The organism is Soonwooa sp. (genome assembly GCF_030151385.1).
GTDB lineage: Bacteria > Bacteroidota > Bacteroidia > Flavobacteriales > Weeksellaceae > Soonwooa.
On the sequence record NZ_JASLDS010000006.1, the window covers coordinates 1 to 44,163 of the forward strand.

General features: G+C 35.0%; 49 protein-coding genes. 12 read left to right on the top strand and 37 right to left on the bottom strand.

Translation table 11 applies throughout. The features are described from left to right. The first annotated feature begins 267 nt into the window (after positions 1–267). A complete protein-coding gene (locus tag Q1V95_RS00605) occupies positions 268–2,202 on the top strand; it encodes an ABC-F family ATP-binding cassette domain-containing protein (protein ID WP_300669076.1) in 1,935 nt (644 codons plus the stop codon). A 157-nt stretch (positions 2,203–2,359) separates the two neighbouring features. Further along, positions 2,360–4,498 (top strand): DPP IV N-terminal domain-containing protein, encoded by a 2,139-nt coding sequence (locus Q1V95_RS00610; RefSeq protein WP_300669078.1) that lies wholly within the window; start codon positions 2,360–2,362, stop codon positions 4,496–4,498. Positions 4,499–4,673: 175 nt separating this feature from the next. On the opposite strand, the gene Q1V95_RS00615 is transcribed toward Q1V95_RS00610, so the two are convergent. Continuing rightward, the gene (locus Q1V95_RS00615; protein WP_300669080.1) at positions 4,674–5,159 is read right to left on the bottom strand and encodes a thermonuclease family protein; all 486 of its coding nucleotides are present in this window, start codon (positions 5,157–5,159) and stop codon (positions 4,674–4,676) included. A gap of 75 nt (positions 5,160–5,234) precedes the next feature. Next, positions 5,235–5,309: a hypothetical protein gene (locus tag Q1V95_RS16255; protein ID WP_366143260.1), complete on the bottom strand. Its 75-nt coding sequence runs from the start codon at positions 5,307–5,309 to the stop codon at positions 5,235–5,237. Positions 5,310–5,313: 4 nt separating this feature from the next. Here Q1V95_RS16255 and Q1V95_RS00620 point away from each other — a divergent pair, with 4 nt between their 5' ends. Further along, a complete protein-coding gene (locus Q1V95_RS00620; protein ID WP_300669082.1) occupies positions 5,314–5,490 on the top strand; it encodes a hypothetical protein in 177 nt (58 codons plus the stop codon). 168 nt (positions 5,491–5,658) lie between these two features. Here Q1V95_RS00620 and Q1V95_RS00625 read toward each other — a convergent pair whose 3' ends face one another. The 10 genes from Q1V95_RS00625 to Q1V95_RS00670 all read right to left on the bottom strand — a co-directional run bounded on the left by Q1V95_RS00625 (position 5,659) and on the right by Q1V95_RS00670 (position 13,626). Further along, positions 5,659–6,132 carry a hypothetical protein gene (locus tag Q1V95_RS00625; protein WP_300669084.1) on the bottom strand — a complete coding sequence of 158 codons (474 nt, stop codon included), beginning with the start codon at positions 6,130–6,132 and terminating at the stop codon, positions 5,659–5,661. Positions 6,133–6,262: 130 nt separating this feature from the next. Further along, positions 6,263–7,186 (bottom strand): alpha/beta hydrolase, encoded by a 924-nt coding sequence (locus Q1V95_RS00630; RefSeq protein ID WP_300669092.1) that lies wholly within the window; start codon positions 7,184–7,186, stop codon positions 6,263–6,265. 85 nt (positions 7,187–7,271) lie between these two features. Continuing rightward, positions 7,272–8,129: a helix-turn-helix domain-containing protein gene (locus Q1V95_RS00635; RefSeq protein ID WP_300669096.1), complete on the bottom strand. Its 858-nt coding sequence runs from the start codon at positions 8,127–8,129 to the stop codon at positions 7,272–7,274. 80 nt (positions 8,130–8,209) lie between these two features. Further along, the gene (locus Q1V95_RS00640; protein WP_300669099.1) at positions 8,210–9,229 is read right to left on the bottom strand and encodes a serine hydrolase domain-containing protein; all 1,020 of its coding nucleotides are present in this window, start codon (positions 9,227–9,229) and stop codon (positions 8,210–8,212) included. 64 nt (positions 9,230–9,293) lie between these two features. Beyond that, positions 9,294–9,881, bottom strand: coding sequence for a hypothetical protein (locus tag Q1V95_RS00645; RefSeq protein ID WP_300669101.1), 588 nt, complete (start codon positions 9,879–9,881; stop codon positions 9,294–9,296). Between the two features lie 167 nt (positions 9,882–10,048). Next, positions 10,049–10,855, bottom strand: a complete 807-nt coding sequence (locus Q1V95_RS00650; protein WP_300669104.1) for a tetratricopeptide repeat protein — start codon at positions 10,853–10,855, stop codon at positions 10,049–10,051. A gap of 61 nt (positions 10,856–10,916) precedes the next feature. Continuing rightward, the gene (locus Q1V95_RS00655; RefSeq protein WP_300669106.1) at positions 10,917–11,678 is read right to left on the bottom strand and encodes a hypothetical protein; all 762 of its coding nucleotides are present in this window, start codon (positions 11,676–11,678) and stop codon (positions 10,917–10,919) included. Positions 11,679–11,931: 253 nt separating this feature from the next. Beyond that, a complete protein-coding gene (locus Q1V95_RS00660; RefSeq protein ID WP_300669108.1) occupies positions 11,932–12,405 on the bottom strand; it encodes a DUF2938 domain-containing protein in 474 nt (157 codons plus the stop codon). Positions 12,406–12,441: 36 nt separating this feature from the next. Beyond that, positions 12,442–12,741, bottom strand: a complete 300-nt coding sequence (locus Q1V95_RS00665; protein ID WP_300669110.1) for a thioredoxin family protein — start codon at positions 12,739–12,741, stop codon at positions 12,442–12,444. Between the two features lie 312 nt (positions 12,742–13,053). Beyond that, a complete protein-coding gene (locus tag Q1V95_RS00670; protein ID WP_300669113.1) occupies positions 13,054–13,626 on the bottom strand; it encodes an AAA family ATPase in 573 nt (190 codons plus the stop codon). A gap of 77 nt (positions 13,627–13,703) precedes the next feature. Between Q1V95_RS00670 and Q1V95_RS00675 the strand changes: the two genes are divergently transcribed. Next, positions 13,704–14,282: a Crp/Fnr family transcriptional regulator gene (locus Q1V95_RS00675; protein ID WP_300669115.1), complete on the top strand. Its 579-nt coding sequence runs from the start codon at positions 13,704–13,706 to the stop codon at positions 14,280–14,282. 58 nt (positions 14,283–14,340) lie between these two features. Next, positions 14,341–14,763: a GNAT family N-acetyltransferase gene (locus Q1V95_RS00680; protein WP_300669118.1), complete on the top strand. Its 423-nt coding sequence runs from the start codon at positions 14,341–14,343 to the stop codon at positions 14,761–14,763. 15 nt (positions 14,764–14,778) lie between these two features. Here the strand turns inward: Q1V95_RS00680 and Q1V95_RS00685 are convergent, their stop codons facing one another. The 18 genes from Q1V95_RS00685 to Q1V95_RS00770 form a co-directional block, all read right to left on the bottom strand. Continuing rightward, positions 14,779–15,333 carry a GNAT family protein gene (locus tag Q1V95_RS00685; RefSeq protein ID WP_300669121.1) on the bottom strand — a complete coding sequence of 185 codons (555 nt, stop codon included), beginning with the start codon at positions 15,331–15,333 and terminating at the stop codon, positions 14,779–14,781. 5 nt (positions 15,334–15,338) lie between these two features. Continuing rightward, complete coding sequence (locus tag Q1V95_RS00690; RefSeq protein ID WP_300669124.1) at positions 15,339–16,289, bottom strand: helix-turn-helix domain-containing protein; 951 nt, start codon at positions 16,287–16,289, stop codon at positions 15,339–15,341. 45 nt (positions 16,290–16,334) lie between these two features. Beyond that, the gene (locus Q1V95_RS00695; RefSeq protein ID WP_300669126.1) at positions 16,335–16,862 is read right to left on the bottom strand and encodes a class IV adenylate cyclase; all 528 of its coding nucleotides are present in this window, start codon (positions 16,860–16,862) and stop codon (positions 16,335–16,337) included. A 59-nt stretch (positions 16,863–16,921) separates the two neighbouring features. After that, positions 16,922–17,365: a GNAT family N-acetyltransferase gene (locus Q1V95_RS00700; protein WP_300669129.1), complete on the bottom strand. Its 444-nt coding sequence runs from the start codon at positions 17,363–17,365 to the stop codon at positions 16,922–16,924. 266 nt (positions 17,366–17,631) lie between these two features. After that, positions 17,632–18,108 carry a GNAT family N-acetyltransferase gene (locus tag Q1V95_RS00705; protein WP_300669131.1) on the bottom strand — a complete coding sequence of 159 codons (477 nt, stop codon included), beginning with the start codon at positions 18,106–18,108 and terminating at the stop codon, positions 17,632–17,634. Then, on the bottom strand, positions 18,109–18,546 hold the full coding sequence (locus Q1V95_RS00710) for an N-acetyltransferase (RefSeq protein WP_300669133.1): 438 nt from the start codon (positions 18,544–18,546) through the stop codon (positions 18,109–18,111). After that, the gene (locus Q1V95_RS00715; protein ID WP_300669136.1) at positions 18,543–19,379 is read right to left on the bottom strand and encodes a GNAT family N-acetyltransferase; all 837 of its coding nucleotides are present in this window, start codon (positions 19,377–19,379) and stop codon (positions 18,543–18,545) included. The genes Q1V95_RS00710 and Q1V95_RS00715 overlap by 4 nt, the downstream gene beginning before the upstream one ends. Positions 19,380–19,460: 81 nt before the next feature. Beyond that, complete coding sequence (locus Q1V95_RS00720; protein WP_300669138.1) at positions 19,461–20,369, bottom strand: GNAT family N-acetyltransferase; 909 nt, start codon at positions 20,367–20,369, stop codon at positions 19,461–19,463. 7 nt (positions 20,370–20,376) lie between these two features. Continuing rightward, positions 20,377–21,237, bottom strand: coding sequence for an AadS family aminoglycoside 6-adenylyltransferase (locus tag Q1V95_RS00725; protein ID WP_300669140.1), 861 nt, complete (start codon positions 21,235–21,237; stop codon positions 20,377–20,379). A gap of 11 nt (positions 21,238–21,248) precedes the next feature. Then, entirely contained in the window at positions 21,249–21,851 is a 603-nt protein-coding gene (locus Q1V95_RS00730; protein WP_300669143.1) for a GrpB family protein, read from the bottom strand. A 335-nt stretch (positions 21,852–22,186) separates the two neighbouring features. Then, positions 22,187–24,340 (bottom strand): M3 family metallopeptidase, encoded by a 2,154-nt coding sequence (locus Q1V95_RS00735; protein WP_300669145.1) that lies wholly within the window; start codon positions 24,338–24,340, stop codon positions 22,187–22,189. Positions 24,341–24,422: 82 nt separating this feature from the next. Continuing rightward, complete coding sequence (locus Q1V95_RS00740) at positions 24,423–26,282, bottom strand: monovalent cation:proton antiporter-2 (CPA2) family protein (protein ID WP_300669148.1); 1,860 nt, start codon at positions 26,280–26,282, stop codon at positions 24,423–24,425. Beyond that, positions 26,282–26,803, bottom strand: coding sequence for an NAD(P)H-dependent oxidoreductase (locus Q1V95_RS00745; RefSeq protein ID WP_300669150.1), 522 nt, complete (start codon positions 26,801–26,803; stop codon positions 26,282–26,284). Before Q1V95_RS00745 ends, Q1V95_RS00740 begins: the two co-directional genes overlap by 1 nt. 123 nt (positions 26,804–26,926) lie before the next feature. Then, positions 26,927–27,727 (bottom strand): YgcG family protein, encoded by an 801-nt coding sequence (locus Q1V95_RS00750; protein WP_300669153.1) that lies wholly within the window; start codon positions 27,725–27,727, stop codon positions 26,927–26,929. Next, positions 27,708–28,139 (bottom strand): TPM domain-containing protein, encoded by a 432-nt coding sequence (locus tag Q1V95_RS00755; protein ID WP_300669155.1) that lies wholly within the window; start codon positions 28,137–28,139, stop codon positions 27,708–27,710. Before Q1V95_RS00755 ends, Q1V95_RS00750 begins: the two co-directional genes overlap by 20 nt. Continuing rightward, positions 28,139–28,735, bottom strand: a complete 597-nt coding sequence (locus Q1V95_RS00760) for a LemA family protein (RefSeq protein ID WP_300669157.1) — start codon at positions 28,733–28,735, stop codon at positions 28,139–28,141. Before Q1V95_RS00760 ends, Q1V95_RS00755 begins: the two co-directional genes overlap by 1 nt. Positions 28,736–28,932: 197 nt before the next feature. Continuing rightward, positions 28,933–29,703, bottom strand: a complete 771-nt coding sequence (mazG, locus tag Q1V95_RS00765; protein WP_300669160.1) for a nucleoside triphosphate pyrophosphohydrolase — start codon at positions 29,701–29,703, stop codon at positions 28,933–28,935. Positions 29,704–29,707: 4 nt separating this feature from the next. Then, entirely contained in the window at positions 29,708–30,358 is a 651-nt protein-coding gene (locus Q1V95_RS00770; protein WP_300669163.1) for a protein-L-isoaspartate(D-aspartate) O-methyltransferase, read from the bottom strand. Between the two features lie 240 nt (positions 30,359–30,598). On the opposite strand from Q1V95_RS00770, the gene Q1V95_RS00775 reads away from it, so the two are divergent. From Q1V95_RS00775 to Q1V95_RS00805, 7 genes are all read left to right on the top strand, one after another. Continuing rightward, the gene (locus tag Q1V95_RS00775; RefSeq protein ID WP_300669165.1) at positions 30,599–31,639 is read left to right on the top strand and encodes a Gfo/Idh/MocA family oxidoreductase; all 1,041 of its coding nucleotides are present in this window, start codon (positions 30,599–30,601) and stop codon (positions 31,637–31,639) included. Positions 31,640–31,701: 62 nt separating this feature from the next. Next, complete coding sequence (locus tag Q1V95_RS00780) at positions 31,702–32,670, top strand: Gfo/Idh/MocA family oxidoreductase (RefSeq protein WP_300669167.1); 969 nt, start codon at positions 31,702–31,704, stop codon at positions 32,668–32,670. Between the two features lie 29 nt (positions 32,671–32,699). Beyond that, complete coding sequence (locus tag Q1V95_RS00785; RefSeq protein WP_300669169.1) at positions 32,700–33,458, top strand: hypothetical protein; 759 nt, start codon at positions 32,700–32,702, stop codon at positions 33,456–33,458. 36 nt (positions 33,459–33,494) lie between these two features. Continuing rightward, positions 33,495–34,385 carry a 3-hydroxybutyryl-CoA dehydrogenase gene (locus Q1V95_RS00790; protein WP_300669171.1) on the top strand — a complete coding sequence of 297 codons (891 nt, stop codon included), beginning with the start codon at positions 33,495–33,497 and terminating at the stop codon, positions 34,383–34,385. A 157-nt stretch (positions 34,386–34,542) separates the two neighbouring features. Next, positions 34,543–36,087, top strand: coding sequence for a phosphoethanolamine transferase (locus Q1V95_RS00795; protein WP_300669173.1), 1,545 nt, complete (start codon positions 34,543–34,545; stop codon positions 36,085–36,087). A 23-nt stretch (positions 36,088–36,110) separates the two neighbouring features. Further along, positions 36,111–37,466, top strand: coding sequence for a hypothetical protein (locus tag Q1V95_RS00800; protein WP_300669175.1), 1,356 nt, complete (start codon positions 36,111–36,113; stop codon positions 37,464–37,466). Positions 37,467–38,009: 543 nt separating this feature from the next. Next, the gene (locus tag Q1V95_RS00805) at positions 38,010–38,249 is read left to right on the top strand and encodes a hypothetical protein (RefSeq protein ID WP_300669177.1); all 240 of its coding nucleotides are present in this window, start codon (positions 38,010–38,012) and stop codon (positions 38,247–38,249) included. 48 nt (positions 38,250–38,297) lie between these two features. Here the strand turns inward: Q1V95_RS00805 and Q1V95_RS00810 are convergent, their stop codons facing one another. The 7 genes from Q1V95_RS00810 to Q1V95_RS00840 form a co-directional block, all read right to left on the bottom strand. Then, positions 38,298–38,705: an META domain-containing protein gene (locus tag Q1V95_RS00810; protein ID WP_300669179.1), complete on the bottom strand. Its 408-nt coding sequence runs from the start codon at positions 38,703–38,705 to the stop codon at positions 38,298–38,300. A 110-nt stretch (positions 38,706–38,815) separates the two neighbouring features. After that, entirely contained in the window at positions 38,816–39,550 is a 735-nt protein-coding gene (locus Q1V95_RS00815) for a hypothetical protein (RefSeq protein ID WP_300669181.1), read from the bottom strand. A 287-nt stretch (positions 39,551–39,837) separates the two neighbouring features. Further along, positions 39,838–40,422, bottom strand: coding sequence for a transposase (locus Q1V95_RS00820; RefSeq protein ID WP_300669183.1), 585 nt, complete (start codon positions 40,420–40,422; stop codon positions 39,838–39,840). 107 nt (positions 40,423–40,529) lie between these two features. After that, positions 40,530–40,805, bottom strand: coding sequence for a transposase (locus tag Q1V95_RS00825; RefSeq protein WP_300669185.1), 276 nt, complete (start codon positions 40,803–40,805; stop codon positions 40,530–40,532). A gap of 568 nt (positions 40,806–41,373) precedes the next feature. Beyond that, entirely contained in the window at positions 41,374–42,471 is a 1,098-nt protein-coding gene (locus Q1V95_RS00830; protein ID WP_300669187.1) for a peptidylprolyl isomerase, read from the bottom strand. A 13-nt stretch (positions 42,472–42,484) separates the two neighbouring features. Beyond that, positions 42,485–42,994, bottom strand: a complete 510-nt coding sequence (locus Q1V95_RS00835; RefSeq protein ID WP_300669189.1) for an FKBP-type peptidyl-prolyl cis-trans isomerase — start codon at positions 42,992–42,994, stop codon at positions 42,485–42,487. Between the two features lie 100 nt (positions 42,995–43,094). Continuing rightward, positions 43,095–44,156 (bottom strand): branched-chain amino acid aminotransferase, encoded by a 1,062-nt coding sequence (locus Q1V95_RS00840; RefSeq protein WP_300669191.1) that lies wholly within the window; start codon positions 44,154–44,156, stop codon positions 43,095–43,097. Positions 44,157–44,163 lie beyond the last annotated feature (7 nt).

Sequence of the window (44,163 nt, forward strand, 5' to 3'; positions counted from 1 at the left end):
TGTTTAGTGTTTAGTGTTTAGTGTTTAGTGTTTAGTGTTTAGCAAAAATAATTCATAATTCATAATTCATAATTCATAATTCATAATTCATAATTCATAATTCATAATTCATAATTCATAATTCATAATTCATAATTCATAATTCATAATTCATAATTCATAATTCATAATTCATAATTCATAATTCTAAAATCGTAATTCTGAAAAAAAAACTTCAATTTTCTCTCTCGCTTAAAATCCTTACTTTTGCACCGTAAAATTTAACACATGGTTTCAGTACAAGGTTTAGGGCTTCATCATTCTGGTAATTATCTTTTTAGAGATGTGAATTTCACCATCAAAAAAGATGATAAAGTCGGTTTGGTAGGTAAAAATGGAGCGGGAAAATCTACACTTCTTAAAATACTTTCTAAGGAAATAACTTTCTTCGAAGGAAATGTTGTCACAGAAGGTAATATCACAATTGGTTTTCTAAAGCAAGATTTAGATTTTGTAAAAGGTAGAACTGTTTGGAACGAAACCATGCAAGCTTTTGAGCAAATTAATGCTTGGAAAGACGAATTAGAAGAGGTTAATCATCAATTAGCAACCAGAACAGATTACGAAAGTGATGCTTACTCTGACCTTATTCAGAAAATGACAGAGCTTAACGATTTGTTGATGAATCATGATGCCTATAATCTTGAAGGCGATGTGGAGAAGGTTTTGTTTGGACTTGGTTTCAAAGCAGATGATTTTCATAAAATCACTGACGAGTTCTCTGGTGGATGGAGAATGCGTATCGAATTGGCGAAGCTTTTACTTCAGAAAAATGATTTGATGCTTCTGGATGAGCCGACCAACCACTTGGATATGGAATCCATTATTTGGTTAGAAAACTTCTTGAAAGATTATAACGGTGCCATCGTTTTGGTAAGTCATGATAAGCAGTTTATGACCGCCGTTTGTAACAGAACTTTTGATGTTAACAACAAAAAAGTGGACGATTACAAAGCCAACTATTCCAAATATTTGGTAATGCGTGAAGAACGTCGCGAGAAGTTGGCACAAGCTAAGAAAAACCAAGATGCGGAAATCAAACAGATGGAAGACAACATCAACAAGTTCCGTGCAAGTGCGACCAAAGCTTCTTTTGCGCAATCTTTGATTAAAAAATTAGATAAAATCGAACGTATCGAAATCGACAACGAGGACGTTTCTAAATTCAATATTCGATTTGTACAATCTGTTGTTCCTGGGAAAGTTGTTTTCGAAGCCGATAAACTTGGAAAAGCTTACGGGCAAAAACAGATTTTTGATGATGTCGATTTCTTTATACAACGTGGTGATCGTATCGCTTTGTTGGGGCAAAATGGTCAAGGAAAAACGACTTTAGCTAAAATTTTGGCTGGCGAAATTAAAGACCATTCCGGAAATTGGACTTTGGGACACAATGTCAACATTGGTTATTTTGCTCAAAATCAGGAAGAGGTTTTAACACCAGACAAAACGGTTCTTCAAGAAGCAGAAGATTCTGCAACCGAAGAAACGAGACCTAGAGTTCGTGACCTTTTAGGATCTTTCTTGTTCCAAGGTGAAGATGTTACCAAAAAGACGAAAGTCCTTTCTGGAGGAGAAAGAAACCGTCTAGCACTTTGTAAGTTGTTGTTACGTCCTTTCAACACGTTGATTATGGACGAACCTACCAACCACTTGGATATTCAGTCTAAAGAAATTATCAAATTGGCGCTTCAAAAGTTTGAAGGAACCTTGATCGTTATTTCTCACGACCGTGAATTCCTGCAAGGTCTTTGTGATAAAATCTTTGAATTCCGTGATGGAAAAATGAAAGAATTCTTAGGAAACATCGACGAATATCTGGAGTTCCGTCAAAAAGAAAGCATCCGTGAAATCTCTGCCGAAAAAGCTAAGCTTCATGGTGAGGAAGTTAAAGTGGAACAAGCTAAAAAAGAAGAAAAACCTGTTGAAAAGGAAGCTTCAACTAATTCTGGTTTTGTAAGCAAAGAGCAAAAAGCTGTTTTAAACAAGATTAAAAAAGTGGAAGAAAAAATTTCGGAGCTTGAAACCAAGGTTTCGGAATTCGAAGCGCAGTTTACGAAAGATAATCCATCGGACGAAACTTTAGAACAATACAACAAGACAAAAGAAGAACTTGATCTTGCCTTGCAAGAATGGGAGTTTTTGTCAGAACAAACTTCGTAAATACTAAATCCTCCAATTGCGGAGGATTTTTTTTTGCATTTAATATTATTTTTAAAAATTTAAAAACCCGAAAGCCGTTTTCAAAAAAGACTTTTAATAAAACTAGAATTTCAAAATCAAGATAAATCCGTATTTTTGGTATTTAATACAATATTCAATGAAATTCTTAAAATACTCTTTTGTTGCTTTGGCGGTTAGCAGCTTGGCTTTTGCACAGAATCAAAAATTCACGATGGCAGAAGCGGTTAACGGAATGCGAAGCAATCTTGCTCCCAAAAGCATTTCTCAATTTTCTTGGTCAGATGATGGACAATCTTATATTCAGTCTGTTAAAAATGCTTACTTAACAACCGATGTTAAAAGCAAAAAACAAGACACCTTGATTTCACTTTTTCAACTAAATCAAAATCTTGGCACGGACAAATTAAAATCGTTTCCAAAAATTAATTTCGTTGGCAAAGACAAAGCTTATTTCGTCAATAATAATCAGTTGGTTTGGTTGACAAAATCCGGAAAAAACTGGACTGCAAACAACCGAATTTCGGTACCTGACAATAACGAAAACCTACAACTTTTAGGAGATAATAAGAATTTCGTTTTTACTAAAGCCAACAACCTTTACATCAACAAAGATGGTAAAGAAATAGCAATTACCAATGATGACAACAAAGACATCATCAATGGACAATCCGTTCACAGAAACGAATTCGGAATCAAAGGTGGTATTTTCGCAGCGCCAAATTCTGAGATGATTGCTTTCTACAGAATGGACCAAAGTATGGTAAACGACTATCCTGTTATCGATTGGTCGGTAACGCCTGCTGTTAACACGAACATCAAATATCCGATGGCTGGACAAAAGTCGCACGAGGTAACAATGGGCGTTTACGATGTTAAAACCAACAAAACGCATTTTCTTAATATAGATGGCGACAAAGAGCAATACTTAACGGCGGTGTCATGGAGTCCAGATTCCAAATATATTTTTATTGCGGTGCTTAACCGTGGTCAAAATCACATGAAGTTCAACCAATACGATGCTGTAACAGGTAATTTGGTAAAGACACTTTTTGAAGAAACCAACGACAAATATGTAGAACCTCAAAATCCAATCGTTTTCTTACCAAATTCTAACACCGATTTCATTTGGCAAAGTCAAAGAACAGGTTTCAACCATTTGTTCCATTATAATCTGGACAAAGGTTTGGTAGGACAATTGACTAACGGCGATTGGTTGGTGACCGAAATTCTTGGATTTAACGAAAAACAAAAAGACATTTATTTTATTTCCACCAAAGAAACTGCGCTAGAGAGACATCTTTATCGTGTTAACTGGCAAACTCAAAAAATGGAAAGACTAGACAAAGCTGAGGGAATGCACCAAGGTATTTTGTCAAAAGATGGCTCTAAACTTTACGATGTGTACGCCAACGCAACTACGCCGCGTGTTGCCAACATCATCTACACTAACAATCTGAAATCCGAAAACATTTTAACCTCTGAAAATCCGCTTAAAAACTACAAGCGTCCTGAGATTAAAAATGTAACCTTAAAAGCCGACGACGGCACTGACCTTTACGGAAAAATCATTCTTCCAACAGACTTCGACCCTAACAAAAAATATCCGACAATTGTCTATTTGTACAATGGTCCACACTTACAGTTGATTTCCAACTCCTTCCCTGCTTCGGGCAATCTTTGGTACGAATATATGGCGCAAAACGGCTACATTATTTTCACGATGGATGGCCGCGGATCGTCTAACAGAGGTGTCAAATTCGAGCAAGCTGTTTTCAGAAACTTGGGCGATACCGAAATGAACGACCAATTAAAAGGCGTTGCTTATCTAAAATCTCTACCTTACGTTGATGCTCAAAATATGGGAATCCACGGCTGGAGTTTTGGTGGTTTTATGACGACTTCCTTTATGTTGAAGCATCCAGAAGTCTTCAAAGCTGCCGTTGCTGGAGGTCCCGTTATCGACTGGAATATGTACGAAATCATGTACACCGAACGCTATATGGACACGCCACAAGAAAACCCACAAGGTTATGCTAAAGCCAATCTTTTGGACAAAGTACAGAACCTAAAAGGCAATCTTTTGATGATTCACGGTGCGCAGGACGATGTTGTGGTTTGGCAACATTCCATCAAGTTCCTCAAGGCTGCTGTTGACAATGGCGTGCAGTTGGATTATTTCGTGTATCCAGGGCATCAGCACAATGTCATCGGCAAAGACCGCGTCCATTTGATGCAAAAAGTGACCGATTATTTTGATCAACATCTAAAAAAATAAAACAAAAATCCGTTCTTCAATTTTGGAGAGCGGATTTTTTATTTGGGCGGCATCTCGGGCTATTCAGGGGTTCCGTCTTCAGAAGCTCGAACTTTTCCATCGCACTTCTTCAGACCGCTCGCTGCGCTCGCGCCCTTACTATCCCGGCCTCAGATCGTGGATAATTAGGTAATTATCAGCTTTTAGATTTAGACCTTTTCAATTTGCGATATTCCCAAGGAGCAATGGCGTTTTTATCCTGCCATAATCCAAGCTTATTCATTTCTGCATTGTTCTGCAAATCACCCAAGCTTTGGTCTTTAGAATATTGATAATACCACCATCCATAACCAGCTTTTATAAGTTCTGCGGATAGATATTTTTTGTCATAGTACACTTTTGCAACACTTCTGCCGTAACGGTCCTTCGTCGTTTCAATAAAGGTAATTTGTTTTCCAAAAACCTCATCAGAGGTAAATTGCTTCGCATTTTTTCCAAATGCTTGTCCACTTTCAGGACAATCTACTTCTGCTAATCTTAAAGTGAGCTGAATGTTTCCTTCCAAAAGTACCACAATTGTATCGCCATCTTTTATCCCAACTACTTTTGCCGTGGTTTGGCTAAAACAAAAATTGTACACTAAAAATAAAAAGATACTAAAGAAATGTTTTGGAGAGGTCATGTAGTTTGTATTGGGATTAGAAATTTTAGTTTTTTTGAAAATAAAAGTGATGATATTAATACATCAACATTTATTTCACCTCTCATGTTGATGACAATAGCCATTTTTGTTTCTTGTTTTATGCTTGCATCGAGTACCTTTTTGCGTCATACCTTTGCATTGGACAGAAGCACCAGTGCCTTTCGCCTCGTTTGATTTGATGCCTAACGAAGAAGATGACGAAAAACCTAATGCTCGAGAATTGGAATTTGGCTTGCATTGTTTACAAGCTTCAAGTCCCATTTCTATTGCCCGTGAAATGGATAAAGCATTGGACACATTCTTTACATAACGACATTGAGACGTGTGATATTTCCCGCCGCTTGGCGTTTTGTACACCGTTTGAGAAGAAATACTTTCTGAAAATATAACGAGTGAAAATAGTAGAATTCGCGCAAAGATTTTCATGAAGTTTTTGTAAAATCAAAAATTGTGGATGATTTATTCTTTAATTAGTCCGCTAAAATAGTGAATCTTCATCTTCATCCAAAAAGTTAAGTTCATCGCTGCGTTGTTCATAATCTGCTGAAATTCCTGCTGGATTAAAAAGTCCCCACGTATCGGTGATAAAATGTTTCTGATTGAAATTTGAAACCCATTCTATAAATAGTAAACGAAATTCCTCAATAAGGTCTCGTACCAACTGGTAGTATTTAACATCTTCGAAGTCAAACATTTTTAAAGAATGATAAGAAACCATTAAATCGCGTGCTGCTTTCCTAATTATCGCGGCATTCTCCATTTTTATATCATAGATTTTTACAGCAAAAGCACCTCTCAATTTTGATTGAATCACCATTGCATCTTCCAATAATTGAAACTTAAGAACCATAAGATGTTCATTTTCTTCTGGAATTAAATCGGTAATGGTTTTCACCGTTTTGAAAATCTCTTCTGATTTTTGGTAAATCGCTTGTTCTATTTGAGTTGGCATTGGTTTGTTTTAATTTTTTGAAGATAGATAATCTTGGTGTAAACTACATATTTTTTTTAGGAGACTTTAAAACTATGATTACATGAATTATTTAATCAAAAAAATGACATCCGAAGATGTCATTTTAGCTTTATAAATTCTCTTTAAAGAAAGGAATTATTTTTTCCAATGCCTCGGCGACTGGTTTTGGCTGATCATACAAATCGTAATGACTTGCGCCAGATACAACCTGTAGAGTTTTCTTAGTCGATCCTGCTTTTCTGAATAGTTCGAAGCCATCTCTGTGCGATCCAAATGCACCTGCTTTATCTCCAATCACGATATATAAAGGTTGTGTCAAGAGATGTTCAGCCAAATTAAAGGCATCAAATCCGAATGCTGGCTCCAATCCACTGAACAATAATTTGTTGGGAGAATTAGGATGTTGACCACGTTTCGTTGTATAATAATCGACTGCTTCAACAATATCAATATCGGTGATTCCTGTTTTTGCCAAAGCCTCTTTGTCGACAGGGATATAAGAGGTTAGGAAAGGCTCTGCACCATTCGCTTCAGCTGTGCGTTGTGCTGCAATTGCTTCCAAAGCTTTGATGGCTGCATCGGGTGTTAAATCCCCTTCGCGCAGAATTCTGCCATAATTAGCGGCAACAACGGTTGCAATTGCTTTATAACGTCTTTCGGTCATCGCGGCGCTTACTGCATAACCACCACCACCACAAACGCCCAATACACCAATACGGTTATTGTCCACATAAGGAAGTGTTGTTAGATAATCTGCTGCATAACGGAAATCGTCTATACGAGCTGCTGGATCTTCCAAAAATCTTGGTTCGCCGCCGCTTTCGCCTTGGAATGAAGCGTCAAAAGCTAAGGTAATAAAACCTGCTTCGGCTAAGGCCTTTCCATAAATATTTCCAGCAGTTTGTTCTTTACAACTGCTAATAGGATGCGCACAAACTATTGCAGGATATGTTTTTGAGTCATCAAAGTCATTAGGGAATTGAAGAATTGCTGCCGATTCCCAGTTTCTGTTTTTAAATTTAACTGATTTCATAATTCTGTACTTTTAATTAATGATGCAAAATTACATCGGTACAGGCGGCAGTGGTTTGAACGATTTACCTTTAGTATTTCACAATTTACTGATTCCTAAAAATACTGGGTGTAATACCTGCTTCTTTCTTGAAGAACCGCGTGAAATAAGAGTTTGATTCGAAGCCTAAACTATAACCAATTTCACTGATAGAAAGCTCCGTTTGACGAAGTTTGTTTTTTGCCAATTGCAAAACATGCTGATTGATATGCTCTTGTGGCGATGCACCTGTAAATTGTTTGATTAGGTCTCCAAAATAGTTAGTGGATAAGTTGGCTTTCTCCGCAAAGTAATGAACACTTGTCAATTGAGGTTCCTTTTGCAGATCGTAGTAATTATCGAGGTTCTCATAAAAATCCGCAACGACTTTATTGTAAATGTTTTCGCGTGTTTCGAATTGTCTTTTGTAAAAAGAATTGATATAACTAAGGATCAGGCTGGCATATGAAACCAAAATTTCCTGTGAAAAGGTCGCTTGGTTATACAGTTCATAAGATTTTTTGAACAAATCCATCAGTTGGGTTTCTTCGTCTTTGGTTAGAAATAAACCTTCATGATTTTTGTAATGAAGAAAAGAATAATCCTTTGCAAAACGCTTAAACAAAGTCGCATCAAGTAAAATATGATAACCAGTGAAAGGATTTTCAATATTCCAGCCGAGGAAGTTTTGGGGTTGGTCAAAATAAATAAAAGAATCCGCCATATCGTATTGTGTCTGTCCAAAATCTTTTTTTTTATCGTAGCCACTTTTAATTGCTAATAAATAAAAGTCGATTTTTATAGGTTCAGATTGCTGCAAGATTCTATTATCCGCCTCATATTTAGTGAAGTGAATATGTTTGCTCTTAGGCTTTTTCAAATTGAGGTAAGCAAGAAAATCGGGTATGTTATAGATTTTGTCCACTTTTTTTTTCAAAAATACAAGATTTCCTAAATTGAGGAATTGATAGTATTACCGAAATAATGTCAATTTTCACCGAAAAGTTATTTCCTCTTTTTCAAAATTGCCTTTATTTCGTCAGTAATTTCAAAAAGTTTTCCGTGGTAATTATTTCCGAGCAAAATAATCGTCGTTTTTTCTTTGACATCAGAAACTAAAAGTGCTTCATAGCTTCCTGCACGACCATCGTGCGAATGTTGGATTAGTTTTCCATTTTCATATTTTGCTTCGCCTAAAGCCGATTGCGTATCTTCTTTATCGAAATGTTGTCCAAGGACAAACACAGATTTTTGATTGACGATTTTGTTATTTTGAAGACACTTTTCCCAATTAAATAAATCGGTTGTTGTAACATAAGTTCCACCAGTGATGGGAGGTTCCGGCTTGTCAGCAATTCCATCTTTGTTGAAGCCTTTTGCAATTTTATTTTCGGTGTTAATTGGTGTCATTATCGCAGTTTCCATTTTACAAGGTTTGAAAATGAATTTTTCTGCGTAGGTTTTAAAATTAAGTCCTGTAATTTTTTCAACGATAAACTGTCTCAAAAAGAAATTACTATTGCTGTAGTCGTATTGCGTTCCTGCTTTAAAATCCAGTTTTTCAATATTCTTTAAACCATCAAAAATATCTTGGTCATTCTTTATCATTTTAAAATTTGGACTCGGTAAACCGCTGGTATATTGCAAAAGGTTTTTGATGCTTACCTCATTTGCCCAAGCTGGAAAATCTTGTAAAAATTTAGAAATTTTATCATTGATATTTAGTTTACCTTTTTCCTGTAATTGCATTAAGGCAACAGCGCTAAACTCCTTCGTAATCGAACCTATGTGAAATCTGTCGTCCGTATTCAGCTTTTTGGATTTAGTAACATCTGTAAAACCAAATGCCGAATTATAAATGATTTTGTTATTCTTTGCAACCAAAACATTTCCGTTGAAAAATCCTTTGTTGAAAGCATTTTGCATCAACGAGTCGATTTGCTTTACTTGCTTGGATTGCGCAGAAACTGAATAACTAACAATGCTAAGTACAAAACTGAAAAGTATTTTTAAAGCTAATTTCACGTGACTAATTTTAGAATTAGTAATTTAAAATTGCGTTGCGTTACATGTTTCAATTTAAAAAAAATTACTCAAACATCCCCGATTTTTCCAAAAGCGCATAAAATTTTCTTCCGTTATTGGAAATTTGATAGGTGATTGCGTTTTGATTTGTATATTCTTGTTTATCCAAAAGTCCGTAACCTACAAAATCTAAACACAGAACCTCGTACAGAAATCCATTGTCAGCAAAATTATCTTCTGGACGAACACCACGATTGAATTGTCCATAATTATCATAGAAAAGCTTCAAATAATTTTCGGTTGGAGGATTTTGATTGGCAGCAATTATCTCTGGTGTTTGGGTTTTAGGTGTTTTTTTGCCAAGGATATGACTAAGTTCTCCAAAAGTATAATGTCCAACTTCTTCGTCGATGTAAGGGTTTGTGTTTTCCTCTTTTTTCTTTCTAAAAAATAAAAACCAAACAAACCAGTAGATACAAGCTACTGTCACAAAATAATAAATCGGCAAACAGAAATTAAGGAAATCTACCGTATAATTGTAAACTTGAGCCACCGAAACATTGATGAATTTTGCCCAAATTGTTGCAATAGTAAAGATAATTCCCGCCGAAATTACTTTGCTCCAAACGGGATCTTTCCAAGTGTCTTTCATGTTTTTCATTGGTGTGTGGCTTCTATTTAATGTCTTTTAAAAGCAATACGAATTTACTAAAATCAAAGCTTTCCGAACTGGGTTCTCATAAAAATTCTAAACCCATCTTAGAAATTATATAAATACACAACAAAAATCCACTTGCATCAACAAGCCCCAAACATCCTCTACTTCCCTTGTTCCAAATTAATCATGTACCAATTAACCTGATAAGGATAGCGCTCGTATGGCGAATCACCTTCGTTAAAGGTCAATTTATTATCAAAATTAGACTTTGCAATTTTAGCATTTTCGATGTAAGCTTTGTGGTCTTTATCAATTTTAAAATTACTTAAAGCTTTGTAATACTGGGCATCCGAAAAGTTTGGATAAAGTTTCAGCGATTTATCAAAAGCCAGAATCGCTTTTTGGTAGTCTCTTTTTTCATAGAAAATAATGCCCGTATAAAAATAACAAAGCGGCGAAACATAATCTTCTCCCGCTTGTTTTATGCTTTTCTCAATTTCGCTTTGCATCAAGGTTAAAGCCCTGTCATATTGGTTTAGTTGCAGATAACATAAGGCTTTGTAAAAATCATAAGAATGATCATTCTGAATGCCATCGCCAAATTCCATTGTCGCTGCATCCAAATCTCTGAGCGCCGCGCGATAATTTTTAGCAAATATACATTGCAAAAAACCTCTTCTTCCCAGAAACTCTTTGCGATTGTATTTCACCGCTTTATTATAACTTTCCAGCGCCAACTCGTACTTTCCCGTTTTCCACAAAGGTAAAGCCTTATGATGCCAAAAAATCGCAACAGTCGAATCTTCCTTTATACCATTGTTAATGCAATCTTCCCAGCCTTGATCAAGATAATGGAAATTATACGCACACTTTTTTGTGTACTTCTCAATCAGCAAATCTTTATTTGCTTCTTGTGCAAAATTATTTATGAAAACGCTAACAAAAACAAGCAGTAAAACTCTTATCATTTACAAAATCATATTGTTAATTCAAAAATAATAGAAATTTGCAAATCCCGAATAAAAAATTTTACTTCCACCAAGTTGCAGCTTCAGTTTTTTTAGCATGCACAGATTCTGGGTCAGTTCTATCAGCAAGATTCAATGCATAAGATTTCCATCCCTTACTTGCGTATTTTGTATTTGGCGAAAACTCACCAGCACCTATGTCCAAATCGCCACTCTCCGGAATCCTATAATCACCCCAATTACACTTTTTGCTAAGATTAGTTCGGTAACTCGTCCATGTGCCCCTAAAAGTATTATTACTAAAACCGTCTGTCATATAGAGATACGCGTCATAGCTCATCTTCTTTTTAGAATCCAAGATATAGCCAACCATCATTTCGCCCTGTATCAAACCAGTCGAACTCTGTTTTTTGTCCTCATACAATTTCAACTCACACGTAGCTGTCCCGCCAATATAATCTGGAAACTCCCTGCTCTTCTCGAGATCAGCTTTTTTAATAGTCAAAGTCCCTTGGAAAAGCCTTATCGTTTCTCTAACTTTAGTTTTGCCAGTTACAGTGTACTCATATTTATTCTTTTCACTTTTAACAACCGATGAAAAATGAATAAAAAATCTCTGAAAATCATCACCAATAAAGCCAATAGGTTCTGCTCTTTTTTGCAAGCCTTCACCTTCAATATTAATCATCTTCGCCATCAACACTACCGAAATATCATAATTTTTAATCTCATTGTAAAAATTATTATCATCAGTTTGCTGTGCAAAACTCTTTCCAAAAAGCATTAGTAGTAGAACTACAAGAATATGTTTCGATGCAGGCATTTATATTAACAATTTATTATTTTGTTATCTGTTCAAAAACCTAAAAATACCAAATTCAAGAAAAATAGCCAAGCTTGTTTTAATTATTATTTGGGCGGCATTTCGGGCTATTCAGGGGTTCCGTCTTCAGAAGCCTCAACTTTCCCAAGCTTTTCTTCAGACCGCTCGCTGCGCTCGCGCCCTTACTATCCCGGCCGCAGATACAGCGCAATAAAATATATTCCTCATCAAAAGGAAAATTCCCACCAATATTCTAAACCAAAAAACTCAACCCCAAAGCCGCCAAATATAATCCCAATCCATAAATAAAATGCGTTTGCAAACTTCTTAGTCGTGACAAATTAGGATTCGGAGTTTTGGAAGCGGCGATACCAAATCCAAAAGCAGGTTGCATCAAAAACCAAGGCGCAATCGTGGTGGCAAGACCAATTGCGATGCAAGGCAAAAAAGTAGGATTCTTAACCCAATCAATTCCGCAGATTAATAGCAACAAAAACGCAAACGAAATTCCAATTGCATAATGCGAAATCCAACCAATTGCGCGTTCGCCTTTTATTTTTTCGGATTGAAGAATGTTTTGATGTGCAAAAATTCCATTTTTAAAATTCCCAATCCAACGACCAACAATGGCAAAATCCAAAGATTGAATATTGAAAACTCGTTTAATGAAAACCGCATACAAATCCATGAAGATTGTTGCGCCAACTCCGATAATGATGGAATACATCAGCATTTGAAACAAATTATCCGTATCAAAAACCATTTAAGCCAAAGAATTCAAAGTTTCCAAAAGTTCGGTTTCCGAGATAACGCCAGTTTTTCGCCAGATTTCGATGTTGTTTTTCAAAACCACAAATGTTGGAATCGAACGAATCCCAAATTTGTTAGCAATTTCAGAATCTGCATCCACATCAATTTGCTTGATATTCAACCAAAAGTAATTGCGCTCCTGAATTCTGTTAATCACAGGCATCATCATTCTGCACGGCTGACACCATTCTGCATAAAACTGCATTAACACTAAGTTTTCTTCGTTTTGTGTTTTCATATTTTCCTGATTCATAATACTAAGATTTAATATTGCAAATCTATTTTGAGTTAAGGGATTATTCCCGACACAAATCCTTGGAAAAGTTGCACAAATCAAAGATTTTGATAATTATCATTTTTGAATAATTAACTCAAAGGCGCAAAATTTTTATTTAAAAGAATGTGAATTAAGACGCAAGAAAATCAAAGATTTTCAACGTACTTAGTACTTAATGGAAATTTATCGCAGATAAATCTTGCGCCTTAAAAACGCTTTTAATGTACATAAAACTGCGCCTTTGCGATAAAAACAGTAGTCTATTAGTTGCAGATATTTATTAAGATTCTATTTTTCTAAAAATTTAAGAACGAAATCGAGTCTGTCATTAACACTCATTTTTGGCACTTCAATCGGCGAATAACCAAATTCAATATACGTTTGCTTCATCATTTCGTGCGTGTGCAAAACCTCCTCCCAGCTTTGTTTTCGTTCAGAATCCGTTGTATAAATTTCTTTCCAAGGTGGTAAAATAAATACATTTTGGTAAGGACTCTCTCGAACGATTTTAAAATACTCTTCATCAATTTTCAAATGCTCCATTTTCATATAACAAATACTGTCGAGATGACCTCTATCAAAGAAAACTGGACTTTTTACATCATTTTTTTTCTGTTCAGAATAACTTTTCAAAGCGGCTTCCAACATCAGGCTGGCGTATTTTTGTTTATTTTGCCAAGGCAAGGCGTCACCGCCAACTTGAATTTGTTCTTTAATAATGCGTCGTGCATCCTCAGGAACGATTTTGAAACCATGATGGCTCAAAGCTTCTATCAAACTTGTTTTTCCAACGCTTGGTCCACCAGTCAGGACAAAAAATTGATTGGATTTTGATGTGAATTGTCGATTTTGTTTGTTCATATTTTTAAGAAAATTGAGGTTGGTTTTGTTCATGGGAAAAATAAATATTAAATTTCAGAGGTTTAGTTGCTTGTACAATGATTTTAGAAAAATTGCTAAAAGAATTCGAGGTGGATGCCAACGCGTTTACGGCGAAGGAATCGGAATTATTTGATACTTATTTCGAGAAAATAAAAGTCAAAAGAAATGAATTTTTGGTTCAGGAAGGCGAATTAGAGCGCTATAGTTATTTTATCTACGAAGGAATTGCGCGCTGCTGGACGTTGAATCAAAAAGGCGAAGAACAGACTTTTTGGTTCTGCAAAGAAGGCAATTTTTCGATGTCAAATATAGCATTTGTTTTGAAAACAAAATCCGATTTTAACGTTCAAGTTTTGGTCGACAGCCTTGTTTTTCGGATTGATAGAACACAAGTTGAGCAACTTTACAAGGCAATTCCGAAGCTAAAAGATGTCTTGGATAACTTAACTGCAATTCTTCTAAACAAAGTCTTAAAAAGAAATATCGACCTCATAAAATACACACCAGAACAGCATTACCTGAAAATGATTCAAGATTACGGAAGCGCAATCAACTATATTCCGCTGAAAGATATTGCCTCTTATTTGGGAATTACGCCGCAAGCTTTGAGCCGAATTCGGAAGCGTATTTTTTAACTTAAGTTCAGCGTTTTATCAATGAAATTAGAGATTTTTGTCATACAAAATTTGAGTTATGATTAGGAAGATTGAAGCCAAAGATTATCAGGATTTAATACCGATTTGGGAAAGTGCTGTTCGCAATACCCACGATTTTTTGAAGGAAGAAGATTTCAACTTTTATAAGGAGCAAATTCCGATGTATTTTGATCATGTCAATCTATTTGGCTTTGAAGAAAACGGAAAATTAATTGGTTTTATGGGCATTGCAGAAGATAACCTCGAAATGCTTTTCATTCACAATGACGCTCGTGGAAAAGGAATTGGCAAGCAATTGTTAAACTATGGAATCGCAAATTGCGATGTTAAAAAAGTGGATGTTAACGAGCAAAATGCACAAGCTGTCGGGTTTTATGAATACATGGGATTTCAGGTTTTGAATCGTTCCGAACTCGATGGACAAGGAAAAGCTTATCCAATTTTGCACATGGGATTATAAGGTTTTGATGAAAGTTTAAATATAATTTTTCTTCAACAAAGCAAAAATCTCTGCATCTACAAAACGTTCTTTTTCAAAGAAATAATCGCGCAAAATTCCTTCGGATTGAAGTTTTACTTTTTCCAAAAGTTTCCTTGAAGAAATATTCTCAGGGTCGATGAAAGCTTCAATGCGATGGAGTTGTAAAGTTTCAAAACCGAAATTCAAAATACAAGCAATCGCTTCCGTCATCAATCCTTTTTGCCAAAAATCAGGATGTAATTCGTAGCCGATTTCCGCACGGAAATTCGGTGGTGAAAAATTATGAAAACCGCAAGTGCCAATCAGTTTTTCGGGATTGTTTTTAAGACAAATTGCCCAACGAATCGTGTCTTTCTTTTGCCAACGCTCTTGCCAAGTTTTTATTAAATCATCGGCTTCTTCAACGCTTGTAAAAGTGTACAAATCGTAGTAAATCGTCACTTCATCTTTCGAAAAATAAGAAAACAAAGCCTCGGCATCGCTCACTTTTAATTCTCTTAAAACTAAGCGTTCGGTGGTTAAAATCGGAAAAGTTTCAATATTAATCATTTTTATCAATGTTTATGATTTTTACGAAACTGTAAGGGCGTCAGTCCTGTTTGTTTTTTGAAGAATCGATTAAAATACGAATCGTCCGTAAAATTCAACTCCGAAGCAATCATCGAAACCGTGTCATTGGTCTGTAACAAACGCGATTTTGCCTCTTGTAACAATTGTTTTTGGATAAAATGACTCGCTGGCAAACCCGAAACTTCCTTCACCAAATCGTTGAGGTGATTGGGATGCACATGCAACAAATCGGCGTAATCGCTCACCTGCCTTTTTTCAATAAAATATTGATTCACCAGCAATTGAAACTGCGATGCCAACTGGTCTTTTCGGGACAAAGAAAAGTTTTCGTGAGCCGCTTTTTTGTTGTAAATTCTTTCAGCTTCCAATAAAATTACATTCAAAAACATTCGCGTTAGCAAATCGTCATTGAAAGTGGTTTTCTGACATTTTTCGCTATTTAATTTCCAAAAAAGATGCGTCATCATGCCTGTTTCACGCTCGGAAAGCTCTATAAAAGGCTCTTTGTCCAAATCAAAAAATGGAAATTGATTCAACTTGATTTGATGTTTAATGCAAAGCAAAAAATAGTCCGCATCGAACATGCAGTAAATACCCTTCACATCGTCGCTCCAACGTTCCACCGCATGAATTTGATTTTCGCCAACAAAGTACATAGTTTGCGGTCCGAACTTATATTTTCGATGTCCGATACTTTCCTCAATTTGTCCTTCCGTCAACAAAACAATGCTGTAAAACTTACGTCGAGTTTGCTTCCCTGCCGTGTCTTTTTGCTGTTTTTTGAGGTCTTCAAGTGTTGCGATTTCCAAAAATCCACTTCCATGTTCGTACGAAATCGCATTGCATTCTACGCAAAAACTTTCAGGTGCATCGTGCAAATAAAAGTCCTTGAAATCCTGCTCGTTACGTAATTCTTTAATGTCGGATTTTTTCATTTGAAGTTGATTTTTGGGTTCTCAATACAATTCTCAAATTACATTTTAGTTCTGAACAAGCTCCAACAACAAGTCGCTGTAGGAAGATTTTTCAACTTGATTTAATTCAATTTTGAAATAATCATAATAAAAATCGCATTGCTTTTTCAGTTCTTCGGTGCTGAATTCTTCGTTTTCGTCTATGGCTTCAACTTCGATAAAAGTTCCCAGATTTTCCACTTTATCAAAATGAAATCTCACATTTTCGATGCCATAAATTTTTCTTTTTTTGTCGATAATCACTTTCACACCAAATTGATGCTCCAAGATTTTTCTCAAAGATTCATCCTTTTTGTGCTCGTAAAGCAGAATATCAGATTTCTTACTTCCCAAAACATCTTCCCTGCTGTAATCAATCAGTTTACTGTTCTTTCCATCGATTTCACGAAGTTTCAAACGACCTTCCGGAACATTAAAATAGGTGTCAACTTGATGGTCGGTTCCATAATCAATCGGGTTTAATTTTAAAAGCAAATCCTCGTATTTCTCGAGTGAATCTACCTTTGCTTTAAATTCAAAATTCTTTATTTTCATATTATTTTTCGTCGTTTTTTTGTTTTAAATACATGAGTTTTATTTTGAAATTTAAAAACTCAACTCAGGTCGATTGTAAATTTATTGTGGCTTAAATTAAAACCCAAATTCTCATAAATAGCGACGTTTTCAATTCTTTTTTTGTTGGTTGTTACTTCGATGCTCTTCAAATTATTTTGATGAGAATATTCTTTGATTTTATCAATCAGTTGTCTGCCAACGCCTTTTCCACGGCAATTTTTATCGATATAAAATTCCTGAATTTCACCCACCAAACCACAATGATGCAACAAATTTTGAACATGAAAACTGATGAATCCAACTTTTTCGCCCTTCAATTCTGCCGTTAAATAAAGATAATTTGGATTTTTGATATTTTCTATGAGAATTTCTCTAAAAGTTTCCTTGTCAAAAATTTCATTTTCGAGGTCGCACATCGAGTGATAAATAAAGTCGAAATCGTCAATCGTGGTTTTGTGAATATGCAGTTCTGAAGTGTTCATTTTGAAATTTTTTACAAGTTAGTGAACCTCTTGTCAATTTCTATTGTGTTTAAGTGATATTGAATATTTGATTTAAATTGTAACTGAAAAATATCATCGCAAAGGCGCAATATTTCTACATTTTTCAGTGTAATGTTAAGGCGCAAAAAATCAAAGATTTTAATTTGGACGTCAAAAATTTATCGAAGATAAATCTTGCGCCTTAAAATAGTTTTTATTGTTCATGAAATCGCACCTTTGCGTTAAAAAAGCTATCCACAAATGTTTTAAAGTAATGTCTTAAACATCAAATTTTGTGGACCTTTTTTGCCTTCATAAATATTTCCAGAATCCGAATAACCCGTTTTTAAATACAATTCGTATGCATTTTTATTGCGAATATTGACGCCAAAGACGATTTCGTTAGCTCTGGGAAAATGCGTTTTCACCCAATCTGGAAGCTGAAGCATAACAGATTTTGCAATTCCTTTTCCTTGAAATGCAGGATTTATTGACAAAGAACGCAACAAAACAGCATCTTTATTCGATGAATAGGTCAATCGCTCGTCCGAAAAATCCAAAGTAAAAAATCCAACCACTTTTCCATCAAACAAAATGCAATGATGAAAATGCTGATTGGTCATCATTTTCGGGTCGGTCAAAACTTGAGCAGGAATTCTTGAAAATTCCGCTTGTTCTTCGTCCAAATCGTACGCCATTAAATCGTTGAAATACAGAGGTTCGTAGGCAATTATTGTTGTCATTTAATTATTTTTTGTCCATTCCATCACTACATCTTTTTCGCCCGTTTCTTCATCCAAGGCTTCTTCAATCGTTTTGAAATCGTGTTTTTTGTAAAACTGAAAAGCTTGCAAATTTTTCTCGTAAACATTTAAAGTCAGCGAATTGTATTTCGATTTAATAAAATTCAACAATTGCGTACCAGCGCCTTTCGACTGATGTTTTGGTGAAATAAATAAGGCTGCAATATGATTTTCGAGCATCGAAACAAAACCTAAAATTTCATGGCTATCATTTTCCGAAATCCATGTTTTACTTGCTGGCAAATAGACGTTTTTCATTTCATCCACTTTGCTCGACCAGTATTCAGTTGTGATAAAGTCGTGCGCCTTGATGGATGCGTCCAACCAAATGCTTGTTAGTTCGTCAAAATCCTTTGTTGAGGCTTGAATAATTCTCATAAATCTTTGGTCATTTCAAATTGGTTGATGTCGTTTTTTAAACCTTGATTTTCAAAGAATAATTTTAAACTTCCTCCCGTTTCATCAACATTATTAATTTGCATTTTTTCGCCGGCAATCTGGTTTTGAACTTCTTTTAAAAGCTGTTTTCCAATTCCTATTCTTCTGAAATTAGGCGAAATCGCAATTTGATAAACTCGCTTGTTGGTTGGATTAAAGAAAATATAGCCCACCAATTTATCCTTTACAAAAGCACCAAAAGCAGTTGGTTTTGCAGTATTCATGCTTTCGTTAGCGCTTTGCCAACTTGGCGAAATATCCCAAAACTCTTGCAACTCCTCCCAATTAATATCGTTTAGAACTTTGATTTCTGCAAAATTAGAATGCGCTTTCACATCTAAAATTCCGCTGAAACACAATAGTTTTCTATTGATTTTAAAACCATTTTTCTCGTAAGCTCGAATGGCAGGATGATTGTTTTCGATAACTTCTAAAACGAGTTGATTGGCGTTATTTTCAACAAAAAAATCTTGAATAAAATCGTACATTTCGCCGACCAAAGCTTTCCCACGATGCTCGGGAAGTACGCCCGTTCCAGCGTTGTACACTTTGGTTTTACCATTTTCATTTCGAACGCCGTGCATGATAAATGCAATCATTTTATCATCCTCAAAAACACCGATTGACCAATCCAAGAGAATATTTTCGGAAGCAATTTTAGCTTGTAACAGCGCTTCATTAAGCTGAAAAGGCACGATATAATCGGCGAAAGCTGCATTTATAGCGTTCAATAAATTGGGTGTATCGAGTGATGTTAATCGACGAATGTTCATTTTTTTGTGATTTTGTTGAGAAATGTTCTTAATAGAATAGTCTCGAATTGTCTGCGCTTGTTACAAATGATTTTTGAAATCTTAGGTATGTGAAAGCAAATGAATTTTTAAAGGGTTATTCTCAAATTCCTTTGCTAAATCGGGAGAAACAAATAATTGTAAATCCTCGTCTTTATAGTTTCTAACTTGTAAATTTTGTGTGTTTTTAGGTGTAAATCCAAACATGACTTCTTTAAAATTAAAATCAGAAAAAGCGTTTATCACATCGTCTAAATTAACTTCATTTTTTGAGAATATGTCAATAATAAATAAAGTTTCATCTTCCAATTGTGCTACAACAGCTGCATCCAAATCTTCGATATAATAAATTGAATCTTTAAAGCTCATTTCGGGATAAGCAAAGCAATAAAAGAATGTCAGACTTTTATTTTTGGTCGGAAATTGAGAATTTGGAATTGCATTTTCGACAAGGTTTTCGAATAGTTTTAAATCTGTTTTATTGTCTAAATCGAGTTGTTTTCTTGAAAATTTTGAAATCGAATTATTCTTTTCAAAAATCAAAAAATGTTCGAATTCTGGAACCGCAACAAATCCGAATTTTGGATAGAAATCGAGAACCGTTTCACTAGCAAACAAGAAAATACCATCATTCTTTCCTTTAAAATCTTCAGAAATTCGTTCCACCAAATACCGACTCAAACCTTGATTTTGATAATCAACATCCGTCATCACCGTTCCCAATTGCAATAAAGTTTTAGATTCATTTTTAAACAAACTCACGGTGGTATGCGAAACGATTTTGTCACCATCAAACAACGAATACAAAATACAGGTATCGTCCCAAAATCCCGATTGATAATAGTTTTCAAAATCAAAACCCCAAAATTCTTGCGTCATTCCGTTAAATTCCAAACGGCGTTTTTCGTCATTTTGGTAATTGATGTAAAGTGTATAATTTTTGTTGTTTAGGACTATGTTTTCTTGCTTCATTTTTTTGTTAAGATTTATTTTTCAAATCTTCGGTATATTTTCGAATATCGTTTTCCAGTTTTTGCGGATAAGAAAAGTTCAACTTTTGTGTGAGAAAATTCCCCATTTCGTGCACCAAATCCATCATTGCAAATAAGGCGTTCCAGTTTTCATCAATGTCGCTTCCTGAAAACGTTGCTTCGATTTTTTGCCACATTTCTTTAGATAAATATTGTTTGAAAAGTCGCCCATGTTTATTTGTGGTGATATTCCAATCGTGCTGACTTGCGATGTAAAATTCGATTAAGGGTGTCAAATAATTCGTCCGAATCTCTCCAAACATAAATTTTGCGTAAAACAAATCATCTCTTTTCAAACATTTCGAAACATAAGTGGTGTCCCACCAAAAATCGTTTAGCAAAGTCTGAATTTGCGATTCCGTCGGTTTTTTAATAATCGAAGCTTGATAACTTGGCTTTTTCAAATCTTTGGTCAACAAATCTTTATCAACCAAAACTTTGTAGCCGATATCCCAATCATAAGGCAATTCTTTTTGCTGAACTTCCTCAACAAAATTAGATTTGCTATACAATTTGAAATCGATTTTCACGCCATCTTCGTACAAAAGCATTTTCATGGCGTGCTTGCCATCAAAACAAGTTTCGTCCTCTTCAATCATCGCTATCGGATTACCAAAATTGTTGAGCCAAAGATTGTCTTTTATGTATTTTTCATTGTTCTTAAAAACAAGCTCGATGTCCAAATCGCTCAAATCATCCACTGGCGCCAAAGGATTCACCAACGAACTCGTCAACAAAACCGCTCGAACATCTTCATTATTTTCTGCCCAATTGATGATGTTTTGTAATTTTTCGTCGCGAATTTTCATATCAAGCTTTTTTATTTAGTTCGACTATTTTTATACCATTCCAGAGCAATTTTTTCGTGCTTTTTCAGAAATGCATCTTTTGCGTCGTTGTACTCGTTACCGTCTTTCCACTCATTTTTAACGAGTTTTTCCTTTAAGGTTTGGTACTCATTTTTTATACTTTCATTTGTTCGCAAATAATCGCGAAAAGCGATGTGTCGAAGCCAATCTTCGGAACCTTTTACAAAAGCATGAATGTGTGCTAAACGCAAATTGTGGTTGTGCAACTGCGCTGGGATTTCTTCATCCAATTTTACAATCGGCGCAATGTCCATTTCGTCTGTAGTTTGCTTAAACAGTACAAAAAATCTTCTTGTTGGCATATCATGATTGTATTTTTCATAATAAACCACATTTGAAAGTTTCAATAGTTCTGGAATTTTATTCAAATCCTCGTCTGTTTCGACGCCCAACTGAATATCGATAATTGGCTTCGCCGAAAGTCCGTCCACGGAAGTACTCCCGATATGGTCAATTTGTACAGGGAAATCGCCAAAAACGGATTTCAATTCTTGTTCAATAACCCGAAACTGCTTTTTCCACAAAGGATTGTAAGGCTCAAACGGTAAAATCATTTTGTATAATGCTTGTTTATAATTATTTAGGCGGCATTTCGGGCTATTCAGGGGTTTCGTCTTCAGAGCCAAAGCTTTTCCAAAGCTATTCTTCAGACCGCTCCTTTCAGTCGCGCCCTTACTATCCCGGCCGCAGATGGTGGATAATAAAAAAGCAAGTCGCCAATAGCCGACCTGCTCTTTTTATTTAGAATATTTTTTTTTAAATATCAATTTCAGCTAAAGTCTTTTTCTCTGTAAAGTGCGTCCGAGAAGTTTAAAAAAAGTTTTCGATACATTTTTTCTTCATCTCATTGCGAAAAAACTCGAACTGACGTTTCTTACAAAAACTAAGATTATTTAATAAAACCTCTCATTCTCAGCAAAGGTTTGATATCAGGATTTCTACCTGTAAAATCTCTAAAAGCTTGATTAAGGTCTACAGAATTACCAACAGATAAAATATACTTGCGGAATCTGTCTCCGTTTTCTCTAGTCAAACCACCATTGTCACGAATCCATTCCCAAGCGTCTGCATCCAAAGTTTCTGACCAGATATAAGCGTAATAACCCGCCGAATATCCTCCGCCCCAAATATGAGCAAAATAAGGAGTATGGTATCTTGGTGGTACCGTTGATAACGTGAAACCATGCTGTAACAAGGACGCTTTTTCAAAATCTAAAACAGGTTTTAGGTCAGAATCACTTGACACTGTATGCCAATCCATATCCAAAATCGCTGCAGACACCAACTCCGTAGTCATATAACCTTGGTTGAAAGTCGCTGCTTTTTTAATCTTATCAACCAATGCTTGTGGAATTGGTTGTTTTGTCTCGTAATGGATTGCGTAATTTTTAAGAATTGCAGGATCCAAAGCCCAATGTTCATTAATTTGAGATGGGAATTCTACAAAATCACGAGGCACATTAGTTCCCGAAAGTGATGGATATTTTTGACTCGCAAACATCCCGTGAATCGAATGTCCAAACTCATGGAACATCGTAGTCACATCATCGTAACTAATCAACGAAGGTTTTCCTGGCGCTGGTTTTTGATAATTAAAACAATTAACAATTACAGGCTTGGTTCCCATCATATAAGATTGTTCAACAAAATTACTCATCCAAGCACCTCCACTTTTGGAATCTCTTGTATAGAAATCCAAATAGTAAATCGCTAAAGATTTTCCATCGTGGTCAAAAACTTCGTAAGCAACAACATCTGGATGGTAAACCGGTAAATCTGTTCTTTTCTTAAAAGTGATACCATAGAATTTTTCGGCAGCGTAGAAAACACCTTTTTCTAAAACCGTGCTAACCTCGAAGTAAGGTTTAATTTGATTTTCGTCAAGGTCGTATTTTTCTTTTCGAACTTGCTCTGCATAGAAATTCCAATCCCAAGGTTCCACTTTGAAACCGCCTTTTTGCTTATCAATTAAAGCCTGAATATCATTAGCTTCACCTCTTGCTTTTTCAACTGCAGGTTTTGCCAACTGATCCATTAATTTTTTAGCAGCTTCGGGCGTTTTTGCCATTTGATCTTGAAGCTTCCACTCTGCAAAATTTTTCTTACCGAGAATCTGTGCTTTTTGAAGTCTCAGTTTCGCCAGCTTTTCGATGGTTTCTCGCGTATCGTTGGCATCACCTTTTTCCGCTCTTCCCCACGAAGCCTTGAATAGTTTTTCCCGTGTTGCTCTATTTTTAAGATTTTGCAAGATTGGTTGTTGAGTTGTATTTTGTAATGCCAAAAGATATTTCCCAGCTTGCCCAGCAGCTTTTGCATCTGCCGCAGCAGCAGCAATTTCGTCAGCCGAAAGACCATCCAATTCTTTAACATCCGAAATTAAAACACCACCTTGCTTTCTAGCCTCCAACAATTTGTTAGAAAACTGTGTTGACAACGAAGCCAAATCTTGGTTAACTTGTTTTAACTCTTCCTTTTTCGCTGCCGAAAGATTAGCACCAGCGATTTCAAAATTCTGTTTGTAATATTGTAATAGCTTTTTGCTTTCTGGATCTAGACCATCTTCTTTAATCGATTTTACCTTATTATAAAGGAATTCGTTAAGGTAGATTTTGTCAGAATGCGCTGCAAAAATTGGTGCATATTCTTCATCCAAAGCCTGAATCGTCGGATTGGTATTCGCACTACTTAAGTTGTAGAATACAATCTGCGCACGTTTTAGAACTTCACCACTTTTTTCTAAAGCAACAATTGTATTTTCAAAAGTCGGAACTGCGCGATTGTTAGCAATCATATTAACTTCTTGCTCTTGTTGCTTTAATCCATAATCAAAAGCAGGTTTGAAGTCAGAATCTTTAATCTTGTCAAATTCTGGTGCTTCATATTGAAGTTTACTTTTTGTCATAAAAGGATTTCCTTTCATGCTATCATCAACATGGCTAGCAGCTTTAGGTGTTGATTCTTGAGTTTTAGTTGATTTCATTGTACTACAGGAAATATTGAAAGCCAAAGCAGCCATCAACAAACTAGTTGTTACTTTTTTCATTATTGATTATTATTGAATATCTAAAGGTAATAAAAATGTACTAATAAAAGTCGATTGAATTACCTAATGCAAATTTTGATTCTTAAAGATGACTTTTGCGCTCGTCTTTATCTTCATCCTCTTCCTCTCGCCAAAAGTTTTCGTCAAAAGAAATATTATCATACGCCAACAACTCAGCTTCGCGCTCTAACGAATCATGAAGTCCAAAACTTATGATTTCCTTATCCTGTTGTTTCGCCAATTTTTTGGTTGATGCTTTATCAATTAACATAAAACGTTTTCCCATCCTACGCGCTGTATAGCTTCGCATTCCCGTTGCACAAAGAACATCAACTGCAAGATCTACTGCCGTTCCTAAAGTTTCACGATAAATATTTTCGACACCATTATTGATAAAATCGTAAGCGTCGAGTCTATTTTTAGCCCTAACAAAAATTTTAACCTTAGGAAAATTATGGTGTACGTACTCGACGATTAATTTATTTTTTTCGGGATCATCAAGACAAATAATCAAAATTGAAGCTTCTTCAATTCCTGCTGCTCGGAGTAAAGAATGTTTGGTTGCATCACCAAAATAAACATTAAAACCGTTGGCACGAAGCAACGCAATTCTATCAGGATCACTTTCCAAAACCGTTGACCGTACACCATTCGCTCTCAAAAGGCGACCAACCGTACTACCAAAAAATCCAAATCCTACAATGATAATATTGCGATGCGTTATTGGTTCTAATGGAGCAGCACCCGGTTTTTCTTTATTAAATTTATCATCGAGAAAACGCTCTTTTATCATCAGCAACAAAGGCGTCATACACATGGTAATTGCAACCACGGCTAACATTTCGGCATTGGTTTTTGCGTCGATTAAGTACAAACTTGTAGAAAAATTAACCAAAACAAAGGCAAATTCTCCAACCTGAGATAAGGCAAAAGCGATGAAGAAACTCTGATTATTGTTTAATTTATAATAACGTGCTATTCCAAAAAGTATTAAAGCTTTAATAAATAAAACGGCAAAGGCTGTTGAAAAAATGAAAACAGGATCGTTTTTAATAATTGTAAAATTAATAGTCGAGCCAACGCTGACAAAGAAAACCGCCAATAGCAAACCTTTGAAAGGATCGATCTGACTTTCTAACTCGTGTCGGAACTCGCTATTTGCCAACATAACACCAGCAATAAAAGCTCCTAAAGCTGGACTTAATCCTACAGAAATCATCAATTCGGAGACGCCAATTACTAAGAATAAAGATGAAGCGGTCAACAACTCATTCATCCCCGAAGTTGATACAAATCTTAAAAACGGTACAAAAACATATCTTCCCAAAAGCACCAAAGCAGTTATACCAACCAATAGTGAAAATGGTTGTAGCCAATCTGGTAGATATTGAAGCAGGATTTTTTCATGTGAATTATCGGTATCTAATGGCGAAATAATTGGAAGCAAAGCCAAAATCGGAATCACCGCAATATCTTGAAAAAGCAATATTGAAAACGAAGCTTCACCACTTGCCGTTCGGAAAAGATTTTTCTCTTTTAAAGTTTGGATTACTATAGCTGTGGACGACAATGCAAAACACATTGCAATAACAAAAGCTTGATTCCTCTGCCAACCAACGAGATAGAAGACTGCAAACAAAGCTGCAATCGAAATTAATAACTGACTTAATCCAAGACCGAGAATTCGCTTCCGAATTGCCCAAAGCTTTTTTGGATCCAATTCTAGACCAACAATAAAAAGCATCATAATAACACCAAATTCTGTTGCATGCATCACGCCACCTGCTTTGGTTCCTGTCAATTTTAAAACAAAAGGTCCAATAATAATTCCGCCGAGAATGTAGCCAATGACAGAACTTAAACCCAAACGTTTAACGATAGGAACCATGATAATCGCAGCTCCAAGAAAAATTAACGTTATTAATGCGTAAGACCCCTCCATTATTCGTTCAGAATTTTATTTAATTTTTTCATGTAAGATTCAAGCTCAAACATTTTAATATCGTCAGCTTGATAGATGATGATTTCGTCTTTTAAAATCAGATTATTGGTTTCAATACAAAGTTTAAGACCAAGCGTAAGATCAGAAATCTTGGTATGGTACATTCCTTTTTCAGAATAGCTTTCTTCATTAGCTCCCGCCGTTACCACAATAATCGCTTCTTTACCAGAAAAAGGATTATCATCATCTTGACACATCCATTTAAAATCCATCACCTCATCAATCCACAGTTTAAGAAGTGGTGGCATACCAAACCAAATCAATGGAAAGTGAAAAATGACACGGTCAAAATTTTGCATTCTTTTTCGTTCTCGAAAAGGTTGAATATGAAAATCTGGATACTCCTCGTAGATGTCTCTCAAAACCGTGTATGAATGTTTTTCGTAGACTTTAACAAGCTCGACATTGGTTGTAGAATGTTCAAAATAGGGATGAGCAAAGAGGACTAAAGTCTTTTTCAAAATTCAGATTTTTGTAAAATTACTCAATTATGAAAAAAAATCCAATCTATTAGACTGATTTATAAAAACAAAAAGCAAGCCTCAAATAAGACTTGCTTTTATATTTTTTTGTTTTAAATTCAATTACCAGCCGCCACTTGCGCCGCCGCCGCCGAAACTACCGCCGCCGCCAAAGCCGCCAAAACCGCCACCTGAAGAACCGCCGCCAAAACCACCGCCACCTCCGAAACTTCCAGGGAATGGGAAAAAGCCGCCTCGATATCGTCGACTACCACGTCCAGACAACATTACATCATCATCGTAATTACCTCCCATCCCATCGCCGCCATTTTTAATGGCGCCTATAAAGATGATTAGTAAAATAACAATAAAGAAAATTGTCCCAAAATCGATGCTGTCTTCTTTCTGTTTTTTCTTGACAAGAGGTTTAAATTTACCATTGACAGCTTCCATAATTGCAGAAGTCCCTTTGTCAATACCAACATACCATTGTCCATTTTTGAAAGCTGGTGTTACCAAATAATCTAAAATCTGTCCCGCAACCGAGGCTGTCAAATACTGCTCTACCGAACGACCTTGCTGGATTGACATCTTATGATCTTCGGTTGCAATCATAAAGACAACACCATTATCCACGCCCTTTTGACCAATTCCCCATTTTTGTCCATACATCGTCGCCAGAAAGTTAATATCTTGTCCATTAGTTGTTGGCAAAATAATAACTTGAATTTCCGTTGATGTCGAATCGGAAAATTTAATCAATTTTTGATTAAGCATATCTTTCTCTTGTTGACTCAAAAGATTGGCTTGATCATAGACTGGATAAAGGACTTTCGGCTTTTCTGGAATATTTTGCGCTGTCAAATTTCCGAAGAAACTTAACAAGACTACAATAATCAGAAAACTACGAGAAACTAATCTCATTAGGTAATTCATTTAGGTGTTCTCCGTTGGTCGGGAAATATTTTTCTAACTCTTGACCAGTTTTCAGAATGGCATCGCGAAGTGCTTCAAAATACTTTTTTTGAGCAAAAGCTTTGGTAATCTCATCATGCAACTTATCCCAAAAATATTGTTTAACATGTTGATGAATGCCTTCGTCACCGATAATTGTTAAATATTTTTGTTCAAAATTAACATGAAACAAAACCCCGTTGCGTTCTTTGGTTTGGTCCATATTAAGTGACCTGAAAACATCCCAAGCCATTTTTGCATTTTGTCTAACTGTCGTCGAGTCGATATGCACACGTATCTCTCCAGAAGTCATCGATTCTGCAGTTTGGATGCTATCAACCAACGCGGTTATTTCTTTATCTGTAATATAAGAAGTATACATTATTTGAAAACTTCTGGTGCTTTATCAGCGCCCGCTTCAGCTTGGAAATATGGTTTTGCTTTATAATTTGTCATGCTTGCAACAAGATTCTGTGGGAAGTTTTCAACTGCTGTGTTGTAAACCTTCGCTGCATCGTTATAATAAACTCTTTCTGTACGAATGCTGTTTTCAACTGCAACATATTCTCTTTGGAAATCTGTGTACTGCTGGCTAGCTTTTAGATCTGGATATTTTTCCACAACAACCATTAATCTTCCTAAAGCTCCAGAAAGTTGACCTTGCGCTGCCTCAAATTTTGCCATATCAGCTTCTGTCATATTTGTTGGATCAATTTGTACTGCAGATGCTTTTGATCTTGCTTCAACAACTTGCGTTAATGTTTCTTGCTCAAACTTAGCATAAGATTTAACAGCTCTTTCTAAGTTAGGAATAAGATCTGCTCTTTTCTGATAAGCAGTTTGAACATTACCCCACTTTGATTCTACTTCTTGTTTTTGAACGTTAAAGTTGTTACGAACGCCAACACCCCACATGAATGCAATACCTGCAATAACAACAAGGGCAATTACTAGGACTAAACAGCCTTTTCCTTTCATAGTTTATGTATTTTATTTTGTTACTATACCAAAGATAGATATTTCTCTTTATTAAATTTAAAAATTTTGTTTAATAAATAAAAAACACAATCAGAGAACATCTTTGCTGCAACATTTATATTTTAAACAAAAAAATCCGAATTCAATATTCGGATTCGGATTTTAAATTTTATGTTAAACTCAAATTTTATTAAAATCTAAACTTCAAACGTTTTGGCTTCTTCCCACAGTTCGTCCATTTTTTCTAAACTTAAATCTGCTAAAACCAAATTTTTATCTCTAGCCAAATCTTCCATTTTTTGAAAACGAGAAATAAATTTCAAGTTGGTTCTTTCTAAAGCTGAATCTGGATTAAGTCCTAAAATTCTAGCATAATTTATCAACGAAAAGAAAACATCGCCCAATTCTTTTTCTTTTTTGTCCGCTTCTGTTTCAGCGTGAAATTCATTTAACTCCTCCTCGACTTTCTGCCAAGCATCTTCCGCAGTGTCAAACTCGAATCCAATACCTTTCACTTTATCCTGAATTCGATAAGCTTTTATTAGCGCTGGTAAAGACTTTGGCACTCCCGAAAGGATGGATTTGTTTCCTTCTTTTAGTTTTAGTTTTTCCCAATTTTGCTTCACCGTTTCTTCATCTTCTGCAACAGTATCACCATAAATATGAGGATGACGGAAAATCAGTTTTTCATTTAAAGAATTGATAACATCAGCAATATCAAAACTTTCCTTTTCCGAACCTATTTTAGAATAAAAAACCAAATGCAAAAGGACGTCGCCCAATTCTTTTTTTATTTCTTGTAAATCTTCACTCAAAAGCGCATCCGACAACTCATACGTTTCTTCCAAAGTCAAATGACGAAGCGTCTCGAAAGTTTGTTTTTTATCCCATGGACATTTCTCACGAAGATCATCCATAATATCGAGTAGACGCCCGAAAGCTTCCATTTTTTCTTGCTTTGTATTCATCTTTTTAATGGTTTTTATCTTGCAACATTGGGACGAATTTGTAAATACCAAATTCCTCCTTTTCGAATTCTTTCTCTGAAATTTTTGTAAAGCGACACAACATTTGTTGATCTGTAGGACCTAACGGAATCACCATTTTTCCGCCAACTTTTAACTGACGTAAAAGCTCTGTTGGCAACTGCTCAGCACCACAAGTCACAATAATTTTATCAAATGGTGCAAAACTCGGAAGCCCAGCAAAACCATCTCCAAAACTCTGAAAATTTGGACGAAGCATCATTTGGCGAAATATCTCTGTCGAAAAATCGTACAAACTTTTTTGGCGTTCGATGGTATAAAGTTGTGCTTCCATCTTCATCAAAACTGCCGCTTGATAACCGCAACCAGTACCAATTTCCAAGACTTTTTCTCCTGGAATCAATTCTAAAAGCTCTGATTGTTCGGCAACTGTCGATGGATGCGAAATCGTCTGACCAGAAGCGATCGGAAACGCGCGATCTTCATAAGCATAATCTTCGAAAATGCTTTCAATAAAAAGATGTCGCGGCACCTCATTCATAGCATTGAGAACCAACGGATCTTTAATCCCCAAACCTCGCTGTAGGTACTCCACCAACTGCCGACGCTTTCCACGATGTACAAAAGAATCTCTCATTAACGCAAAATTAAAAGAATGAAATCGCATTTCAAAATTTTATTTAGCTAATGGTTGATAGCTGATAGATGATAGCGAAACTAATTCATAATTCATAATTCATAATTCATAATTCATAATTCATAATTCATAATTCATAATTCATAATTCATAATTCATAATTCATAATTCATAATTCATAATTCTAAAACAAAAAATCCAATTTCGTAAATTGCAACATCGACTTATAAAACTCAAAATATGCAAATCATCAAAACAGCTTTATTGGCTTACGGCGGATCAGGGAAATTATTCCACGCACCTTTCATTAATGTTCATCATGGATTTCAGTTAATTGGAGCTTGGGAAAGAAGTAAAAAAAACATCCAACATGATTATCCTGATGCAAAAAGTTTTGATACTTTGGAAGAAGTTTTGGCAAGTGATGCCGAATTAATTATCGTCAATACGCCAATCAATACACATTTCGAATATGCTAAAAAAGCTTTGGAAGCAGGTAAAAATGTCTTGGTAGAAAAGGCTTTTACAACAACTTCTGAGGAAGCAGAAATCTTAGATAAGCTCGCTAAAGAAAAAAATCTAAAACTTTGTGTATACCAAAATCGTCGTTGGGACAGTGATTTTTTAACGGTTCAAAAAGTTTTAAAAAGTGGAGAGCTTGGTGAAATTTTAGAAGCAGAAATCCGATTCGAAAGATACAATCCAAATCTTAGCCCAAAAGCCTGGAAAGAAAAAAAACAACCTGGCTCTGGAATTTTAATGGATCTTGGTGCCCATATTATTGATCAAGCTTTAGTACTTTTTGGTTGGCCAGAAGCGATTTTCTCAGATATTAGAAGTCTTCGTCCCAACACCGAAGTCAATGATTATTTTGACATTCTTTTATATTACCCTGATAATCGCGTTAGACTAAAGGCAACTTTCTTTGCGAAAGAGCAACTTCCTGGTTATGTTTTGCAAGGTCGAGATGGCAGTTTTATCAAAATGCGTGGTGATATACAAGAAGACGAATTAAAGCTTGGTAAAATCCCAAATCGTGAAACTTGGGGAACAGAAGATTCGAAAAACCAAGGACTTATTAATATTGGAGACAAACGCGAAAAATTAGAAACACTCCAAGGAAATTATCTCAATTTGTTTGATGCATTATATCGAAGTATTGTTATGGATGAGCCAGTTCCGGTTCCTGCAAGTGATGCTGTCAAAAGCTTAAAAATAATGGAAGCAGCAGAAGAAAGTTCGAACAAAGGAATGAAAATTAGGCTATCAGAAAGTCTATAAAAATCGAAAGTAAAAAAGCTTAAAATTGCTTATATTTACGATTCTAAAAAATAAGTTCTATTATGTTAAAAGCAGGTCTTGTAGGTGCGGGACATTTAGGAAAAATCCATCTTAAACTACTTAACCAATCCGAAAAATATGATTTGGTTGGTTTTTTTGACAACGATAAAGAAAACGGAAAAAAACTAGAAGCAGAATTCGGTTACAAATATTTTGATAATCTCGACGAATTACTTTCTCAGATTGATATGTTGGATATTGTGACGCCGACTTTGTTCCATTACGAATATGCATTAAAAGCAATTGAAAGTGGAAAACATTTCTTCATCGAAAAGCCTGTTACGCAGACTTTGGAACAAGCTGAAGAGCTAATTAAACTTTCACAAGCAAAAAATCTAAAAGTCCAAGTTGGTCACGTAGAGCGCTACAATCCAGCATTTATTGCGACTAAAGAGTATATTAAAAATCCAATGTTTATTGAAATACATCGTTTGGCGGAGTTTAATCCTCGTGGAACGGATGTTTCTGTGGTTTTGGATTTGATGATTCATGATTTGGATATTTTGTTGAGTTTGGTAAAATCACCAGTAAAAGACATCCATGCAAGTGGCGTTTGTGTGGTTTCTAAAACACCAGATATCACCAATGCAAGAATAGAATTTGAAAATGGCTGCGTTGCCAATCTTACAACTTCTAGAATTTCGATGAAAGCGATGCGCAAGTCGAGATTCTTCCAGCAAGACGCTTATGTTTCTGTAGATTTCCTTGAAAAGAAAGCAGAAGTTATTCGCATGAAAGAAGCGCCTGCAGAGCCATCACCATTTGATATGATTATTGAAAATGCAGAAGGCGAAAAGAATCAAATTTTATTTGAATATCCGAATATCCAACCAAACAATGCTATTTTGGATGAGTTAGAAAGTCTTGCTGATGCGATTGAAAACGATAAGCCTATTCAAGTTTCGTTAGAAGATGGCACCGAAGCGCTGAAAGTTGCGTTGAAGATAATGGATTTGATTAGTAAGATTTAGCAAATCAAAAAATGAGATTTCCTCAGTATTTGGAGTTTTTTAATATTCATAAAAAATATTTTTGTATTGTAGTGCTACTTTTGAGTTTATCATGTCAAAAAAAGAAAATCAGTGCCAACGAAATAGAATGCAATTACAAGAAAGATCAAGCTCAAAATGATTTTAAATTTAAAAAATATATTTGGAGTAATTTTCAAGGACAAGGAGCGAATCATAAAGGAAATGAAGAGTTTGCAAAGTTAATTGCAAAATTTAATATCAATTACAAAGATATTTCAGTCTCTTGTATTATTGATGGCAATGAACAATTTGAAAATTGTTACGAAACGGAAATGAATCAATTATTGAAAAATAAATTTGGAACTCAATTTTTTGACTCATTGAAACTAGAAGCTGAAAAGGAATATATTTCAAAAAGAAAAGATTCTATTTTTACATTTGGAGAATGTGATCAAAGATCAAGACATCCAAATACAGAAAATTATAACGAGCAATTTTCTATTTCGCAAAAGGAATTTTTTAACGGATTTACATATCCTGAAAAATATTTAAAGAGAAAAAACAAAGAATTGCCTTCATCAACAATGGCATCATTTATTTTGATGAAGGATGGAAGCATAAAAAATTTGATTACAAAATCTGATTTTGAGAATGCTAAGAACAAAGTTTTTGAAAAGCTATTCAATAAAAAAATTGAAAATTATGTCCAGAACATTCAGTGGAAACCAGCAACGATAGCAGGAATCCCAGTAAACTCTGAAATGGAAGTCAACATAATTTATGAATAAATAACAATTAAAAAAATTAAACAATAAAATATAAAAATGAAGAACATAGTTGTTATCGGCGCAGGAACCATGGGAAATGGTATTGCACACACTTTTGCACAAACAGGTTTCAAAGTTAGTTTAGTTGATGTTTCTCAAGAAGCTATAGACAGAGGAATTAAAACTATTACCACCAACCTTGACAGAATTATCGCAAAAGGTAACCTTACCGAAGAACAAAAAGCAGAAACCTTAGGAAACATCACGACTTTTACAGCTTTACAAGATGCTGCAAAAACGGCTGATCTTATCGTCGAAGCAGCAACAGAAAACCAAGATTTAAAACTAAAAATCTTCAGTCAAATGGATGAGTTTTCGCCTGAAAATTGCATTTTGGCTACCAATACGTCTTCAATTTCTATCACTAAAATTGCAGCAGCAACAAAAAGACCAGACAAAGTAATCGGAATGCACTTTATGAACCCAGTTCCAATTATGAAATTGGTAGAAATCATCAAAGGTTATTCTACATCTAAAGAAACTTTCGACACGATTTACGAAATGAGTAAAACTTTAGGAAAAGTTCCAGTAGAAGTAAATGATTATCCAGGTTTCGTGGCAAATAGAATCTTGATGCCGATGATTAACGAATCTATCGAAACATTATACAACGGTGTTGCTGGAGTTGAAGAAATAGACACGGTGATGAAATTAGGAATGGCACATCCAATGGGACCACTTCAGTTAGCGGATTTCATTGGTCTTGATGTTTGTTTAGCAATCTTAAACGTTATGTACGATGGTTTCAAAAACCCTAAATATGCTCCAAATCCATTATTGGTAAACATGGTTATGGCTGGGAAATTAGGCGTAAAATCTGGTGAAGGTTTCTACGATTATTCAGAATCTAAAAAAGCAGAAAAAGTTTCGAAAATGTTTTCGAAATAACTAGCATTAAACATTTTTCTTAATGTTAAAAATTGAAAAAGACAAAAAACAATACAAGAAGTATTGTTTTTTGTTATTAATATTACTGATACCGAATTTTGTAACAGCATTTTACGCGAGTGATTTGCAAGATAGTTTATTCCTAAAATTATCGTATTTGTTATTTTCGATTTCAATTTGGTTATTACCTTTAGCCTTTATTAAACCTAAAACATATTTTTATATTTGTAGTGTTTTTCTTATCATTGCACCACTCGAAATTTCGTTTGTAAAAAGTGTGGGACAACCTATTTCAGCTGGTTTTATCGAATCTTTAATCTATACAAATTATCGAGAAGCAAGCGAACAGCTCCAAGGACATTTGACTGAAATTCTTATCAGTGTAATATTTATTATTACGTATTTTTTAATTTTAAGAAAAGCACCAACACTTAGAATATCAAATCGCGCCAAACTTATAATCATTTCATTTTTTTTGTTAGCAAATACGGCCATTTTTGCCAAAATCTACAAGATGACATTTGCAATGAAATTTACAACAATTGGCGCTTTGCAATATTCACTAGAATTCACAAGAACAAAGTACATTAAGACATATCCAGCGAATTTATTTTTTAATACTTTTGCTGCTTGTGAATCTATTCATGAGTCAAAACAATTCGAAAATAAACTTCAAAATTTCTCTTTTGATGCCAAACTAAATGCGAACAAAAAAGATTCTAAACAGGTTTTCGTTCTAATATTAGGAGAAACTGCTAGACAGGAAAATTTTGGTTTATACGGCTATCACAGACAAACAACCCCAATGCTATCAACAGAAAAAAACCTAATAGCATTTGATAACGTATATAGTCCAGCAACATTAACCATGCAATCAATCCCGCAGGTCATTACACGAGCAAATCCGGATAACATCGATTTACAATACAAGGAAAAAAACATAATTGATGCCTTTAAGGAAGCGGGATTCTACACAGCTTGGATTGATAATCAAAACATGTTAATCCCAATTACTAAGAGAATAAACAATATTGTTGATTTTAGTTATACAACGCAAACCCAGAATGTACAGGACCTAGAAGCAATACCTATCATCAAACAAATTCTTAACAGTACTAAAGAAAAAAAAATCCTAATAGTAGTACATAGTATGGGGAGTCATTTCCGATATTCGAATAGATATCCCGATAGTTTTGACATATATAAACCTAGCATTTCCAAAACTGGTTACGAAAATATTAATATTAAAAATAAAGAAGCACTTGTAAACTCTTATGACAACAGCATTCTCTACACAGACAATTTTTTAGCTTCAATAATTTCTTTATTAAATAATCAGCAAAACGTTGAAAGTTGTATGCTATATTTATCAGATCATGGCGAAAACCTTTATGATGATGATAAAAAATTAATTTTCCATGGTTCAATACAGCCTAATATACATGAGTATCATATACCATATCTAGTATGGACATCAGAGTATTACAACAAAGAAAACCCTAACATTGTTGAAACTTTAGATAAAAACAAATCTAAAAAAGCATCGTCAACTTCTACATTTTCGACTTTTTTAAATATGGCAGGAATAGAATACAAAAATTCTACGTCCGACCAAATTTATAATTTAGCATCTAAAAACTATGAAGAACCTAAAGTTAGAAAAGTATTGACAGGTTCAGGGCAAATCATTACAGTTAAATAATATCCGCTGTCAATTTTAGTAACATGTACAAAACACCTTTATTAAATAATCCTAAGCTCGCAAAATTTTTGAACTTCATCATCATCGTGATAACTTATGCGATGATTGTTGTTCGGTTTTTGCTGAACGAAAAAGGTCGCGTCAATCCAGATTCCATTCGATATATGCGTCAAGCACATATGTTGCCAGTAATTGATAACACAACAGCGCCATTAGGTTATCCATTTGGAATTTGGTTGTTCACAAATTTTGGCTTGGACGAGTTTTGGAGCAGCAAAGTTGTAGGACTTCTGGCATATACAGCGATGTTGGTGTTTGCTTGGAAAAAGAACTTCTACTTCAAAGAAATTCTAATGATTTCGGCGCTTTTTAGTTTTGTGTCGGTGTTTTCTTATACCATGAGCGAAGCACCAATTTTGCCATTTGTTTTTTTTCTATTTTATTATTCTAAACAAGTTATTGAGGAAAATACAAAAGGTCTAAAAGCTGTTCTGACACTCAGCTTGTTTTTGATTATTTGTTACAATATCAGATATAGCGCTTTGTTCTTAATGGCTGGTTTGGGCTGGTTTGGTTTGTTAAAAATAAAAACGTCTTATGGCAAATACTTTATTCTATCAGCTTTAGTAGGCGTTTTGTTTGTTGTCTTGTTCAAATTTCTTTACGTTGATTATTTCAACGAAGATTATGTTAAAGATTTTCTCAACATTGGACTAAAACCTACATCACAATTGCTGACTGAATTATGGCAAGGACTTGCCACAACTTTTGATCCTTTTGTACATATTGCAGATCCGTCGGGTGGCATTGTTAATTACGGTATCTACGGTATTGGCTTGCTAAATATTGTTGTCATTATCTTTTTTGTTATTAAAACAAAACACTCAGATTTTGATTTGTTCTTGCTTTGGACTGGATTTGTTGGAATTGCGTGTTCTTATTTTGTGCAATATTTTTATTCGGTTAACGCTATTGATTATCGATTGTTAGCACCTTTTAGTCTTCCGATTTGGATGTATTATTTCCGTAGATTATGGATAAGTTTTGGGAATTTAACTTACCTCGTTCCTTTGGGAAGTTTGCTGACAGGATTTGCTTTTACTTGGTTGTCAAAAGGAAATTATCTTGAAAACCGTGAGGAAATTCAGACTTTTCTAAAAAATGAAAACAAAGAAACAGGAACAATAAAGTTTTGGTTAAAATCTGAAGAAGATCTCGGAAATGTACGTTCTGCGGAAATTATTAGCACAGTTAATCCGATGATCTATATAAGTTTCTGTGCGAAAGACACTTTGAATCCAAAAGTTTTGACGCCTTATCGTGTAGATTCTAAACTAAAACTAAAGAGAAATCAGTTTCAGAAGTTTGATAAAAAGTAAAAGGTTTTTTTTCTTTTCCGTACATGATTTTGTTTTTCGGGATTAAGATTTGGGATTGGTTGGGCGACCTCCGAAGGAGGTCAATTTTCTGAAATATGATTAACCAATAGATTTAAAAAAATATATTCTTTTTCAAAAACTGAATTTTAGAGTCTGAATAGAAATTTCTAACGCGGCTTCAAAACAGCCTTTGCTACATTTAATGCTCTTTTGAACCATTCTTTCGTTTCTCATTTTTGATTTAGCTTGCTAAATCCTCAAGTGTGAAATAAAAAATAAGTGTTAAAATATAAACAACAAAATTTAAACAAACTCTTAGGTTTTGGAAACAAGTTTTTTTGTTATCTTTGAGGCAAGGATTATGTCTTTGGATTAGGAACGAAAAATTGTTCTTCTAGCCCCGATTGTAGTGGAAATCCTTTTTGCGAGAGGCTATGCCGAGCAAAAAGATTGCAACGAAAAGCGGGCTGAAAATGGTCTAAGTTCCCAAAAAATTGACCTGCTCCTAAAAAATATTATAAGAAACTATTAAATTTTATAGATATGACTTTACCTAAGTTTTTATTAGCGGACAACACAGATTTCCCAGAAGATCTTTTTGTAGTACATACAGAATATCCTCGTTTTATCCTTAATGTTGAGGAGGAAGAAGTTGAATGGTTGGATGATCTAGAAGGTGATGATGAGGAAACTGTGGCTAACGAGGCTACCAAAGTAGTTGAGGAGGCTTTCAAATTCTGTGATGCTGAATTGTCAAAATACGATGACGAAGAAGAAGAGTAATCTTAATCGATATTAACAAAAAAGGAACTCAATGTTGAGTTCCTTTTTTTATTGCTTTTTGTCAAACTTCAAAAGAAGTAGATTGTCTTTGTAAAGCTCTAAACTGTTGCCATTAACAACATATCGGTTGGCTTGTTGTAGCATATTAAGAAATCCTGTTTCTACACTCATATTGATACAAGCTTTTTTGGTAGAACCAACGTTGGACGCTCCAAAAACACCACCTTTTGGCTCAATGGTCACATTGCTAGAAAAGTAATTGTTGCAACCTGTATTGCCCGTAATCTTGCCAGCTTCTACTACCAAAGTCGGTTGCTCTGTACTAACCTGCTCCGCCAAAACCCAAGAACTGCCCTCTAGAGGCGCTTGGTTACCAGCTTTTTTGCTAGAATAGTTGGACGCTGCACAGGATGCTAACATGATAGCTGCTGATACTGAAAGAAATAAGTGTTTCATAATTTTAAATTTTTATGATGAGCAATGTCTTGCTTTTCTTTTCAAAGATAAAATTAATTTTTAAAAAATTTGTGAATTGAAGGAAAAAGAGATTTTGGAAAGTTAACAAATCAAAATGGTCGATATCTCCTAAGCAAGCCAAAAACATTTTCTCGAAAATATATCGAAGCAAATATTAACAAACAGATTAATACAATCGAAATCAAAATGACGGTGTTAGCAAGCATTCTAAAAATAGTTGAATACTTAAAAGTTATCCATGTTTTTAGTAAAAACAATCGTGATTCTTTAGGTTCTTTCGCATTAACGAAAAGCACGTAATCATTAGTTTTAAGTGCTTTGTCGGTTGATTCTTTGGAAATGGCTTTAAGCTCATCTACATCTTTAAACTGAAGGTAAAAATCGTCATAAGTAATTCCATTGTCTAATGTGGATCCGTAGGTTTGCTTATTGAAATGGTAGGTATACTTGACATCTGTTATGGGATGTCCTCCTCTACTACTTGAAAAAAAATAATTCTTAAGTTCGAAATTAGCGACTTTCTGGCGTGTCCACGATGGATGTGTAATTTCGAACTCTTTAATCGCAATAGCTGGTGACATTGAGAATATTGTTCCCACAAATAAATATACCAAACATAAAGCCATCAAACTATCTGTTAAGCTAAAAGGCTTTTTCTTTTTAAAATATTGATAAAACGAATAAACAATCCAAATCGCAAAAGTGTAGTAAACATAGGTGATGTTACCATCTGCAATTACGAAGTACGTGATATATGTAGGTACAATTATACAAGCAATTTTCGCAAAAATATCGTTCTCAGATTTCTTAACTTTGGTATCCACCAGATTGAAATTTAATCTTTATAAAATTAAGTAAAAGCAACTGAAAATCAATATTAATTACAAAAAAAACATAATGAAAAATTAATAATTTTTCGGAAGTCAGAATTTTATATATATGATTATCCGTAATAGTACCTAAGTCATTATTTTAAACAAAGCTTGTCATTGGCTACGCCCAATCTTCGATTTCCGACGTAGGAGGAATCTCTGAAAATTATATATTTAAGATTGACTTCGTTGAACATTCTATGTTGATTTCCAATTTTTTGAGTTAATTTTTTTCTTTTTTAAATATAATTTGATTGATATTGATTTTTAGATTTAATAACTCCAAAAGCTTGCCTCAACAGTTTGTTACATACAGCTATTAAAGCTAGTTTTTTACATTTTCCTTTTTCCAAAATTCTTTGATATAAGGCCTTGCATTGCGGATTATATTTTACAGCACTCCAAGAACAAATGAAAAGTACACTTCTAATATGTTCCTTGGTTGTTCTACACTTGCCAATCGTTATTTTTTTATTGCCAGAATGATACATTCTTGGAGCTACTCCAAAATATTTACTTAGTGATTTTGAATGTTCAAAGTTTTTAAAATGGTTCGTTGCAACAAGCAATAAAAGGGAAGTCTTTTCTCCAATTCCTTTAATACTCTTGAGTAAGTTTTTGTTTTCCTTCAACTCTTCATCTTCTAATTTCGGTAATCTTTTTAATAATTTTTCAATTTCTTTTTCAGGATTCTCGATCAAAGATTCATAGTGCTTCAACACATTTTTGTTCAGTCTAGCTTTTTGGCGAAGTGATTTTAGCTTTAGCGAGAATCGTATTTTTTCTTGTTCTAAATCCTGCAAGAGAGTCATCTCTTGTTCCAAAAACTTAAGATTTTCTTTTTTAGGTTCTTAAAGGCTAGTTTCCATTTTTTCACCAAAATCTCTGATTAATTTGGCATCTTCATCATCTGTTTTGCTGATTACATTTTTTACTTCTGCATATTTTTTATCGTCAATGGGCTTACTTGACAAACATCAAATCCCATAAAATGAGCATAGTAAAGAATTTTACTGCTATATGATCCTCTCGCTTCTACAACGATTTTGTAATCTTCTTTTTTTAATTTCTTAAGACGACTTACAATGTCTTTTTTCACATTACTTACATTCATCACAACTTCTTGATTGTCTTCATTTTTGAAGCTCATTGTCAAAAACCTTGAACTCACATCAACTCCAACTACTTTTTTTTCTAAATTTACCATACAATTGCTTTTAAATATATTGGAATCTGTTTTCTTGTGAACCATTGTGATAAAAGTTTTTCTCTTTACAAAACAGCATTCTATTCGGTTTCTAGAAAACAAGCAGTAGGGACGTATTGTTCGACACGATATTTTATATCAACCACTTCTCTGACTTTTTCCTAGTGCTTTTTCCAATGTTGTAAATGTAATTTTTTAACTTTCATAATCTGATATTAATAAAAAAACAAACTTATCACCACTGCGTTAGGTTTCTTCGCTTCGCGTTGAATGACACGTAAAAAAACATCCCTGTCATTCCGAACATCGTGAGGAATCTCAACTAAATAATCAGAATCTTTATTTTACTGCTTTACATTCTGAATAACAGTCTATCTGTAATCTAGTGCGGCAAATCTAACTTTTGCCACGTTGTCGCGCCCCAGATGGAACGGCATGTTGGAGCTCGCGCCGTAGGCGCGGGCAAAAGTGATGGCACGGCGCAGCGACTAGTGACAGCTGGAAAAGGCGCCCAAATAAAAAAGCTGCTTCCTAAGAAACAGCTTTATAGTTTATGTTTGGGAGAGAATTAACCTCCGATTTTCACTAATTCTACGTCGAAAATCAACCAAGCGTTAGCAGGAATTACACCGCCAGCACCTCTTTCGCCGTAACCTAGACTTGCAGGAATCAACAATGTTGCTGCTTCACCTTCTTTAAGCAATTGGATACCTTCGTCCCAACCTTTGATCACTTGTCCAACACCAATCGGGATTTGGATAGGCTCTCCTCTTTTGAAAGAGTTGTCGAATTCTTCACCGTCAACCAATTTCCCAGCATAATGTACAGAAACGACGTCACCAGCTTTTGGCGCTTTACCAGATGGGTTTTGCTTTGTGATTTTGTAGAACAAACCTGATGGCGTTGACTGCATACCAGCTTTTAGCTCGTTAACCAACTTTTCTTGGTTCGCTTGGAACTCTTGTAATTTCTTAAGACGCTCCGCTTCTTCTTTAGCAGCAAAAGCTTTGTTTTTCTCTTCGATGTTTGCTTTTCCTTCTTCGAAAGTTTTTGCAGGATCGTATTTTTTATACTTATCTCCTTTGCTGAAAATTGTCAACTTCTGAAGAACGATATCTTCTTTTGGCTTGTCGTTAGGACCTTTTTCAACATTTGCGATCGTGTCGATAACGTCTTCACCTTTTACAACTTTACCAAAAATCGTGTGTCTACCATCCAACCAAGGCGTCGCAACTTCTGTAATAAAGAATTGAGAACCATTGGTATTAGGTCCAGAATTCGCCATAGAAAGAATACCTTTTCCGGTATGTTTTAGGTCGTTTTTCTCATCAGCAAATTTGTAGCCTGGATCGCCCATACCTGTCCCTTGTGGATCACCACCTTGGATCATAAAGTCTTTGATAACTCTATGGAAAATTGTTCCATCATAAAATGGCACTTTCGCAGCTTTTACTTTATTTGGGATTTTACCTTCTGCTAAACCAACGAAATTAGCAACCGTAACTGGCGCTTTTTCGTCTTCTAATTTGATTAGCATTTCACCTTTTGATGTTTGCATTTTTGCGTACAAACCATCCGAAAGACTGTTGTAAGTTTCTTTGTCTATTTCCAATGTTTTACAATTTAATAATGTTAATATTACCGGTACAAATAGTAATTTTTTCATATATATCTTTTAATTAAAGTGTCTTTATTTTAACGATAATCGGCATGTCGCTGCTTATCTTGTCATTATCTCCATAAGATCCAAATGCCAATGCCGACGGAATAAGAAGTGTTGCTTCTGTCCCTTTTTTCATGTGTCTAACAGCATCTTCGACTGGTCTTAGGTCATCAAACTTTCCTAATTGTTGATCTTTGATTTGCTTGGCATCCGCATATAATTTTACCATATCAAAATCATAAATATCGTAAGAATAACTTACTTTTTCGCCATCATGCTTCTTGGGTTCCGAAGCTAGATTTTCTATATCCACCCAATAGTTCATGCCCATTGGATAATATTTTTTATCCTGATTTTTAATCCATTCTTGTATCTGATGGCGCTCTTCATTGTTTAGGTTTTTATTCCTAGTTTTAGAAGCTTCCATCTCGTCGTGGTTAACAACAGATGTCGTGGAATCGTAGATTGGACCTTGTTTTGCACAAGAACCAAGCATCGCAATACTGATAAGAATTATTTTTTTCATAAATACTGTGCGAAAATAAGAAATTATTAGTCATTTTTGCCCATATAAAGACACAAAAAAAGTCGGCTAAAACCGACTTTATGATATTTTAAGAGATATTTTAGTATTTTTTCTCAACTTTCACTCTCCATCCGAATGGATCTTCAGCGTGATTTGTTTGGATATCAACCAAAGCTTTTTTAAGGATAAATGCAAAGCTATCTTCGTCTGCCAATGTAGGAAGTGCAAACTTCTCATCACCATAACCGATTGCTTCGAATCTTGTTGTTACAACAGCTGTACCAACACCCCAAGCTTCTTTTAGACTACCATCTTTAAGCGCTGCAATAACGTCAGCTACTTTAACATCACCCACAACAACATTAATTCCGTTGCGCTCTGCCAAGTTCAAGAAGCTATCTCTTGTAACACCATCCAAAATCTTTTCAGAAGTTTTTGGCGTGTAGATTGTGTCATTGATACGTACAAAAACGTTCATTGTACCACTTTCTTCGAAATATTCGTGTGTAGCATCATCAGTCCAGATTACTTGGTCATAACCTTCTTCAATCGCCAATTGCGTTGGATAGAAAGATGCTGCATAGTTACCAGCTGCTTTTGCAAAACCAACACCTCCGTTAGCTGAACGAGAATAATAATCTGAAATCTTTACAGACACTGGTGCAGAATAATAACTCTTTGCAGGTGTCGCAACAATTGCAAACATATACTTGTTAGATACTCTAGCTTTCAATACTTCTTCCGTTGCAAATACAACTGGACGAATGTATAACGACATTCCTTCTCCTTTTGGGATCCATTCTCTATCGATATCAACCAAAGCATTAAGCCCGTCGATAAAAGCTTCTCTTGGGATTTCCGGAATCGCAAGACGTTTTGCTGACTTGTTAATTCTTTCGAAATTCTTTTCTGGACGGAATAAGAAGATATCATCATTCTCGTCTTTGTAAGCCTTCATTCCTTCGAAACAAGCTTGCCCATAATTAACACCCATCATTGCTGGCGTAAAAGGAAGCGGTCCGTAAGGAACTAATTTAACATCACCCCATTTTCCGTTTTCGTACTCACAAATAATCATGTGATCGATAAAAGTATCTCCGAACGAAAAGTTATTAGGATCAAAAGTAGGTAGCTTAGAATTTTCTGTCTTTTGAATTATCATTTTTGAA

Bases quoted from the DNA above. Each gene is read 5' to 3' on its own strand.
- Q1V95_RS00605 (WP_300669076.1), top strand. From the start codon at position 268: ATGGTTTCAGTACAAGGTTTAGGGCTTCATCATTCTGGTAATTATCTT.
- Q1V95_RS00610 (WP_300669078.1), top strand. From the start codon at position 2,360: ATGAAATTCTTAAAATACTCTTTTGTTGCTTTGGCGGTTAGCAGCTTG.
- Q1V95_RS00615 (WP_300669080.1), bottom strand. From the start codon at position 5,159: ATGACCTCTCCAAAACATTTCTTTAGTATCTTTTTATTTTTAGTGTAC.
- Q1V95_RS00625 (WP_300669084.1), bottom strand. From the start codon at position 6,132: ATGCCAACTCAAATAGAACAAGCGATTTACCAAAAATCAGAAGAGATT.
- Q1V95_RS00630 (WP_300669092.1), bottom strand. From the start codon at position 7,186: ATGAAATCAGTTAAATTTAAAAACAGAAACTGGGAATCGGCAGCAATT.
- Q1V95_RS00645 (WP_300669101.1), bottom strand. From the start codon at position 9,881: ATGAAAGACACTTGGAAAGATCCCGTTTGGAGCAAAGTAATTTCGGCG.
- Q1V95_RS00650 (WP_300669104.1), bottom strand. From the start codon at position 10,855: ATGATAAGAGTTTTACTGCTTGTTTTTGTTAGCGTTTTCATAAATAAT.
- Q1V95_RS00655 (WP_300669106.1), bottom strand. From the start codon at position 11,678: ATGCCTGCATCGAAACATATTCTTGTAGTTCTACTACTAATGCTTTTT.
- Q1V95_RS00660 (WP_300669108.1), bottom strand. From the start codon at position 12,405: ATGTATTCCATCATTATCGGAGTTGGCGCAACAATCTTCATGGATTTG.
- Q1V95_RS00665 (WP_300669110.1), bottom strand. From the start codon at position 12,741: ATGAATCAGGAAAATATGAAAACACAAAACGAAGAAAACTTAGTGTTA.
- Q1V95_RS00670 (WP_300669113.1), bottom strand. From the start codon at position 13,626: ATGAACAAACAAAATCGACAATTCACATCAAAATCCAATCAATTTTTT.
- Q1V95_RS00675 (WP_300669115.1), top strand. From the start codon at position 13,704: ATGATTTTAGAAAAATTGCTAAAAGAATTCGAGGTGGATGCCAACGCG.
- Q1V95_RS00680 (WP_300669118.1), top strand. From the start codon at position 14,341: ATGATTAGGAAGATTGAAGCCAAAGATTATCAGGATTTAATACCGATT.
- Q1V95_RS00685 (WP_300669121.1), bottom strand. From the start codon at position 15,333: ATGATTAATATTGAAACTTTTCCGATTTTAACCACCGAACGCTTAGTT.
- Q1V95_RS00690 (WP_300669124.1), bottom strand. From the start codon at position 16,289: ATGAAAAAATCCGACATTAAAGAATTACGTAACGAGCAGGATTTCAAG.
- Q1V95_RS00695 (WP_300669126.1), bottom strand. From the start codon at position 16,862: ATGAAAATAAAGAATTTTGAATTTAAAGCAAAGGTAGATTCACTCGAG.
- Q1V95_RS00700 (WP_300669129.1), bottom strand. From the start codon at position 17,365: ATGAACACTTCAGAACTGCATATTCACAAAACCACGATTGACGATTTC.
- Q1V95_RS00705 (WP_300669131.1), bottom strand. From the start codon at position 18,108: ATGACAACAATAATTGCCTACGAACCTCTGTATTTCAACGATTTAATG.
- Q1V95_RS00710 (WP_300669133.1), bottom strand. From the start codon at position 18,546: ATGAGAATTATTCAAGCCTCAACAAAGGATTTTGACGAACTAACAAGC.
- Q1V95_RS00715 (WP_300669136.1), bottom strand. From the start codon at position 19,379: ATGAACATTCGTCGATTAACATCACTCGATACACCCAATTTATTGAAC.
- Q1V95_RS00720 (WP_300669138.1), bottom strand. From the start codon at position 20,369: ATGAAGCAAGAAAACATAGTCCTAAACAACAAAAATTATACACTTTAC.
- Q1V95_RS00725 (WP_300669140.1), bottom strand. From the start codon at position 21,237: ATGAAAATTCGCGACGAAAAATTACAAAACATCATCAATTGGGCAGAA.
- Q1V95_RS00730 (WP_300669143.1), bottom strand. From the start codon at position 21,851: ATGATTTTACCGTTTGAGCCTTACAATCCTTTGTGGAAAAAGCAGTTT.
- Q1V95_RS00735 (WP_300669145.1), bottom strand. From the start codon at position 24,340: ATGAAAAAAGTAACAACTAGTTTGTTGATGGCTGCTTTGGCTTTCAAT.
- Q1V95_RS00740 (WP_300669148.1), bottom strand. From the start codon at position 26,282: ATGGAGGGGTCTTACGCATTAATAACGTTAATTTTTCTTGGAGCTGCG.
- Q1V95_RS00750 (WP_300669153.1), bottom strand. From the start codon at position 27,727: ATGAGATTAGTTTCTCGTAGTTTTCTGATTATTGTAGTCTTGTTAAGT.
- Q1V95_RS00755 (WP_300669155.1), bottom strand. From the start codon at position 28,139: ATGTATACTTCTTATATTACAGATAAAGAAATAACCGCGTTGGTTGAT.
- Q1V95_RS00760 (WP_300669157.1), bottom strand. From the start codon at position 28,735: ATGAAAGGAAAAGGCTGTTTAGTCCTAGTAATTGCCCTTGTTGTTATT.
- mazG (WP_300669160.1), bottom strand. From the start codon at position 29,703: ATGAATACAAAGCAAGAAAAAATGGAAGCTTTCGGGCGTCTACTCGAT.
- Q1V95_RS00770 (WP_300669163.1), bottom strand. From the start codon at position 30,358: ATGAGAGATTCTTTTGTACATCGTGGAAAGCGTCGGCAGTTGGTGGAG.
- Q1V95_RS00775 (WP_300669165.1), top strand. From the start codon at position 30,599: ATGCAAATCATCAAAACAGCTTTATTGGCTTACGGCGGATCAGGGAAA.
- Q1V95_RS00780 (WP_300669167.1), top strand. From the start codon at position 31,702: ATGTTAAAAGCAGGTCTTGTAGGTGCGGGACATTTAGGAAAAATCCAT.
- Q1V95_RS00790 (WP_300669171.1), top strand. From the start codon at position 33,495: ATGAAGAACATAGTTGTTATCGGCGCAGGAACCATGGGAAATGGTATT.
- Q1V95_RS00800 (WP_300669175.1), top strand. From the start codon at position 36,111: ATGTACAAAACACCTTTATTAAATAATCCTAAGCTCGCAAAATTTTTG.
- Q1V95_RS00805 (WP_300669177.1), top strand. From the start codon at position 38,010: ATGACTTTACCTAAGTTTTTATTAGCGGACAACACAGATTTCCCAGAA.
- Q1V95_RS00810 (WP_300669179.1), bottom strand. From the start codon at position 38,705: ATGAAACACTTATTTCTTTCAGTATCAGCAGCTATCATGTTAGCATCC.
- Q1V95_RS00825 (WP_300669185.1), bottom strand. From the start codon at position 40,805: ATGGTAAATTTAGAAAAAAAAGTAGTTGGAGTTGATGTGAGTTCAAGG.
- Q1V95_RS00830 (WP_300669187.1), bottom strand. From the start codon at position 42,471: ATGAAAAAATTACTATTTGTACCGGTAATATTAACATTATTAAATTGT.
- Q1V95_RS00835 (WP_300669189.1), bottom strand. From the start codon at position 42,994: ATGAAAAAAATAATTCTTATCAGTATTGCGATGCTTGGTTCTTGTGCA.
- Q1V95_RS00840 (WP_300669191.1), bottom strand. From the start codon at position 44,156: ATGATAATTCAAAAGACAGAAAATTCTAAGCTACCTACTTTTGATCCT.